The organism is Rhodococcus sp. NPDC049939 (assembly GCF_040656415.1).
GTDB lineage: Bacteria > Actinomycetota > Actinomycetes > Mycobacteriales > Mycobacteriaceae > Rhodococcus_F.
Window position 1 is genome coordinate 512,393 of the sequence record NZ_JBFAMC010000003.1, and the last position, 55,184, is coordinate 567,576.

At 62.6% G+C, this 55,184-nt stretch carries 59 protein-coding genes, 1 tRNA gene and 1 pseudogene (1 of these 61 cut by a window edge); 30 read left to right on the top strand and 31 right to left on the bottom strand.

The annotated features are described in order from the left end of the window. Nucleotides 1-320: 320 nt before the first annotated feature. On the top strand, nt 321-941 hold the full coding sequence (locus tag AB0I57_RS14575) for a DUF2510 domain-containing protein (RefSeq protein WP_358336208.1): 621 nt from the start codon (nt 321-323) through the stop codon (nt 939-941). A 261-nt stretch (nt 942-1,202) separates the two neighbouring features. Here the strand turns inward: AB0I57_RS14575 and AB0I57_RS14580 are convergent, their stop codons facing one another. Beyond that, on the bottom strand, nt 1,203-2,195 hold the full coding sequence (locus AB0I57_RS14580; protein ID WP_358336211.1) for a hypothetical protein: 993 nt from the start codon (nt 2,193-2,195) through the stop codon (nt 1,203-1,205). 182 nt (nt 2,196-2,377) lie between these two features. Continuing rightward, entirely contained in the window at nt 2,378-3,070 is a 693-nt protein-coding gene (locus tag AB0I57_RS14585) for an excalibur calcium-binding domain-containing protein (protein ID WP_358336214.1), read from the bottom strand. Nucleotides 3,071-3,273: 203 nt separating this feature from the next. Here AB0I57_RS14585 and AB0I57_RS14590 point away from each other — a divergent pair, with 203 nt between their 5' ends. After that, the gene (locus AB0I57_RS14590; protein ID WP_358336217.1) at nt 3,274-4,341 is read left to right on the top strand and encodes a DUF1524 domain-containing protein; all 1,068 of its coding nucleotides are present in this window, start codon (nt 3,274-3,276) and stop codon (nt 4,339-4,341) included. 1,058 nt (nt 4,342-5,399) lie between these two features. Here AB0I57_RS14590 and AB0I57_RS14595 read toward each other — a convergent pair. After that, on the bottom strand, nt 5,400-5,636 hold the full coding sequence (locus tag AB0I57_RS14595; RefSeq protein ID WP_358336220.1) for a hypothetical protein: 237 nt from the start codon (nt 5,634-5,636) through the stop codon (nt 5,400-5,402). Nucleotides 5,637-5,697: 61 nt separating this feature from the next. Continuing rightward, complete coding sequence (locus AB0I57_RS14600) at nt 5,698-5,856, bottom strand: hypothetical protein (protein ID WP_358336222.1); 159 nt, start codon at nt 5,854-5,856, stop codon at nt 5,698-5,700. 574 nt (nt 5,857-6,430) lie between these two features. Between AB0I57_RS14600 and AB0I57_RS14605 the strand changes: the two genes are divergently transcribed. The 3 genes from AB0I57_RS14605 to AB0I57_RS14615 all read left to right on the top strand — a co-directional run bounded on the left by AB0I57_RS14605 (nt 6,431) and on the right by AB0I57_RS14615 (nt 10,714). Beyond that, nucleotides 6,431-7,684 carry a YncE family protein gene (locus tag AB0I57_RS14605; RefSeq protein WP_358336225.1) on the top strand — a complete coding sequence of 418 codons (1,254 nt, stop codon included), beginning with the start codon at nt 6,431-6,433 and terminating at the stop codon, nt 7,682-7,684. A 2,206-nt stretch (nt 7,685-9,890) separates the two neighbouring features. Next, nucleotides 9,891-10,031 carry a hypothetical protein gene (locus AB0I57_RS14610; RefSeq protein WP_358336228.1) on the top strand — a complete coding sequence of 47 codons (141 nt, stop codon included), beginning with the start codon at nt 9,891-9,893 and terminating at the stop codon, nt 10,029-10,031. Nucleotides 10,032-10,372: 341 nt separating this feature from the next. After that, nucleotides 10,373-10,714 (top strand): DUF732 domain-containing protein, encoded by a 342-nt coding sequence (locus AB0I57_RS14615; protein WP_358336230.1) that lies wholly within the window; start codon nt 10,373-10,375, stop codon nt 10,712-10,714. A 245-nt stretch (nt 10,715-10,959) separates the two neighbouring features. Here AB0I57_RS14615 and AB0I57_RS14620 read toward each other — a convergent pair whose 3' ends face one another. After that, complete coding sequence (locus tag AB0I57_RS14620) at nt 10,960-11,223, bottom strand: DUF4190 domain-containing protein (protein WP_358336232.1); 264 nt, start codon at nt 11,221-11,223, stop codon at nt 10,960-10,962. 132 nt (nt 11,224-11,355) lie between these two features. On the opposite strand from AB0I57_RS14620, the gene AB0I57_RS14625 reads away from it, so the two are divergent. The 4 genes from AB0I57_RS14625 (at nt 11,356) to AB0I57_RS14640 (ending at nt 14,021) form a co-directional block, all read left to right on the top strand. Continuing rightward, nucleotides 11,356-11,805 (top strand): HNH endonuclease, encoded by a 450-nt coding sequence (locus AB0I57_RS14625; protein ID WP_358336235.1) that lies wholly within the window; start codon nt 11,356-11,358, stop codon nt 11,803-11,805. Nucleotides 11,806-12,299: 494 nt separating this feature from the next. Continuing rightward, nucleotides 12,300-12,752, top strand: coding sequence for a hypothetical protein (locus tag AB0I57_RS14630; RefSeq protein ID WP_358336237.1), 453 nt, complete (start codon nt 12,300-12,302; stop codon nt 12,750-12,752). Nucleotides 12,753-12,999: 247 nt separating this feature from the next. Then, the gene (locus AB0I57_RS14635; RefSeq protein ID WP_358336240.1) at nt 13,000-13,464 is read left to right on the top strand and encodes a hypothetical protein; all 465 of its coding nucleotides are present in this window, start codon (nt 13,000-13,002) and stop codon (nt 13,462-13,464) included. Between the two features lie 233 nt (nt 13,465-13,697). After that, on the top strand, nt 13,698-14,021 hold the full coding sequence (locus AB0I57_RS14640) for a hypothetical protein (protein WP_358336243.1): 324 nt from the start codon (nt 13,698-13,700) through the stop codon (nt 14,019-14,021). Nucleotides 14,022-14,171: 150 nt separating this feature from the next. Here AB0I57_RS14640 and AB0I57_RS14645 read toward each other — a convergent pair whose 3' ends face one another. The 7 genes from AB0I57_RS14645 to AB0I57_RS14675 form a co-directional block, all read right to left on the bottom strand. Then, complete coding sequence (locus tag AB0I57_RS14645) at nt 14,172-14,399, bottom strand: hypothetical protein (protein WP_358336246.1); 228 nt, start codon at nt 14,397-14,399, stop codon at nt 14,172-14,174. 292 nt (nt 14,400-14,691) lie between these two features. Then, entirely contained in the window at nt 14,692-16,341 is a 1,650-nt protein-coding gene (locus AB0I57_RS14650; protein WP_358336248.1) for an AAA family ATPase, read from the bottom strand. A gap of 108 nt (nt 16,342-16,449) precedes the next feature. After that, on the bottom strand, nt 16,450-17,061 hold the full coding sequence (locus AB0I57_RS14655; protein WP_358336251.1) for a hypothetical protein: 612 nt from the start codon (nt 17,059-17,061) through the stop codon (nt 16,450-16,452). A gap of 358 nt (nt 17,062-17,419) precedes the next feature. After that, the gene (locus tag AB0I57_RS14660; RefSeq protein WP_358336254.1) at nt 17,420-17,617 is read right to left on the bottom strand and encodes an antitoxin HicB; all 198 of its coding nucleotides are present in this window, start codon (nt 17,615-17,617) and stop codon (nt 17,420-17,422) included. A gap of 110 nt (nt 17,618-17,727) precedes the next feature. After that, complete coding sequence (locus AB0I57_RS14665) at nt 17,728-17,994, bottom strand: hypothetical protein (protein WP_358336257.1); 267 nt, start codon at nt 17,992-17,994, stop codon at nt 17,728-17,730. Nucleotides 17,995-17,998: 4 nt separating this feature from the next. After that, nucleotides 17,999-18,355 carry a hypothetical protein gene (locus AB0I57_RS14670; protein ID WP_358336260.1) on the bottom strand — a complete coding sequence of 119 codons (357 nt, stop codon included), beginning with the start codon at nt 18,353-18,355 and terminating at the stop codon, nt 17,999-18,001. Nucleotides 18,356-18,511: 156 nt separating this feature from the next. Further along, the gene (locus AB0I57_RS14675; RefSeq protein WP_358336263.1) at nt 18,512-18,712 is read right to left on the bottom strand and encodes a helix-turn-helix domain-containing protein; all 201 of its coding nucleotides are present in this window, start codon (nt 18,710-18,712) and stop codon (nt 18,512-18,514) included. A 231-nt stretch (nt 18,713-18,943) separates the two neighbouring features. Between AB0I57_RS14675 and AB0I57_RS14680 the strand changes: the two genes are divergently transcribed. Then, a complete protein-coding gene (locus AB0I57_RS14680; protein WP_358336266.1) occupies nt 18,944-20,206 on the top strand; it encodes a site-specific integrase in 1,263 nt (420 codons plus the stop codon). Between the two features lie 71 nt (nt 20,207-20,277). Here the strand turns inward: AB0I57_RS14680 and AB0I57_RS14685 are convergent. Next, nucleotides 20,278-20,350, bottom strand: a tRNA-Arg gene (locus AB0I57_RS14685). A 106-nt stretch (nt 20,351-20,456) separates the two neighbouring features. Between AB0I57_RS14685 and AB0I57_RS14690 the strand changes: the two genes are divergently transcribed. The 5 genes from AB0I57_RS14690 to AB0I57_RS14710 all read left to right on the top strand — a co-directional run bounded on the left by AB0I57_RS14690 (nt 20,457) and on the right by AB0I57_RS14710 (nt 27,074). Further along, a complete protein-coding gene (locus AB0I57_RS14690; protein ID WP_358336268.1) occupies nt 20,457-21,179 on the top strand; it encodes a dienelactone hydrolase family protein in 723 nt (240 codons plus the stop codon). Nucleotides 21,180-21,350: 171 nt separating this feature from the next. Then, a complete protein-coding gene (cycA, locus tag AB0I57_RS14695; protein WP_358336271.1) occupies nt 21,351-22,826 on the top strand; it encodes a D-serine/D-alanine/glycine transporter in 1,476 nt (491 codons plus the stop codon). A 112-nt stretch (nt 22,827-22,938) separates the two neighbouring features. After that, complete coding sequence (locus AB0I57_RS14700) at nt 22,939-23,808, top strand: M23 family metallopeptidase (RefSeq protein WP_358336274.1); 870 nt, start codon at nt 22,939-22,941, stop codon at nt 23,806-23,808. A 159-nt stretch (nt 23,809-23,967) separates the two neighbouring features. After that, the gene (cycA, locus tag AB0I57_RS14705) at nt 23,968-25,446 is read left to right on the top strand and encodes a D-serine/D-alanine/glycine transporter (RefSeq protein ID WP_358336277.1); all 1,479 of its coding nucleotides are present in this window, start codon (nt 23,968-23,970) and stop codon (nt 25,444-25,446) included. Between the two features lie 155 nt (nt 25,447-25,601). Further along, nucleotides 25,602-27,074: an amino acid permease gene (locus AB0I57_RS14710; RefSeq protein ID WP_358336280.1), complete on the top strand. Its 1,473-nt coding sequence runs from the start codon at nt 25,602-25,604 to the stop codon at nt 27,072-27,074. 47 nt (nt 27,075-27,121) lie between these two features. On the opposite strand, the gene AB0I57_RS14715 is transcribed toward AB0I57_RS14710, so the two are convergent. Continuing rightward, on the bottom strand, nt 27,122-27,382 hold the full coding sequence (locus AB0I57_RS14715) for a hypothetical protein (RefSeq protein WP_358336283.1): 261 nt from the start codon (nt 27,380-27,382) through the stop codon (nt 27,122-27,124). A 230-nt stretch (nt 27,383-27,612) separates the two neighbouring features. Here AB0I57_RS14715 and AB0I57_RS14720 point away from each other — a divergent pair. Next, nucleotides 27,613-27,927 (top strand): annotated as a pseudogene (locus tag AB0I57_RS14720) (glutamate--cysteine ligase); the annotation flags it as partial. Between the two features lie 3 nt (nt 27,928-27,930). On the opposite strand, the gene AB0I57_RS14725 reads toward AB0I57_RS14720, so the two are convergent. Together AB0I57_RS14725 and AB0I57_RS14730 are read right to left on the bottom strand one after the other, a co-directional pair. Next, entirely contained in the window at nt 27,931-29,112 is a 1,182-nt protein-coding gene (locus AB0I57_RS14725; RefSeq protein WP_358336286.1) for a globin domain-containing protein, read from the bottom strand. Nucleotide 29,113: 1 nt separating this feature from the next. Beyond that, nucleotides 29,114-29,587 (bottom strand): Rrf2 family transcriptional regulator, encoded by a 474-nt coding sequence (locus AB0I57_RS14730; RefSeq protein WP_358336289.1) that lies wholly within the window; start codon nt 29,585-29,587, stop codon nt 29,114-29,116. 239 nt (nt 29,588-29,826) lie between these two features. Here AB0I57_RS14730 and AB0I57_RS14735 point away from each other — a divergent pair, with 239 nt between their 5' ends. The 3 genes from AB0I57_RS14735 to AB0I57_RS14745 all read left to right on the top strand — a co-directional run bounded on the left by AB0I57_RS14735 (nt 29,827) and on the right by AB0I57_RS14745 (nt 32,756). After that, entirely contained in the window at nt 29,827-30,708 is an 882-nt protein-coding gene (locus AB0I57_RS14735; RefSeq protein ID WP_358336292.1) for a universal stress protein, read from the top strand. 72 nt (nt 30,709-30,780) lie between these two features. Continuing rightward, nucleotides 30,781-31,821 (top strand): LLM class F420-dependent oxidoreductase, encoded by a 1,041-nt coding sequence (locus AB0I57_RS14740; protein ID WP_358336295.1) that lies wholly within the window; start codon nt 30,781-30,783, stop codon nt 31,819-31,821. Nucleotides 31,822-31,868: 47 nt separating this feature from the next. Further along, entirely contained in the window at nt 31,869-32,756 is an 888-nt protein-coding gene (locus AB0I57_RS14745; protein WP_358336298.1) for a universal stress protein, read from the top strand. A gap of 95 nt (nt 32,757-32,851) precedes the next feature. Here AB0I57_RS14745 and AB0I57_RS14750 read toward each other — a convergent pair whose 3' ends face one another. Together AB0I57_RS14750 and AB0I57_RS14755 are read right to left on the bottom strand one after the other, a co-directional pair. Further along, nucleotides 32,852-33,805: an acyl-ACP desaturase gene (locus tag AB0I57_RS14750; protein WP_358336301.1), complete on the bottom strand. Its 954-nt coding sequence runs from the start codon at nt 33,803-33,805 to the stop codon at nt 32,852-32,854. Between the two features lie 21 nt (nt 33,806-33,826). Continuing rightward, the gene (locus AB0I57_RS14755; protein ID WP_358336305.1) at nt 33,827-34,705 is read right to left on the bottom strand and encodes a nitroreductase family protein; all 879 of its coding nucleotides are present in this window, start codon (nt 34,703-34,705) and stop codon (nt 33,827-33,829) included. A 171-nt stretch (nt 34,706-34,876) separates the two neighbouring features. On the opposite strand from AB0I57_RS14755, the gene AB0I57_RS14760 reads away from it, so the two are divergent. Continuing rightward, on the top strand, nt 34,877-35,512 hold the full coding sequence (locus AB0I57_RS14760; RefSeq protein ID WP_358336308.1) for a response regulator transcription factor: 636 nt from the start codon (nt 34,877-34,879) through the stop codon (nt 35,510-35,512). Nucleotides 35,513-35,587: 75 nt separating this feature from the next. On the opposite strand, the gene AB0I57_RS14765 is transcribed toward AB0I57_RS14760, so the two are convergent. The 5 genes from AB0I57_RS14765 to AB0I57_RS14785 all read right to left on the bottom strand — a co-directional run bounded on the left by AB0I57_RS14765 (nt 35,588) and on the right by AB0I57_RS14785 (nt 39,854). Beyond that, nucleotides 35,588-37,261, bottom strand: a complete 1,674-nt coding sequence (locus AB0I57_RS14765; protein ID WP_358336310.1) for a GAF domain-containing protein — start codon at nt 37,259-37,261, stop codon at nt 35,588-35,590. 55 nt (nt 37,262-37,316) lie between these two features. After that, a complete protein-coding gene (locus AB0I57_RS14770) occupies nt 37,317-38,045 on the bottom strand; it encodes a hypothetical protein (protein WP_358336313.1) in 729 nt (242 codons plus the stop codon). Nucleotides 38,046-38,111: 66 nt separating this feature from the next. Then, entirely contained in the window at nt 38,112-38,438 is a 327-nt protein-coding gene (locus tag AB0I57_RS14775; RefSeq protein WP_358336316.1) for a cupin domain-containing protein, read from the bottom strand. A 100-nt stretch (nt 38,439-38,538) separates the two neighbouring features. Further along, nucleotides 38,539-39,054, bottom strand: a complete 516-nt coding sequence (locus tag AB0I57_RS14780; RefSeq protein WP_358336319.1) for a dihydrofolate reductase — start codon at nt 39,052-39,054, stop codon at nt 38,539-38,541. Then, nucleotides 39,054-39,854, bottom strand: coding sequence for a thymidylate synthase (locus AB0I57_RS14785; RefSeq protein WP_358336322.1), 801 nt, complete (start codon nt 39,852-39,854; stop codon nt 39,054-39,056). Before AB0I57_RS14785 ends, AB0I57_RS14780 begins: the two co-directional genes overlap by 1 nt. A gap of 87 nt (nt 39,855-39,941) precedes the next feature. On the opposite strand from AB0I57_RS14785, the gene cobF reads away from it, so the two are divergent. Together cobF and AB0I57_RS14795 are read left to right on the top strand one after the other, a co-directional pair. Beyond that, a complete protein-coding gene (cobF, locus tag AB0I57_RS14790; RefSeq protein WP_358336325.1) occupies nt 39,942-40,682 on the top strand; it encodes a precorrin-6A synthase (deacetylating) in 741 nt (246 codons plus the stop codon). Between the two features lie 60 nt (nt 40,683-40,742). Next, nucleotides 40,743-41,609, top strand: a complete 867-nt coding sequence (locus tag AB0I57_RS14795) for a DNA-formamidopyrimidine glycosylase family protein (protein ID WP_358336328.1) — start codon at nt 40,743-40,745, stop codon at nt 41,607-41,609. 22 nt (nt 41,610-41,631) lie between these two features. Here AB0I57_RS14795 and AB0I57_RS14800 read toward each other — a convergent pair whose 3' ends face one another. Beyond that, nucleotides 41,632-42,639 carry a sugar kinase gene (locus AB0I57_RS14800; protein ID WP_358336331.1) on the bottom strand — a complete coding sequence of 336 codons (1,008 nt, stop codon included), beginning with the start codon at nt 42,637-42,639 and terminating at the stop codon, nt 41,632-41,634. A 255-nt stretch (nt 42,640-42,894) separates the two neighbouring features. On the opposite strand from AB0I57_RS14800, the gene AB0I57_RS14805 reads away from it, so the two are divergent. Continuing rightward, nucleotides 42,895-43,443, top strand: a complete 549-nt coding sequence (locus AB0I57_RS14805) for a hypothetical protein (RefSeq protein WP_358336334.1) — start codon at nt 42,895-42,897, stop codon at nt 43,441-43,443. 24 nt (nt 43,444-43,467) lie between these two features. Here the strand turns inward: AB0I57_RS14805 and AB0I57_RS14810 are convergent, their stop codons facing one another. After that, nucleotides 43,468-44,223 carry an amidohydrolase family protein gene (locus AB0I57_RS14810; RefSeq protein WP_358336337.1) on the bottom strand — a complete coding sequence of 252 codons (756 nt, stop codon included), beginning with the start codon at nt 44,221-44,223 and terminating at the stop codon, nt 43,468-43,470. Between the two features lie 182 nt (nt 44,224-44,405). Continuing rightward, complete coding sequence (locus AB0I57_RS14815; protein ID WP_358336339.1) at nt 44,406-45,797, bottom strand: FAD-dependent oxidoreductase; 1,392 nt, start codon at nt 45,795-45,797, stop codon at nt 44,406-44,408. Nucleotides 45,798-46,012: 215 nt separating this feature from the next. Here AB0I57_RS14815 and AB0I57_RS14820 point away from each other — a divergent pair, with 215 nt between their 5' ends. Genes AB0I57_RS14820 through AB0I57_RS14830 form a run of 3 tightly spaced genes read left to right on the top strand, consistent with a single transcriptional unit; the run spans nt 46,013 to nt 48,148 of the window. Beyond that, the gene (locus tag AB0I57_RS14820; RefSeq protein WP_358336342.1) at nt 46,013-46,462 is read left to right on the top strand and encodes a hypothetical protein; all 450 of its coding nucleotides are present in this window, start codon (nt 46,013-46,015) and stop codon (nt 46,460-46,462) included. A 46-nt stretch (nt 46,463-46,508) separates the two neighbouring features. Next, the gene (locus tag AB0I57_RS14825) at nt 46,509-46,928 is read left to right on the top strand and encodes a rhodanese-like domain-containing protein (protein ID WP_358336463.1); all 420 of its coding nucleotides are present in this window, start codon (nt 46,509-46,511) and stop codon (nt 46,926-46,928) included. Beyond that, nucleotides 46,925-48,148: an O-succinylhomoserine sulfhydrylase gene (locus AB0I57_RS14830; RefSeq protein ID WP_358336345.1), complete on the top strand. Its 1,224-nt coding sequence runs from the start codon at nt 46,925-46,927 to the stop codon at nt 48,146-48,148. Before AB0I57_RS14825 ends, AB0I57_RS14830 begins: the two co-directional genes overlap by 4 nt. Here AB0I57_RS14830 and AB0I57_RS14835 read toward each other — a convergent pair. After that, entirely contained in the window at nt 48,145-48,462 is a 318-nt protein-coding gene (locus AB0I57_RS14835) for a type VII secretion target (protein WP_358336348.1), read from the bottom strand. The genes AB0I57_RS14830 and AB0I57_RS14835 overlap by 4 nt on opposite strands. 92 nt (nt 48,463-48,554) lie before the next feature. Here AB0I57_RS14835 and AB0I57_RS14840 point away from each other — a divergent pair, with 92 nt between their 5' ends. After that, the gene (locus AB0I57_RS14840) at nt 48,555-50,258 is read left to right on the top strand and encodes an alpha/beta hydrolase (RefSeq protein ID WP_358336351.1); all 1,704 of its coding nucleotides are present in this window, start codon (nt 48,555-48,557) and stop codon (nt 50,256-50,258) included. 77 nt (nt 50,259-50,335) lie between these two features. Further along, on the top strand, nt 50,336-50,794 hold the full coding sequence (locus AB0I57_RS14845; protein ID WP_358336354.1) for an LppA family lipoprotein: 459 nt from the start codon (nt 50,336-50,338) through the stop codon (nt 50,792-50,794). 107 nt (nt 50,795-50,901) lie between these two features. On the opposite strand, the gene AB0I57_RS14850 is transcribed toward AB0I57_RS14845, so the two are convergent. The 4 genes from AB0I57_RS14850 to AB0I57_RS14865 all read right to left on the bottom strand — a co-directional run bounded on the left by AB0I57_RS14850 (nt 50,902) and on the right by AB0I57_RS14865 (nt 54,263). Then, nucleotides 50,902-51,459 carry a hypothetical protein gene (locus tag AB0I57_RS14850; RefSeq protein WP_358336357.1) on the bottom strand — a complete coding sequence of 186 codons (558 nt, stop codon included), beginning with the start codon at nt 51,457-51,459 and terminating at the stop codon, nt 50,902-50,904. Between the two features lie 62 nt (nt 51,460-51,521). Beyond that, nucleotides 51,522-52,496 (bottom strand): hypothetical protein, encoded by a 975-nt coding sequence (locus tag AB0I57_RS14855; protein ID WP_358336360.1) that lies wholly within the window; start codon nt 52,494-52,496, stop codon nt 51,522-51,524. Nucleotides 52,497-52,623: 127 nt separating this feature from the next. After that, nucleotides 52,624-53,436, bottom strand: a complete 813-nt coding sequence (locus AB0I57_RS14860) for an HAD-IIA family hydrolase (RefSeq protein WP_358336363.1) — start codon at nt 53,434-53,436, stop codon at nt 52,624-52,626. Between the two features lie 59 nt (nt 53,437-53,495). Further along, entirely contained in the window at nt 53,496-54,263 is a 768-nt protein-coding gene (locus AB0I57_RS14865; RefSeq protein WP_358336366.1) for a sulfite exporter TauE/SafE family protein, read from the bottom strand. A 163-nt stretch (nt 54,264-54,426) separates the two neighbouring features. Here AB0I57_RS14865 and AB0I57_RS14870 point away from each other — a divergent pair, with 163 nt between their 5' ends. Then, a complete protein-coding gene (locus AB0I57_RS14870) occupies nt 54,427-54,726 on the top strand; it encodes an acyl carrier protein (protein WP_358336369.1) in 300 nt (99 codons plus the stop codon). After that, nucleotides 54,723-55,184, top strand: the beginning of a protein-coding gene (locus tag AB0I57_RS14875) for an acyl-CoA dehydrogenase family protein (protein WP_358336371.1). Its footprint extends 636 nt past the window's final position; the window shows 462 of its 1,098 coding nt (coding positions 1-462); its start codon is at nt 54,723-54,725; its stop codon lies beyond the right edge, outside the window. Before AB0I57_RS14870 ends, AB0I57_RS14875 begins: the two co-directional genes overlap by 4 nt.

Here is a 55,184-nt window from a genome sequence, read left to right on the forward strand (position 1 = left end):
CCGAGCCTGAGAGCCCCAGTGGAAGCAGCGGCTCGCTGGACAGTGGAAGCATAAGCACCGGGTCGCTGGACAGTGGAAGCACCGGCTCGCTGACGTTCGATAGTTAGTGCAGTTCACAGGTGGCGAGGACCTCCGGTATGGGTGTGCATAGCACATACCCCGCTACCGAGAGGTCCTTGCATCAGGCTTTGGTGCGGGACCTGGTTGCGTGGGGCGTCTGAAGCTAGCGCAACTCATGTGTCAAATGCGACACGCCGTGAAGCCTGATCTGGGACGAAGGTCATAACTTTTCGTCGGCCGTGTGTGCTTTGATGCTGCGCATGACACAGATTCCCGGCGATACGCCGAAGAAGAAGCGTCCGAAGTGGCTTGTTGTGTTGTTGTCGGTCGTCGCCGTGTTCGTGGCCCTCGCAGTGATCGGTGAAATCGCAGGACCGCCGGAGGAGGACATGGACGACACGGCTGCTGAGCCAACCACGCAGGCGGAGATGGAAGTCGCCATGGAACCATCGGCGGAGGCAGAGGCACCCGCTCCTCCTGCCCCGGCCGAGGCTCCCGCAGCGGAAGCTCCCGCGCCAGTCGAGCCGCCCGCGGCACCACGTCCGGTGTTCAACTCGGACCCTCGCTGCGCTCCTGCGGATGAGGCGCTTGTTGCGTTGGTTGCGTCTGGTTTGACCAAGGCGGGTCAGGATCTGATCAACGGCACCGTCATTCAGGACGACGGTCTGACGTTCCTCGGCGCAACCACCGTGGATTCGACCGGCAAGATGAAGAACCGCTCCGATGTATGGGTGATCTCCGACAGCCTGCCGTACTCATCGACCGGCGGCGCACGTAACGGGACGAGTTGGCCAAAGGCGAGCAGCGCGCTGGGTGTCTCAGCCGGTGACGAGCGTGTCCAGGCAGTGGATGAATGCGTGGTCAACATTACGCGGAACTGACACCGAGGACACCGAAACGGCCCGCTGCCTCAGGTGAGGTGGCGGGCCGTCTGGTGGTTTATACACTCGGAGTCGGCCGGGTCTGGTACCGCCGAACGACGGTGTAGGTCGGCAGTTTTCCATCCGAGACTGATCGGATATACGTAGATACCTTGTAGTGAAAGACCATTGGACTCAGGTCACCGGAGTCAGGCGGATGAACGGACCGAAGTTGATTCCGAGGGCGAAGTAGTTCGCCGGAACGCTGCCGCACGGTGTGGACTACTCGTGATCACTTTCAGTCCCCGAAAACGTCAGAAGGGTCTGCAGATTCCCATCCAATGACTCGACCAACTCATTGATGGCAGCCGTGATCGCGCGCGTCTGGTCTCTGAGATCCCGCATATGCTCAGCCGCGAACTCGTCTCCAACGGCGTTCTCCAGCAATGCGCCGATCTCGTCATCGACACTCAACGCACGGCGCGCGGTCTCTGCATGTTCCAGTTCCAAATCCAACGCAACGAGACTCTCGAGGTATTCCTCGAGGACAGCGACACGCTCGGTGAGGCGATTCCAGACAAGATCCAGCGGCTTACGGGTCGCAGCGAACGCATCCCGCGCCGTTTTCGCCGCTGCCGATTCTCCGACGGGCTTGCTTCCCAGTCGGTCGGTCGCGATTCGCAGTGCCAAACAGTGCTGGACGATCTGCTCGCGCTCTTCGTCCAGGTTCAACTGCACCCGATGGGCGTCGAGGTACTTAGTGCTCCATGCTCCTGTCTCCGGAATGGCATCGCTGATTCCAATTGCCGCGGCGAGTAGTTGGTCGATTCGGTCAGTACCGAACGGCTGGGATGCGATTCGGGTGACCTCACTTGAGCTGGCATCGCTCCGACCTGATCGCTCAAACGAGGAAAGCTTGATTACGACTGTTGCTTTCGAGATCTCAACCATTTCCTTATCAAGGTGAATACCAAAAATCACCAAGGCTATTGGAATGAATACGAGGAATCCAACAAGAACCCAGCCCACGATCGGATGAAAAAGCACTCCCACGATAGGTCCAAAAATTCCAGCAAAAACGATCCCACCGGTGATTGACCAAAAGCCTTCGCCCCCGTGTTCCGGCTTATATCCGGGAGGAACTGGGCGCACCCTCTCCGTCTGATTGGTGTTCCGCAACTTCTCGACACGGGACTTCATGGACGAAGATAGACGATTGTCGTCGATGTATAGGAGACGATCGGTCCCTTCGATATCCCACTCGATACGATTCACGCACTAAGTATGGATCAGGCCTCGACTCGATTTCTTGGAAATCTCCACTTCCAAACGCGAGCGCACGAGTTTTTGGCCAGCCAACTCCGGAAAGCGAAGAGCCCCACGGATGAACCCGGGAAGCTCTTCGCGGAGAGAACGGATGTTCTCTGATTAGATATTCAGCTGTAGACAGGCCGTGATCATTCGCAGGCGACGCCGTCGTTGTCGCGGTCGAGTTTACTCCTGTAGCCGGGTTCGCCGACATAGATGGGTGCGGCACCAGCAGCACGAGCGGCGGTGCAGTTCTTGTAGTACGCCGCGCCACCGCTTGGTACCGGTGCGGGTGCCGGTGCCGGGGCTGCTATGGGGTGCGAGTCCGTATTGCCTGAGCACAGTGCGCCCCAGAGCCCGGCACCGCCGTCGCGGGCCTGCCTCTCTGCCTCCGCAATCTCCCCTGCGCGGCTCACGGGCCGGTTGTCGAAGACGTACGACTTCGCGGCACCCACGCGCGCCGCCTCGATGCTGTAGTTGAACCCATCGGGCCGAACGACATAGGCCAGAGTCCGGCCGTACCGGTCGAACGCATCCTGAGTTGGATCACCGATCACCGCTACCGGTTGGCCTTGGAGGGTGGCGCGTGCAAAGTCCGTTGCCTCCGGCCCCCAACAACCCATGGTGTGGCCCGGCTTCTTCATCTCGGGCGTATCGATGCCGAGGATACGTACGGTTACGTCACCACGGACAGCGTCGAGCACGCGGACCGTGTCTCCGTCCACTACATCGAGCACAACACCGGTTGGCATCACCGGCGCGGGGTCAGCGACTGCGGTCGCAGGTGCGGCGAGCATCGTCAGCGCGGCCGCAATAGCTGCAGCAGCGGATCCAAGTCTCATGGTGGAAATTGATAGCACAGTAACAAAGTGCTCGCAGGACGTAGTCGATCATGCCGTTGGGTAAGGCAACAAGTCTGGAGCGAGCCCGATGACACGGTGGCCTATTCGAATTGACCAAATCGGCCAGGCCTGTCGGCTACCACCGCTAGTATCCCCGGGGCGCTCCACTTGAGCGCTCGAGACTCTAGGGGGAGATTCCGAAAATGTTCGATCGTTCGGCCGTGTTCGCGCGCACGCGGACCGCGTTGACGCTCAGCGCGGCGGCTACTGCGGCAGTGGTCGGTGTCACCGGTTGCGGCACGACCACCGAAACCACCGCCGTCGCCGCATCCGAATCGCTCACCACGACCATCCAGCCTTCGAGCACCACCAGCACACCGACATCAACGTCGGAGGCACCGTCGATCACGACGAGTGTGGTTCTCGCACAGCCTGTTTCCGCCGATACGGCTACTGCCTTGACACAACTCGAATCCCTGCCCGTGAAGGGACGTGCGCCGAAGACCGGCTACGACCGTGCTCTGTTCGGGTCGGCGTGGTCGGACGATGTCAGCGTAGACGGCGGCAACAATGGCTGCGACACCCGCAACGACATCCTCCGTCGGGACCTGACGAACCTGACCTTCGAGCCCGGCTCGAGTAACTGCACCGTGCTCACCGGCACGCTCAGCGACACCTACACCGGCAAGACAATCGAGTTCGCCCGCGGCGAAGGCACCTCGAATGCCGTTCAGATCGATCACGTCGTTGCTCTCTCGGATGCGTGGCAGAAGGGTGCCCAGCAACTCGACGAACAGGCCCGCCGCGACTTTGCAAACGACCCCAGGAATTTGCAGGCGGTGGACGGGCCAACGAACGGGCAGAAGGGTGACGGTGACGCCGCAACCTGGCTGCCGCCGAACAAGTTGTACCGATGCACCTACGTTTCGAGGCAGGTAGAGGTCAAGGCCGCATACGGGTTGTGGGTGACGCAGGCCGAAAAGGACACGATCGCAAGGGTGTTGTCTGATTGCGGTGCCGCACCCGCGCCTGCTCCGGACCCAGTTCCTGCAATGCCGACCACAACTGTCGCTCCTCCGTCACCGCCGCCCGCACCCGTTCCGCAGGAACCGGCACCGGCACCGGCACCTGCACCGGCGCCAAGCGGAGGTGGAGCCTATTACCAGAATTGCTCCGCAGCCCGGGCCGCGGGTGCCGCACCCATCTATGTCGGCGAACCCGGCTACAGGAGTAAACTCGACCGCGACAACGACGGCGTCGCCTGCGAATGATCACGCCTGCCCACTGAAGGGATCCCGAATTCGACCCGGTCCAGGGAGGAACCCTGTGGGGCAGTTCAGCTTTGATGAGCCGCCAAGCTGGTTACTTCAAGACTACAGTGCGAATGACCGGTGCCGATGAATAAAGTGGGGCTGTAATGGCGTATTGGTGGGTCTGCCAAGGACATAACTACAAGGACGTGATCGATGACGGAAACTTGTGGGGGGGTCTCACGATCGACGGTAAAGAAATGCCGGATAAGAAACTGCTCCAGGACATTCTCCCAGGAGACTTCGTCTTCCACTACGCCAAAGGATTCCTGAGGGCTATCAGTATGGCCACTACTTCCTGGCGTGACGCGCCCCGCCCAGCGCACTATCCGACCAAACATGATTCCCTCAACATGGGGTGGCTTGTTACCGTCGAGCCGATCATGAAGGGGCTAGAGATTACAGAAAAACAGGTCGCCGGACTCCTACACCACGGCACGCCGGGGCCTATAGATGCAGACGGCGGAGTAGGGAACAGGTATATCTCGCCTCTTGATCCCGACGAAGGTGTTCTCCTTCTTAAGGAGGCCTGCCTAAGCGTCGGCCCGGGAGTGTGGGTAGCTGGCGAGCCTGACTCCGGGACCCGGGACCCAGCAGCCACCGACGCGCAGGTTTCAACTATGCGAAGAGTTGAGCAATCTGCTCTCCGCAAGTACCACTTCAACGGCAAGAGTGAACTGCGCTGCGCGCTATGCGGAGAATTATTGCCAGTGAACTTACTTGTAGCTGCACACATCAAGCGACGCGCGGAATGTGATGAGCGTGAACGCTTGAGTTTCTCGTCAAATTCGATGCCTCTCTGCGTTCTTGGTTGTGATGCTCTCTTCGAGCACGGTTACCTATGCGTTGATCGAACCGGCAAAATCGTAAGCTTCGCGAGACCGTCCCACCGCGCACTCTCCGAGGCCATTGATGCCTTGGTGGGACGGACTTGCCCTGCCTACGACAACGATCGTGCTGAGGCATTTAGCTCTCATCGCGACAGAAGCCTTGCCGCACATCGTTGCTAAGCTCTCGGCTCAACCGAATCGGCGCCTGTTTCTACCGGAGTCTGGAGCTGTCGCTGACCGTGTCCCGCGTCGAACACATCCGGGGCGCGGCGTCTCCACGGTCTCGACGACCTTGACGGTGGGAGTGACCTTGTTGCGGGCCTTCTCGGCGGCGGTGATACCGAGCACCAGAGTCAGGCCGCCGGTGATCAGGTCGGCGAGTTCGGCGTCAATGATGCCGCGGGCAAGCAGCAGGCCAACGAGCACGGTCAGGAGCGGATAGACAAGAGCCGAACTGGCTCGCTGGCCAGAAGTTTGGCGAGGAAGCTCACTTGGCACCTCCGTCGAGCAGGTGCTTGCACAGGTCGGCGAGGGCGTCGACCAGGGTGAGTGGCTCGCCCTTGTCGTTGGTACCGAGCTGGGGCCAGCCGGTGCGGATCCGCTGGTGGAGCTCGCGCAGCAGCCTGCGGTCGTCGTCGCTGAACATGTCGTCCTCCTCGGTAGGGGGTGGGGGAGTCGGTGCGGGGTTGAGGATCTGGTTGGCGCGGGCGATGACTAAGTCGTAGGGGAATCCGTGTCCGGGGTCCCAGTGATCGGATTCCCGTCAGGCGTTACTGACGTCTCACCACATCACCGGAGCCGCACAGGGAGCGATTCCGAGCTACGATTCGTAGCCGACTACCGAGGCTTCTGGAGGTCTCGCACGAGGGCCTTGTGCCTATTCGAACTGGGATATCTTTCTCCCGCGGGATCAGCCGACGTTGATGTGTCGGGATCGGGCGGATCCTGAACCGCCTGTGGCAAGATCGACAAGGGATGTGGGTGCTGACCAATCAGAGTATGGCGATCAGATTGAAAGGGGGGCAATGAGACTATCCGCAGCGGTGCCTGTCTTGGCTCTTGCAGTGGCCATGTCTGGTTGTGGATCGTCGGCTCCTGCCGATAGCCAGAGCGCTGAGCAACCCGCTTCAGCAGGCGAAGTGAGTCAAGCACCAGAGGTGCCCGGACCTGCAGTAGTCCATACCGAGACAGTCAGGACGATCTTCTCAATGGAGAACCCGGTGCCATCTTCTCCGGGTTCGATCGTGGTGGACCCGACGACCAACTTCCTCTACGTAGGCCATACTGTCCAAGGCCGGATCGCGGTCGTGAATAAAACAACTCTCGCAACTGTCGCAACCATCTCGATACCCGATAGACCCGGCGGACACCATTGGCTCGCGGGTCAACTGATCGACACGCCGCGAACCCCAGACGTGATGGTCATCAGCCCCGCGACCAGGACCCTCTACGCCACGACTGGTGGTAGTGAAGTAGTCGTCGTCGACCTCGAAACCAACGCGTTCAACTCGACGATAGAAACAGGAGGGAGTCTCAAATCGATCGCAATCGATCCCGAAAGTGGTCGGGTCTACGCCGCCGACAGTGACGGCAGGATCGTGGTGATCGACGATAGAACACATACGGTGATCGGCGAGATTCCTATCCCACCCGTGGACCGTAGCTCACCGTGGGATCCAGAGGGAGTAGCCGTCGATCCGAACACCCAGCTCGTTTACGCCGTCGACTCCGACGGCCCGACCATGTGGACCCTCGACCCAAATCAGTCCACCGTCGTCTCTTCAGTCGCGGTCGGTGATCAATCACAACAGGTTGCGGTGGCGGTCAATCCTGACACCGGTATCGCGTATGCAGCGAACTACTTTGACGGCACCCTCGTCTCCGTCGATGCTGTGACCCGCACGCCTGCTACGACGCGTGCTGGGCTCCCGCCGACCGACATCGCAGTCGATGCAGCGGAGAACTTCATCTATCTGGGTGCCAGCAACAACGAGTCGGTAGCGGTCGTGGATGGGCGCAGTTTTGCCCTGGTCACTATATTCAGGACAGGCAGTAACCCGACCGGATTAGCCATCGACCCGAACTCCCGCGCGCTCTTCGTGATCGACGGACTGGACTCCACCATTTCGCGCTGGGATCCCACCTTATCGTCAGCGCCCGAGGTCTCGGAATCGTCAAGCACACCCGATGGAACACAAGATGATTTCACACAGGCTCTGTCCACATTTCTTCCGGCGGGATATGACCCGGCGCTACTTATCGAGGCGCTGGCCGAGAACGACTACGGCACAAGGACCTGCTCCGGGCTTGAGGAAGGCGCGAGGTATCAGGTGTCCGGTTCCGGTCAGTTCTTGATGTACGTATACGGACGACGCATCGCCGACTCCATCAACTCGGAAGAAGATCTGAACACATTCTTCCGCATCATTGTCGAAAACTACTGCCCAGAAAACTTGGACTTGATACCAGAGTGAAGAAACATGCTCAAAGGTCCGGCGGCAGTGTTCTTGCGTTGGCTCTCAACATTTCACGCCACGACGCTATCGGGCGCAGCCCGGTGTGACGGGCCTGTTCTACCCCCAGAAACGTGAACTAACTATACCGGTTTGGTGGTGGGGCGCTTTCAGGCCTACGGCGCCTGTACTCACCAATTCCGGAGTTCTCGCGCCCGAAGTTGAAGCTGCGTACCGGTTTCAGTTTCCCCCGAGGCCTTCGCCACCATCGGAGGGACGGCTGCCGGGATCAGGCTCCGCCCGAACCGTAGGGGTTTCCATCCTCGGTGCCACTGCAGATCCCAGAGGATGAAGTCCTCAAGGTGCGGGTCGTCCGGACTCAGTGCCATATTCGGTTGGACGCGCAACGTTGGTGATCGGTTCCCGTGCTGTTGGACGGCTTGAGTCAAGACAGGGGACACCACTCGTTGGCACGGGGTCCTCCGTCTCCGCCTCCGAAGATCACTTCCAGCGAACCTCGGGCTTGAATTCTCTCGCAAGTCGATCTCGCGCACGCGCGCGCGAACCGGGGCGAGACCCCAGGGAGAGACAGTTCGGGGACCGCGGCCTGCACCCTTGGCCCAGACCTAGAGGTTTTCGGACCCCCTATCCCCTTTCGGCCTGCGAAAACGCGATCATCGAGCGTCGAAGCCTCCCACGAGCCTCGCCGCTGCCGTGTGTCAACGCGCTCGGGGTGGATGCCCGCGCCCCGGTACGACTCCTTCACCGGTCGCGTCGGCGGGGGTCCAACTTCGAGGACTTGAGCGCGCCTAGAGAAATGAGTCGATGGTAGGTAGGAACGCTGGGCGATCGGGCAGCGTGTGGCGCAAACTGAGAGCCGATCTCAAGGCCCGTCTGCTGCCCTGCTGGTTGTACGGCTACGAGATCGATTACGAAGCCAATCACGGTTCTCCGAATTCCTTTCCGCCAGATCACTAGTACCCCGTCTCAGGTCATCCCTATCTGGCGAACGATTCCTGACACCTCCGCGCGTTCCATGTCCGGTGTGACCAGTCACGCGGGGAATCGCCCTCCGCAGCGAGGCGTTCGGGTTCAGTCCGACAACTTGTGAGGTTCGACCACTGGGAGGCACCTGGCTCTGTTTGCGGCGCTTCGCATCCGCGCTGTTTCGTATGCCGCGTATCGCGGGCTCGCGTACGCCATGGTCTGGAAATGCCGAAGGTGCGACGTCCGCGCCAATCCAGGCATTCCGCGCGCACACGGCTGGTGTGTAGCAAGCTGGTGGATAACCGCCAATCAAGCTAGACGGAACGAAAACCGTTCCGCGCAAATCTAGGTGACCGATTCGGCGCGTGATTAGTTGAGTCCTCGGATATGCTTCCCAATTTCTAGTAGCGTCACTCGCAATGTCCAAAAGGTCCGCTATTGGCGACTAGCTTGAGCCGTGATCATGAGGAGAAGGAAGATCCGATGAAGAGAGCGCTGATCGTTGCATGTGGAGTCGCTGGCATTTCCCTGCTAATTGCCGGATGTGGTGATGCATCGGCACCTAATGAAACCGACGCACAGCAGCCACTGGTGGCTGCCGGTGCATCAGCGCCGAATACACCCAACACGTTGCAGCCGCTGGTATCATCCAGTGCTGCACCAATTCCCGTAGGAACAACCTTCGCGTTGGGGGAATCACAGACGACGAATGATGGCGTGACAGTAACGCCGTTGACGTTAGAGAACCCGACTGATCGGGTTCCGGATCCGTCCTTTTCGCGTCGTGGTGAGCCCAGCGCCTGGACCGTTCTTGATGCTGAACTTTGCGCGGGCAATGAGCAGATCACTAAGACGGGATACGGGTTTAGACTTGTTGACGCTGCACATCGTGAGTACAGGGCCCATGACTCGACGAGTCAGCCGTTCGAGCCGACGATCAGTCACGGCGAGCTTGCGCCAGGAGAGTGCGTCCGTGGGTATGTGAACTTCCAATTGCCGGACGGCGTTGAGATAGACGCCGTGAGATGGGAGTATCCGGGCGCGGGTGGGCCATTGCGTTGGGCGCTTGACTAATTGGAGGAAAGGATCGGTGTCGACCGCTATTTCTTCCACGCGAAGGGAGAAGCTGTGTGTCGTGAATTTCGAGTTCGACTCCGGCGCCCGGCGCACGCTCGACGACGTTGTGGCCGAGCTCCAGGATCAACCTCACCGAGGATTGGTGCGGTAGCGTGGTGCGGTGATGAACTCGGGTGAGCTGCTGGATCGGTTGGTCGACAGGTACGCCGCCGACTTGGATGAAGGATCTCGACGGCGATTGGAGTATCGCATCGAGCAGGATGGTGTCGTCCAGTTGATCGGATTCATCAATGTGGGCCAATAGCGGGGGGATCTCACCGACGACGAGATCGATGCTGCACTCGAACTGGCGCGACATGATCGGCTTTTGAAAGAGAGTCTGTACTTCGCGGAGGAGTGGCGATGGTGAAGGCTGGCCGAGAGATCGCACCACGGCGCAACGGCCCGGGTGGTGTCTGACTCCTTACCGCGCCGGAGTGTCGTTCGCCACCGCAGACACAGAAGTGGGTTATCGTTCCAACACACCAGGGCACTGGTTAGCGCGTGGGGGGAATCCGTTCGGGCTCTACGACTCTGGGTCCAACCAGGTGCAGCAAGGCTCGCGCGCTGCCCGCGTGTATGGAACTGAGAACGAAAGAGGATCCGATGAAGAAGCCTGTTCGCGCCGTCTTAGGGGCAGTGACCGCCCTCCTCTCGGTGGCCGTGCTCACCGCCTGCGGCGCCGAAGAACCGACCATGACTGAGGCCACCTATCTCCGCGTCACTGAGGGCCTCTACGCAGGATTTGATTCCGACGAGAGTCGTATTAGATTGGGCCAAGCCATATGCTCCGCCCTGGACGATGGGACATCCCTCCGCGGGGTCGCCGAGACCATGTTCGAGTACATGGACGGTGATACGGCTGCGTTGTACGTTGGACCCGCAATCCAGACCTACTGCCCCGCACATTGGGAGAAGGTTGAGGATGCAACGGCCGCGATAGAGTAATCGAGGAGGAAGACCTATCGCACGGGTGGCAGGTCCCGGCGAAACCTCCTCGTCCGGTCGGCCCGCACACCCTGAGAGCCCCTCTGCGCGATTGGAATCGCCCGGCCCTACCCGAACCATCCTCGTGCCGTTCCGGATCCGCACCGCGGCACGAAGAAGCGCTCCGGACCGGGGTGGTCGAAGGCGCTCTGGACGGCCCGGTGGTCGCGGTGGCTACGGGGGTGGTGTGACCGCTGATTGGGAGGTCAGGAACGCGCCTGCGCGAGCGCGATGATGAGCAGGATGCCGATCTCGAACAGTCCCAGAATGATTGCGGCCTGGGCGGCCCCTCCGCCGGACTCGTTTGGTCGACGAGCGGTCTCGCGGACGCCCATGATCCCGAAGACGATCGCCACAGGGGCGAGGCCGACCAACGCGGAGAACAGCCCGATCATCGCAGCGGTGTTCGTCTTCTCCGGAATCGGCTGGCGCGTGTCGACTGCTGGTGTTGTGGCGTTTGCAGATGTCATGCCGAAACAGGCTAGCGGGTAGGTACGCCCGATTTCGGGTTTCCGGGCCGGAACTGCTCGAAGGTGGGCGTGACCCTGTTGTCGCACGGTCCAAGTACGCTTCCACCTCACACGTAGAGAAGGGAGCGGGGTATGTCCGAGCGTGGACAGACCGAGCGGTGGGGCGGCCTCTCCTATGCTGATATGGAGGCGATCGCTCGGCGAGAGCAGTCCGTCCGGGACGCTGCAGTCCATCTCATCGAAGAGCTTGCCAAGGAGATCGCCGAGGTCTGCTACACCGATGCAGATTACGGCGACGACGGGGCGTGGACAGTCGAGATTCTCCGGAACGCGTTGCGCGAACAGTTCGGCTCCAGGCCTCAGGGCTATCGGAAGAAGAAGATTTCCAACACGCTTCGTACTCAGGTGTTCGAGCGCGACGAGTACGCCTGCCGCAAATGCGGAGTGCGGAAGAACCTGCGCGCCGATCACATCGTCCCGGAACGAGGCGGTGGCCCGGCCACTCTTGAGAACCTTCAGACGCTGTGCGCGTCCTGTAACTCCAGCAAAGGTGTCAAGTCGAACGAGGAGTTCGGCCTGTAGGCAGCAGCATCCCGCTCCGCTGAGCCATTGATCGCCTGCCAGCTCCTGTGTGAAGGCGGTGGACTACCCTCCCGATAGCACCGCTACGTAGGTGGCGGTAGTTGCCGTTCGGTAGATCAGGTGCGGGCCCGCGCGAGCGCGAGGCGGATTTCGGGTTTCCGGGTCGTCTCGTGCCAGCATTGCTTGAAGGTACGAGCCTGGTTGCTGCAGGCTCAGCCTTCGTCGTCTCGGTCGTCGTTGGAGCCTCTCCTGGCGCCGCATCGGCGCTCAGAGGGTGATGCCTCAGGTCGCGGCTTCGTCCATATCCGTTGAGATGCAGCGGATTCCCGACCGGTTGACCCGAAACGACCTTCCCTAAACCATGTCTCGTGTAGCCTCGCCTGAAACGGGGCCCGACCCTGAATGGGGGGCCTACGGTCTTGTTTTGCGCCTTGCCGGTGCCGCACCATCGGCGATATCGCTTACTGCAACTGTCGAACACCAGGGGGGACAGAATGAAGAATCTCGTGCGCACTATCTCCGCAGCCGCCTCGATCGCTGCCGGTACCGCAGGACTCACCGTAGCCCCCGCGCCGACGGCACAGGCTGTAGCCATCTCCGGCCCCGAAGCCAAGTATGTCTTCTGTAGCAGGAACCAGCACGGCAACGACCTGCTCTGGTACGACTACTTCGGACAGCAGGAGAGGCTGAACGTCACCCTGCCTTCGTATGTGGACGGCCAGGGATACTGCGGGGTCATGACTGGAGTACTCGACTACAACCCCGGCTACGACAACCACGTTTTTGCTCGGATAAAGAACAACAACTCGCCGTACCTGTATGCCGCAATCTACAGTGTCCACCCCCAGTCAGTATTCGCCAGTACCGGTGGCCCCGTGCAGGCGGAGTACCTACGAGCCGAAGACAGGAGCTACGGCGGCGGGTACAACTCTCTGATCGTCGGGTGAGCGACAGGCGTTATTGACTCATGATGTCCCGGGCAAGTGGGCCATCTGGCCCTCTCTTGGTCCGGCCACGGCCGTAGTCCACTGGCACGCCGTCTCGTCGAGTCTTGAGACCACTTCGAGGATGGTCCGATCGACCTCGGCGTCGGCGACTGTGTGAGGATTGCCAGGCGACCCTCCGGCCGCCGTTCGCAGAGCGGCTGGGGGCGTTCCGATATGGTGTCGAAACACCGACACCGAGGAGCTGCCCATGCCGACACGCTGTCACTTGTGTGGCCGTGACACGTTCATCTACAACGCCCGCTCGGTTATGGTCTGCGAAGCCTGCCTCGCCCCGCACGACCAGGACGCGGGTTGGAAGGGGTACCGATTCCGCACCATCCGCGAGCGCGAGATGTTCAAGCACCACGGGCTCCTTCCGGAAGACAAAGGATACCCGTGCGTGCTGCGGGTGATCCGCAAGAGGTGCCGTCCTCGCCTCGACTGCCCCTGCCGGGCCTACGGGATCGCGATACTCGAACACACCCGGCTATGGCGGGACGGCGACAGGAGGTTGGTCTGGACCTCCGAGCCGTACAACCTCGACCAGGCGGCGCTGGACGAGGCGGTGGCGCAGACATACACCCCGCTGGGCATCGGGGTCCAGGTCGGCGGTTACTCACCACATTCGCCGGGTGCGACCACGCTGCTTCGGTTCCGGGCGTTGCGCGACTGAACACCACCACCGGCGCTCCTTCGATCAGTTGCCCCGGAAGCAACGACAGACGATCCGGTGCCGCCGGAGACGACCGAACTCCCGACGCCCGGCGGATCCTAGTCTCGACGTTGTGTCGACATTCCCCGTGTCGACACGTGTCGACTGTCGACGGGCGCCTTTCGACACCCCCTTCTCCGGACACGAGAAAGCCCCCGGCGGGTGTGCTCCGCCGGGAACCGCTGTCATGTCCATTGGACACCGAATCCCGCAATAAACTCGGCGGAACCGACGACATCGACAATCCGCAAGCCGAATGCAAGCGCTGCAATGAGCCGGTTCGTGAGGAAGCAGGGCTGCCGGAGACCCTCGACGAGGTCTACGCCGAGGTCAAGGGACTGAAGCGCGCCGAGAAGACAACCATCCTTCAGTGGTTGCGCGACGGCCGACGATCTCGATCCAAACTGGACCGCCTCTATGACCGTGCCCGTCGACTCACCCCGTCAGAGAAGGCCAGGCTGGTCGAACGCCTCGAGCAAGCGACAGGTGCGGGACGGTCGCCCGCGCCGGAGGCGTGAGACGGGCGGCAGGTCGATGTCGGCCTTGGTGGCGGACGACCCTCCGGAGAGTACTGGCAGCAGAACGCCCCGATCACCGTGAGGGAAGTCGGGGCGCTTCGGGGGCGACCGCGACGGTGATCCGATCGATTCGTTGGGGTGTTGCGCTGCTCAGGTGTCGAGCAGTGGGTAGCCGTCCCGGGTGTACTTTTTCTCGACAACGTCGAGGCGGAGCGGCCTGGCGTTGGGACGGCCGTATCGGTCGAAGCGATCGGTGTGCTGCTTGCACAGCCGGGTGTACTTTGGGATGTGTCGATGCGCTCGGCCCCGGAAGGGGCAATCGTCGAGCGTGCACATCTTCACGGGCAGAAGATCGTCGGGCGGATAGTCGACGGGCATGATGGGTCCCTTCGGTCTTCGGCTCTGGTCTCATCCACAATGCCACCGGGTTCTCCGCCCCGCGAACTCCGCAGGTTGGTATGACTAAAGCCTCTCCGGAGTGTTCTCGGTGAGTGGTGTAGACAGTTGGTGACCACCCCAGTCCCCCATTCCCCTATAAGGGGTGGGAATGGGTGGGACTACTCATTCCCGGAATGGGTGGGAATGGGTGGGAATGGGTCACGAACTGGGGATTTGATAGCGGAAACCGGTGCCGACCCGGCTGGGAATGGGTCGTGCTGGGAATGGGTCATCAGGACGCCGAATCGGGGTCATCCGGCAGTGCAGGCCACGGTGCGATGCCCTCCGCCGCCTCGGTGACGAAGTGGCACTTCTTTCTCCGGGTGCCGACCTCGATCCGGATGAGCCCTCGGTCTACGGCGAGCCTGCTGGCGTGCGTCATGTCTTCGCTTCGGAAGTCGAATTTTCTGCCATCGATTCGAATGCTGCCCAGCCACTGGGTGAGCTCAGCGATACCGAATCCGGGGTGGCGGCGGGCACCCTCGACCAGGTATGGGAGGAGGGTTTCGCCGCGCTCGTCCTTTTTCGTCTGCCTCTCCCGCTCCTTCTCCTCCTTGCGGCCACCGAGACCGGACAGTGCCAGGCGGTGGGTCGCCGGGTCGAAGAACAGTTGGTCCTCGTCAACGAGCACGTCGCGGCCGATCGCCCGCATGAACCGTCGACCGGTGTCGTCGGTGGTCAAATTGATGATCGAATCTGCCCAGTCCTCGAGCGCCGACGAGCCGCGAGTACGCTCGCCGTTCCACCCTGCGTGTACCGGCAAGATGATGTCGCGGACACCGGCCTCCGCCCGGGCGAATCTGTCCAGATTGACCAGCCACGCTCCGACCTCGGACGCGGAATTCTGGTCCGTCCCGGTGTAGGCGCGCCCGAACGGGTCCACGATCAACGACTCAACATGGTGGTCGCGGAGGAGCTGGGCCAGAATGGCCTGATCCGCCTCGTGGCCGAGAGGGTTCCGGCGACCGCGGAGGTTGACGATCAGCAGCCGGTCGTGGTCGATGCCGACCTCGTCCGCCCAGCGCGCCGCCTGTGCCGCGGAAACCTCGAAATTCAGCAGCGCGACCCTCGCCTCCTTGGCGATCGGCACCGTGTCGAACCGCCCGAGGAATTTCTCACCGGTGATCAGACTGTGCGTCAAGTTGAGGGTGAACGTGGTCTTGCCCGTCTTCCGTGCCGCCACGACGAGCGTACCCGCGTCCGACGGGATGAGGTCGGCGATCCGGCTCGGCGGCTCCTCCGGGCGATCCAGGATCTCTCCGAGAGTGCCTGCGTCGAAGGGGATGTCGTCGCCTTGAGCCAGCATCCAGGATTTGTATACCCGGTCGCCCTCATCCCTCTCCCAACGCCTGCGCACCTGCTCACGGACGGCTGCGGAGGGGTGGTCGAAGACCGGAATCGCAGCGGCTCGCTCCTCTGCGGAGGACTCCGGGGTCGACGAGACGTAGGGGATGTCGTCTAGGTCCTCGGGGGTCAGACCCATCGCCAGCGCGGTATCCACCCCGCCCTCGACACCGAGGTCGTGGCTGCAGCCGTCGCAAACGATTTCGGTGCTCCCACCGTAGTGCACGACCTGAAGCTCGGACCGGCAGACCGGACACGGTGCGCTGGCCCAGAACTCGCCGCCGTCGTCGCTGATCTGCGCGATAGAGCCGTACTCCCTGAGCCGCTCGAGCACCCGGACCACCGACGGAGGGACGGCCGCGAGCGCCGCCCGGATTTCCGCCTCGTACGCCTCGGTGAGCCGAGCGTTCTCCTCGGCAGCCGCCTCGCGATCCGCATCGGTGAGGTCGTCGCTGTCCGCCATGGCGACGAGGACCGGCCAATTGGCGAGGGAGTCGCCATCTTTCTCGTTGCGTTCATCAGAACCACTGTGTACCATAGGAATTAGAATATCTCTCTCGTTTGGACCCGGCCCGCTCTTGCGAAGCGGGCCGGGTCGTTTTTCGTGTGACTGCCTGACCGTAGACGGTCGAAATCTTCGACGCGACTAATCCGCGTCCTCGGACACGAGGTGCCAGTCCGCCGTCGGCGGCCGGAGGACATCCCCGTCCACCGTCTGCAGGATCGGCGTGAGCTGGACCTGCCAGCCGACGAGGCTGTAGACGAACGCCTGACCCGCCACCGGATCCTCGACGGCGATCTCACCGCCCCGATGGGTCTCGATAGCCCCGATCGGAATTCCTCTGGGCGCCAGGGTCGGCCAGTCCTCCCCGCGCACCGGCTGCTCGCCGCGGAACGGGTGTCCGCGTGACTCGACCTCCTCGAGCACCTCCTCCGCCTGCTCCGCCATCGTGTGGCCGTCCCCGACGAGACCGCGGAGCAGACCCATCCAACCCTCCCGGGTCATCAGGTCGAGCTCGGTGGCGGTGCCATCGCGGTGCAGCGTCGCGGCGACCGGCGTACCGAAGTGGAGCTCGACGACCGTCGGCTCGTCGATACCGTCTCCGCCGAGCATCCAGCCCCAACGCTCGGCGACCAAGGCCTCGGCGGTCAGGTGCTCGACCGCCAGACCGGCACCGCGGGCGGCATCCCGGATGATCGCCACCTCGGTCGGCAGCTCGGAGACCTCCGCGGTGCTCGCCATGTCGTGTGTACTCATAGGTGCTCCTTCGTTGTTGCCGGATCGATATCGAATCCGGACAAACACGACTCTGCACGACCTCCTGCTAACGCGCAATAAATCGAACGCGATTCCGAGACAAGGGAATTCGTTACATAGTTCCAGGTAAATCGAAACCACTCGCCCGCCCCAACGCCCAAGACCAGGCAGTTTGTCCGGAGGAGGCGAGATGTCGGGTTACGGTGCTTGAAAGTTACACACCCGCAGGGAAATTCGAACCTGTTGGTCGCAGAGCTGAAGTGAACTCGGGGGTGCGTGACGAAGATCACAGTCTCCCGAGGGGCCCACTGTTCGAGTTCGGTATCACGGTTGGCCGGAAATCGAAAGTAGTTCCCGCTCAGTCGCTCTCAAGCGGGACTGGAATCGACTCGTCGGTCTCCAGATCGGCGACCACCTCGGCGACCACGGCCCGGATGCCTTCGAGTGCCTCGGCCTCGGTCGGCGCCAGCCAGGATAGCGAGGGGAAGGACGGGCAGGTGCCAACGTACTCGCCGTCGTCTTCGGACCAGGCGGTGTGGAAGGTGTGTGCGGGCATGAGAACTCCTCGGGTGGTGGGAAAACAGAGCGGCACCGGAGTCTCCTTACCAGTCCGGCGATGACGGTCCAGACGGGCTCGGACCATGAGGCCGGGGCATGTGCAGGGGCTCAGTCCTGGCTGCCGTCGTCCTCGCGCGCCAGCTTCTCCTCGAGTCGGGCGAGCCTCGCCCGCGCCTCTCGCAACTGGGCTGATGTCCGCGAATAGAGACCAGCGTAAGTAAGGAGTCCGGCGATCATGAGCGCCATGGATGCCCCGACGAGCCACCCGGCGCGCTGTACGGTCTCGACGACAACCGCGGCGGCGGCGGGGATGGGTGTGAGGACGGGCAGGCCCCGGTCCATCAGGTAGTCGAAATCCGCTGGGATAGGACGCATGTCCTTAGATGCAGTCTCGGCGTGGCCCATCCGACGTGAACCTCGCTTCGCGTACATCCGGAGTCCGCCGTGCGCAGCACAGCCAGCCGAACAGAATCGGCAGGTCGGCGGGCAGCGTGATCAAGTGCAGACCGGTGCGATGGGCGCGCTCGGCCGCCGTAGGCGTGCCGTACCGAAGTACTACACACACGCTGGTATGCGCTCGGATGCCGTCGTCGTCGATCGCGTCGTGGTCGAGGCGCCAGAGGAAATAGGGCGCTGCGACGCGCCCCGGCGTGAGGGTGGCGACGGACCACCCCGCGGACTCGGCTAGGCGGTCGATGGCGGCGAGCGTGCCCGTAGTTTTCGCTAGATGCTCCATGGTGCGCTCCCTGCGACGGGTGTGATGTGTGCGAGATAGAGCCTCCCACCGAATCTCACCGCGGGCAACCTACGGGAATTTGAAATATACTGGCGTGCTGGATATTAACACCAATACGGCGTATTCGAAACGACGCCCGCGACTCGGGTTGATTGCTTAGGAGGCCCGGTTGGTGACCTGAGCGTCGATCCAGGCGAGGACGTCGGCGCGCCGGTAGCGGACGCTCCCTCCGACGGGGCATCGGGGCGGGCCGGTGCCGGTCGCCGCCAGCTGATCGAGGGTGCGAACCGAAATCCGCAAGAGCTCAGCGGTTTCCCGTCGGGTGAGCAGGATCTGGTCGTCGTCCTGTGTGGCCATGGAGGGTCTCCTAGTAACCGTGCGCTATGAGTGCGTTTAGGTAATCGTGGCACGACATTGGATTGCGGGCAAACGACACGCGCTGCGAAACATGCTGTAGTGGTGAATATTTGATCTTCACACACATTCCCAGAAATTCGAAGGTTGTACGTGGTCGGAATCGCGGCCAACTATTCGTGGGATCGGTAGCAGGCTGGATATCCTGGAAGTGCCCCACGGAAAGGACACCACATGACAGCCGGACGACCGCCCCTCACCCCCGGCACCCGCGGAAACATCTTTCGGAAGCGCCTCCCGGATGGGCGCTGGCGTGCCCGCACCCGGTTCTGTGGCCCGGATGGCGTCGTTCGGCTCGTCCAGCGCGATTCGCCGCCCGGGCAGAAGGATTCGTACGGAAGACGGGCGGTCGAAGCTCTAGAGAGCGCGCTCGCACAGTTCTCCGACGGAGGGGGCAGTGGTCGGATGACCGGACGCACGACCGTGGCCGAGGCGGTCGAAGCACACCTGGATACCGAGGTGCGTGGTGTGTTGGCGCTGCGCACGATCGACACCTACGAGTCGGTGTTCCGCGTTCTAAAGCCTCATCTGGGTAAGTTGCGGCTGGGGGAGTTCACCGCTCGCGGTGCGACCCGGATCCTGGCGGCGATCGCCGCTGAGCGGGGGCCGGGTACCGCTCGGCACGCCAAGACGCTGTTGACCGGGGCTTTCCGGCTCGCGGTGGACGAGGGCGCGGTGGTGCGTTCGGTGATTCGTGACGTGGAGATCCGGAAGAAGACGACCGCGAAGAAGGTGTCCCGCGCACTGTCGGCAGCCGAGTTGGTCGATCTGCTCCGTCAACTCCAGGCTTCGACGGCTCCGCTCCCACCGATGACGGGTGCCCGGAAGGATCACACCACGAGAACCGTCGCAGAGTTTGTCGGGAGCGTCGACCTCTACGATCCGATTCTGTTGGCGGCGGCCACCGGCCTGCGCCGCTCCGAACTCCTAGGGCTGCTCTGGACGGACTACACCCGCGAGCGCGGCGAGCTGACCGTGACCGGGCACGTGATTAGGGCCGGGAAGACCGCGACGGCGCCGTCTCGGCTGCTCCGGGAGGCTGGCTCGAAGACCGAACTCTCCGCGCGCACGGTTGCCTTGCCGGAGTTCGCGCGAGAGATGTTGGACCGGCGTAGGACACAGATCCGCGTCATATCGGACGGTGTGCCTCCCGTGATCTTCCCGAGCGCCGCGGGGCAGTTACGTGATCCCGATACCTTTGCCGCGCAATGGCGTCGGATCCGCGGGGCGATCGGGTACGAGTGGGTGACGCTGCACACCTTCCGCAAGAGCACGGCCACGGTGCTCGACGCGTCCGGGCTCACCACCCGAGAGGTCGCCGACGTGCTCGGCCACTCGTCGATAGCGATGACCCAGAGCGCGTACTTTGGAAGGGGACGGACGCACACGTCGGCGGCGGAGGCGCTCGACCAGGTGGTCGGTGAACATTTACGGTGAATAAATGGTGGATCGGGTCGATGGAGGACCACTTGCAGAATGGGTGGCAACTTGTTGACCAGCGGGTTCGGTGCCCTCGGCAGGATTCGAACCTGCGACCTACCCTTTAGGAGAGGGTTGCTCTATCCCCTGAGCTACGAAGGCGTCAAGGCGCGCCGGGTGCACACCATGAGTGAGTGTAGCGGGATCGCTTGTAGCTCGCGACGGGGAGGGCGTAGTTGTGGCACACATCCCGAACGGGAGGAATTTCATGTCCGACATCGATCTCACCGATCTCGCTGTACGGCACAACGGTTCGCGGACTCTACAAGGCTATCTAGTGAGACCTTCAGGCGAGGGGCCATGGCCGGGGGTAGTGGTGGTGCACGAGGCTTTCGGGCTTGACGACGTCATGCGCAGGCAGGCCGACCGGCTGGCCGCCGCGGGTTTCCTGGCACTGGCGCCGGACCTGTTCAGCTCGGGCGGTGCAAGGCGTTGCCTTGTCTCGACGATGAAGGCGATGCGCTCGGGATCAGGCCGGGCGTACGGCGACATCGAGGCCGCGAGGCAGTGGCTGTCTGAATCAGCGGAGTGCACGGGGAAGATCGGTGTCATCGGGTTCTGTATGGGTGGAGGGTTCGCCCTGATGGTGGCCGATACGGGGTTCGACGCGGCGGCACCGAACTATGGGATTCTGCCGCGCGACCTCGATGCAGCGGTGGAGGGTGCGTGCCCGGTGGTCGCCAGCTATGGCGGACGGGACTTCAGTCTGAAGAAAGCGGCGGCCAAGTTGGATGTCGCCTTGACGAAGGCCGGCGTGGTTCACGACGTGAGGGAGTACCCGACCGCCGGGCACGCGTTCCTGAACGACGAGCTTGCAGGGCCGAAGGTGGTGCGACCGCTGCTGAAGGTCGCGGGGATGGTGCCAGACCCGGACGCCGCCGCTGATGCCTGGATGAGGATCGACGGGTTCTTCAGGGAGCACCTGCGCTGATCCACAAGTCACGACCGATCCGTCGATGCACGGCTTGGTGCTGGAGCCACCGCTCTGGGATCGGACCCGGCGAAACTTCCTGCTCGAAGTTCGATGACGAGCGCTGCAAGAGCGACGAGACTACGTTCGTCGATGGCAGCGGAGGCGACCGGAAACGATAGCGGGTGGTTCGTGGCTGATCAGAACTTTTCGACGGGCTCGATCGGATTGGAAGACGGTGGTGACCGTGGGACAGGGTCGGCGGGAGGACCGCACCTGTCCAGGCAGCTGTCCAATCGGCACATCCAGCTGATCGCTATCGGTGGAGCCATCGGCACCGGCCTGTTCATGGGTTCGGGCAAGACGATTTCGCTCGCAGGGCCATCAGTGATTTTCGTCTACATGATCATCGGCTTCATGCTCTTCTTCGTGATGCGGGCCATGGGCGAATTGTTGCTCTCCAACCTGCATTACAAGTCGTTCACCGACTTCGCGGCCGATCTACTCGGCCCGTGGGCGGGCTTCTTCACGGGATGGACCTACTGGTTCTGCTGGGTCGTCACCGGGGTCGCCGAAATCATCGCGATCTCCGGGTATGTCCGATTCTGGTGGCCCGACCTGCAATTGTGGATACCCGCGCTGGTAGCCATCATTCTGATACTGCTCTTGAACCTGCCTGCGGCGCGTGCGTTCGGTGAGGCCGAGTTCTGGTTTGCTCTCATCAAGATCATCGCCATCGTGAGCCTCATCGTCGTGGGCCTGGTGATGGTGTTCAGTCACTTCACCTCGCCCGCCGGTGTGCAGGCGGGCTTCGACAACCTGTGGAACGACGGTGGCATGTTCCCGACCGGGGTTGTGGGCTTCGTCGCAGGGTTCCAGATTGCGGTGTTCGCCTTCGTCGGTATCGAACTCGTCGGCACCACAGCCGCGGAGGCGAAGGATCCGGAGAAGAACCTGCCAAGGGCGATCAACTCGATCCCGATCCGCATCCTGCTGTTCTACGTGCTCTCCCTGGTCGTGATCATGTCGGTGATCCCGTGGCGACAGGTTGTGCCGGAGCAGAGTCCGTTCACGGAGATGTTCGCTCTCGCAGGCTTGGCCGGCGCCGCCGGTATTGTCCAATTCGTGGTGCTGACGTCCGCCGCGTCATCGGCGAACGCGGGTGTCTACTCGACGTCGCGTATGGCCTACGGCCTCGCGAGGGAAGGTGACGCACCGGCCCTGCTCGGCAAGCTCAGCTCTCGCAAGGTGCCGGCGAATGCGCTGATCGTCACGGCCGTGTGTCTGCTTGCGGCCGTCGCGCTTCTGTTTTCCGGTGATTCGGTGATTGAGGCGTTCACCACTGTGACAACGATCTCGTCGGTGCTGTTCATCTTCGTGTGGACGATCATCCTGGCCAGCTACCTGGTCTATCGGAAGCGTTGCCCCGAACTGCATGCGGCGTCGAGGTTCAAGATGCCCGGTGGCGTGGTGATGTGCTGGGTCGTCCTCGGGTTCTTCGCCTTCATCATCTGGGCTCTTACCAGGGAATCTGACACCCTTCACGCGCTTCTCGTCACCCCCATCTGGTTCATCGGCCTCGGTATTGCCTGGGCGGTGATCCGCCGACGTCCGGCACACGTTGCGCGCTACGCCTCGTTCAAGGAAGAGCTCGACCAGCGAAGATAAATTTTCGGTCACGGTGGCGCGGACCGATATCGTTTTGTTACATTCAATTCGACCGAGCAGTTCGCCCCTGGTGGGGCCGAGCTTTCAATCCGACCACGGACGAGGTTTCACAGTGGGTTCGCACCACCGGAAGGACGGGTCTACCGTTCACTTCGAGATAGATCCGGATGCGGCCCGCGGCCGTCATCGCAATCAACAGGCCGGAACGGGTGTGGGTATGAAAGCCGCAACCGTTGCCGCCGCAACCGGGGCCATTGCGGTCGGCGGAGCGCAACTGGGTGCCGCAAGCGCCGAGGCGGTCACGGTCGAACCGCACCAGACGGGCGCGCTGGCCCTTCCTGGTCTTCCGTTCGAGATCCCGGCCGACCTGGTTCCCCCTGGCTTCGAGTTGCCGCCCGAACTCGACTTCGTCACCAAGAGTCTCGGAATCCCTGACCCCGCTCCCCAGAATCTGGGAGCCCCGGACCCCGCTCCCCAGAATTTCGGAGCCCCGGCCCCTGGTCCCCAGAATTTCGGAGTCCCGGGCCTCGGGGCCCAGCAGTGGTTCACCTCGATCAACCCGATCAAGCCCCGCACGGTTCAGCCTGTGTCTGGCACGCTGACTTCCAACTTCGGTCCACGTTGGGGGAGCCACCACGGGGGGATCGACATCGCCGCGCCCATCGGCTCCCCGGTTCTCGCTGCCGCCGACGGACAAGTTGTCGATGCCGGCCCGGTGGCAGGCTTCGGCCTGTGGGTGAAACTGCTGCACGACGACGGAACCACCACGGTCTACGGCCACATCAATGATTACTCGGTGAACGTCGGCCAACGTGTCGCCGCCGGAGAGCAGATTGCGACCGTCGGGAACCGTGGTCAGTCCACAGGGCCGCACCTGCACTTCGAGGTGCACGATGCGAACGGAGCCAAGGTCGATCCCGGGCGTTGGTTGACTGATCGCGGTGCGTCGGTCACATGGGACGGCGTGGCTAGGAGCGCATAAGCCTGTTCCTGCTCGTGACTTGCGCATCGCGCAAGTCGAGCGCGCCGGTGGTCGGCACCGGCAAAACCCCTGCGACAGACGGGCTACGAGCGGTCCCGGCCTGGCAGGACTACGTTTGGCGACGGCAACGGAAGTCCTGAAACGACAGCAGGTGTTTCAATGGCTGATGAATCTTTCTCGGCGAGCTCGGTTGGATCGGAACCGGGAGGCCATTCGGGGGCAGGGCAGGCTGGGGAGCCCCATCTGTCCAGGCAGCTGTCCAATCGGCACATCCAGCTGATCGCGATAGGCGGAGCGATCGGGACGGGTCTCTTTCTAGGTTCGGGGCGAACGATTTCGCTCGCCGGGCCGTCGGTGATCTTCGTCTACATGATCATCGGTTTCATGCTCTTCTTCGTGATGCGGGCCATGGGCGAATTGTTGCTCTCCAACTTGCATTACAAGTCGTTTACAGACTTTGCGGCCGATTTGCTCGGTCCCTGGGCCGGGTTCTTCACAGGATGGACCTACTGGCTCTGTTGGGTCGTCACGGGCACCGCCGACATCATCGCGATCGCCGCATACGTTCAGTACTGGTGGCCCGACCTCCAATCGTGGGTTCCCGCACTGGTTACCGCCGCGACGTTGCTATTGCTGAACCTGCTGACAGTGCGCGCATTCGGTGAGACCGAGTTCTGGTTTGCGCTCATCAAGATCATCGCCATCGTGAGCCTGATCGCCGTAGGCCTGGTGATGGTGTTCAGCCGCTTCACGTCCCCTGACGGTGCACAGGCGGGCTTCGACAACCTGTGGAACGACGGCGGCATGTTCCCGACCGGGGTGATGGGCTTCGTGGCAGGATTCCAGATTGCCGTGTTCGCCTTCGTCGGCGTCGAACTCGTCGGAACCACCGCCGCCGAGACGAAAAATCCGGAGAAGAACCTACCCAGGGCCATCAACTCCATCCCGATCCGCATCCTGCTGTTCTACGTGCTCTCCCTGATCGTGATCGTCTCGGTTACTCCATGGCGACAGGTTGTGCCCGGCGAGAGTCCGTTCACGACGATGTTCGCCCTCGCCGGTCTGGGTATCGCGGCTGGGGTGATCCAGTTCGTGGTGGTGACGTCGGCCGCATCCTCCGCGAATTCGGGGATCTACTCGACATCACGAATGATCTACGGCCTCGCGGAGGAGGGTGATGCACCGGCTCGGCTCGGCAAGCTCAACTCCCGCAAGGTGCCCGCCAACGCGTTGCTGTTCTCGTGCGCGTTTCTACTCTTCTCCCTCCCCCTGCTGGCTTCGGGCGAATCCGTAATCGAGGCCTTCACGACTGTGACGACGATTTCGTCGGTGCTGTTCATGTTCGTGTGGACGATTATCCTGGTCAGCTACATCGTCTACCGGAAGCGCCGCTCAGAACTGCACCGGCTGTCGAAATTCAAAATGCCCGGTGGTGTAGTGATGTGCTGGGTTGTCATCGCGTTCTTCGTGTTCATCATCTGGGCACTCACCAGGGAATCCGAGACCCTCGAGGCGCTCTTGATCACCCCGATCTGGTTCATAGGCATCGGCATCGCCTGGGTGGTGATCCGCCGACGTCCGGCACACGTTGCGCGCTACGCCGCGTTCAAGGCAGAACTCGAAGAGCGCGGAAGGTAATCGTTCGGTCACGGTGAAGCGAACCGATACCTTTCTCGCACGAGTGGTCGCGAACTGGCGAAAACCCTTGCGTGGCGGGGAGCTACGGGCACTTCGGGCTTGACGCGAGTACGTTTGCAACCGGCGGTGGGGGCCGGAAACAATGGCGGTGCTTGATGGCTGATCACACCTTCTCGCCGGGTTCCATTGGATCGGAACCGGGCGGTGACCCGTCGCTGGAGTCTGCTGAAGAGGCCCATCTGTCCAGGCAGTTGGCCAACCGTCACATTCAGCTGATCGCGTTCGGTGGGGCGATAGGCACGGGATTGTTCCTGGGAACAGGTAGTACGATCTCGCTGGCCGGCCCATCGGTGATTTTCGTATACATGGTCATCGGTTTCATGCTCTTCTTCGTAATGCGGGCTATGGGCGAATTGTTGCTCTCCAACTTGCATTACAAGTCGTTTACCGACTTCGCGGCCGACCTGCTCGGTCCATGGGCCGGTTTCATGACCGGTTGGACGTACTGGCTCTACTGCGTCGTCAAGGCCATCGCAGATATCGTTGCGATCGCCGTGTACGTGGGGTACTGGTGGCCCGATCTCCAATCGTGGGTTCCCGCATTGATGGCCATCGTCGCGCTCTTCCTACTGAACTTGCCGACCGTACGGGCATCCGGCGAGGTCCAATTCTGGTTCTCCCTCATCAAGATCATCGCCATCGTGACTCTGATCGTCGTTGGCCTCGTCATGGTGTTCGGCAATTTCGTCTCCCCCAGCGGTGTCCCTGCCAGTTTCGCCAACCTGTGGAACGACGGCGGCATGTTCCCGACCGGGTGGATGGGTTTCGTCGCCGGATTCCAGATCGCGGTGTTCGCGTTCGGCGGTATCGAACTGGTCGGCACCACCGCGGCTGAGGCGAAGAACCCGGAGAAGAACCTTCCGAAGGCAACCAACTCGATCTCGATCCGTATTCCGGTGCTGTATGTGGCTACCCTGATCGTGGTCATGGCGGTGACCCCGTGGCGGCAGTTCGTTCCCGGTGAGAGCCCATTCACGTCAATGTTCGTGCTCGCCGGACTGGGCATTGCAGCCGGAGTGGTTCAGTTCGTGGTGTTGACATCGACCGTGTCTTCAGCGAACTCCGGGGTCTACTCGACGTCACGAATGCTGTACGGACTCGCAGCGGAGGGCGACGCCCCAGCCAGGCTCGGCAGGCTCAGTTCCCGCAGGGTGCCAATCAATGCACTGACGTTCTCCTGCGCGTTCCTGCTCTCCTCCCTCGTGCTGCTGTTGTCGGGCGACTCGGTGATCGAAGTCTTCACGACGGTGACGACGATCGCCTCCTTGCTGCTCGTCTTCGTGTGGTCGATGATCCTTGCGAGCTACCTGGCCTACCGCAGGCGGCGCCCCGAACTGCACGGGGTGTCGAAGTTCAAGATGCCGGGCGGGGTCGCGATGTGTTGGGCAGTCTTCGCGTTTTTCGTGTTCTTGGTCTGGGCACTCGTACACGACGACGACACCCTCCAGGCGCTCCTCGTGACCCCGATCTGGTTCATCGGCCTCGGTATCGCGTGGATGGTGATTCGCCGGCGCCCGGCACACGTTGCGCGCTACGCGGAGTTCCAGGCGGAACTCCATGAACACTGATGCTCGTGCGGTCACATGAGACGGCGTGGGCCTGGAGCAAGTAGAACCTATTCCGGCTCGAGATCTGCGTCGTCGCGGAAGACGAGTGTGCCGTCGTCGAGAGCGATCGCCCAGTGGCGAAGGACGGCCCAACCCCGGCCGAAGGCCGTGGCACTGACATCATCGAATTCTTCGAAGTCGTCGACGATCCTGCCCGGCTCGAGCGGCCACTTCTCTTGGGTGAGTTCGGGATCGACCGAATGTCGCGTCTTCACGCGGTCTCCCACGGAGAACTTCGACTTCGTCGTGGAGTCGGTGCGCAGTGTCATCGCGGTTCCTTCCGTCCCCCGTGTTTCTTCGAGGGTAGCGCGAGGTTACGCGGTGGGGGCGGGTCGACCGGGAAGCTCGCCGTATATGTGCAGTTTGGTGCGCAGGGGGAGCGGCATGGGTCGTGAAGTGAAGTCCCGAACCTTCTCGCGAGCAGACCGGCGCCTGTTTCGGCGAAAGGTACTCATGTGCGCCGCAGCGCTCGAAAGGATGCTCCACGACAGCGCATTCACACGGTATGGACGCCGAATTGTACGGGCCCGATGTCGGCTGGGTCGGTGCCAGTGAATTGGTTCTTCGCCGGCTGCTACCCATCGCCGACGAGGGACTGACTGCTCTCGGGCTCTCCGAGAAGGTTAGGGCGCACTACCTCGGTGTCATCGAGGGCCGGTGCGTGACGCGGAAGACCGGCGCCTCGTGGCAGCGCGCGCAGGTGGTGCGCCACGAGGACGCCGGTCTGAGTAGGCCGGAAGCGCTGGTCGCCATGTTGGGTCGATACGTGGAGAACATGCGCGGGGGAAACCCGGTCCACACCTGGCCGGTGTGATGCTCAGACGCTCGCGGCGAAGCTGTCCGGGCCGAATACCTCGTAGTGGATGTTCTCGGCGGGAACGTCCTTTTCGAGCAGGGCCTCGCGCATTCCGAGCATGAACGGCAACGGACCGCACAGGTATGCCCGGGTTCCCTCGGCGATCGTGATCTCGCTGAGGTCGGCACGCCCCTCTCGGAGGCTGTTCCCCGGTTGGATGGCACCAAGGTCCTCGTACCAGCGATGCATCACCGCGAACGGCAGCCGTTCGACGAGTTCGGCCAGTTCGGCGCGATGAGCATGGCTGCTGGCGGAACGGTCGGCGTGTAGAACGGAAATCTGTCGGCTGTCCTCGGTTTCGGCGAGGTGGCTGAGCATTCCCATCATGGGCGTGCACCCGATACCGGCGGAGACGAGGAGGAGTGGCGAGTCGTCGTCTTGAAGGATGAGATCGCCGAACGGAGTCGTCACCTCGAGAGTGTCTCCCTCGAACACGTTGTGGTACAGGAAGTTCGAGACTTCTCCGGCCTGCTTTACCGTGATCCTCCAGTCGTCGTGCGAAGGCGCCGAGGACAGGCTGTACTGACGGATCTGGCGTGCTCCGTCGGGCAGGTGAACGCCGACGGATAGGTACTGCCCCGGCGCGAACGAGGGAAGCGGTGTGCCGTCGAGCGAAGTGAACACGAACGAGACGGTGTCGGCGGACTCGTTGCGGCGCTCGCGAACCCGCACTTCTCGCCAGACGTCACCGGCTGCGACACCGGCGGCCTCGTAGAGGCCGGCTTCCATCGAGATCAGGGACTGCGCCATCAGCCAGTACACCTCATCCCAGGCCGCGGCGACCTCCGGAGTGACGGCGTCACCGAGGACTTCAGCGATGGCCTCGAACAAATGCTTGTGCACGATCGCGTACTGGTCTGGCTTGATTCCCAGTGAGGCGTGTTTGTGCGCGATCCTGGACAAAATGAGGTCGACCCGCGCCTGATCGGGCTCGAGCTGGAGAGCGGCGAACGCCGCAATCGCTCCGGCCAGTGCCTTCTGCTGTTCACCCTGCGCCTGGTTGCCTCGGTTGAACAGGTCGCGCTCCAGCTCGGGGTGGGCCGCGAACATCTTGCGATAGAACAGCGTCGTGATGTCCGTGATCGCGGCCCCGACCACGGGCAGGGTTGCGCGGATGACCTCCGTCGAGGCGGGCGAGAGCATGTCATTCTCCGATCGTTCGAGACATCTGTCGGTTCTCTTCGGCCACCCGCGGGAGCGCGAGCAGCACGGTTCTTGTGGGAGCGTGGGTGAGCTCCTCGATGGTGATCGAGTCCAAAGACTCGAAGAAGGCGTCCTGGGCGCGTCGGAGTGCCGACCGCAGCAGGCATCCCGATCGCAGGGGGCAAGGATTGGCGCCGTCGCAGTCCACGACCTCCGCCTCGCCTTCGAGTCGGCGCACGAGCCAGCCGACAGAGGCGGTGCGTCCGAGTTCGGTGATCGACAGGCCGCCGCCGCGTCCTCGCCGGGCGTCGACTATGCCGAGTTCACCGAGCCTGGCGATCACCTTCGTGGTGTGGGTGTACGACACCGAAAGTTCCTCGGCGATCGCCCGGCTTCCCGGTCGTTCTCCGTCCTCGGCGACGGCTAGTCGCATGACAAGCCGTAGTCCTAGGTCGGTGAACTGGGTGAGTTGCATGACGTGAACGTAGCTTAATCATCATTTGAGATACCAATTTTGTGACGGATGTCGCTCGGGCAGCGATTCGCCGGAAAATGACCGTGTCGCAGTGGTATTCGAAATTGCGTGCAGATTGGGTTCATCCTCACTGCAGCCGGATATGTCGGCTACGGACCGATGGCACGAGCAGTTGAGGACTTTGGTCCCTCATCGACAGTGAGAGGGCGGCAGATCTCAACCGGGGATACTGTGGACACATGAGCGCAGAGGACCGCAACATCGTCGTCGGTGTCGACGGATCAGACAGCTCCAAGTCCGCGGTGCGGATGGCAGCCCAAATGGCCGGCGAACGTGGGCTGAAACTGAAGATCATCCACGCGCTCGACTTCGCTCCACATGGGTTCGGCAGTCCTTATTTGGATTCAGCAGGCTCGTACGAATGGGTCGAGGCGACCGGCAAGGAGGTTCTGGCAGAGGCGCACGAGCTCGCATTCGCCGTCGACCCCGGTATCGACATCGACACCGAGTATTCCGTCGGTAGCAGCAGCCAATGGCTCGTCGACGAGTCCGCGGGTGCTCGCTTGGTGGTGGTCGGTGCCTCGGGATCGGGGACGGCCTCGACCGCATTACTCGGTAACACGGCGATCAACGTCACCTCCCACGCGCAATGCCCAGTGCTCGTAGTCCGAGGTGAAGCCCATCCCGACGGTCCCGTAGTTGTCGGTGTGGACGGCAGTCCCAACAGTGAAAGCGCGATCTCCGTGGCCTACCAGGAGGCGTCACTACGAAGCGCCCAACTCGTGGCGGTCCATGCTTGGAGCGATCTCCGGTCGACTGTCTTCGAGGACCCCCGTGCGGCCGCACTGGTGCCGGACAATCTCGAGGGCAAGGACTCTGCCGTGCTGGCCGAGAGCCTTGCCGGGTGGCAAGAACAATACCCGGATGTGCAGGTCAACCGTAAGGTGTACGTCGACAGTCCGCGAGAGCGCCTACTCGAATGGTCGAAGACGGCGCAGCTACTGGTGGTGGGGAGCAGGGGCCGCGGCGGGTTCAAAGGGTTGCTGCTCGGGTCGACGAGCAACACTCTGGTCGGTGGCGCTCACTGCCCCGTCATTGTTGTCCGGCCTGCACGCCAATGATGTGATTGGCAGAAGTAGTGTTCTGGTTCACCAGCAACAGCTTGCAGGGCAACATGAGGATTGGGGAACGACGTGCGTATAGGTATGAGCCTGAACTACAGCGGCGGTTTCGCCGAGACGGCTGAAGAAGTCACCGACCTGGAGAAAGCCGGGCTGGACATCGTGTTCGTGCCCGAGGCCTATTCGTTCGACGCAGTCAGTCAGATCGGTTACCTCGCCGCCAAGACTTCGAGACTCGAGCTCGCATCGGGCATCTTTCAGATCTACACCCGCACGCCGAGCCTGACGGCCATGACCGCGGCCGGCCTCGACTTCGTGTCGAATGGGCGCTTCGTCATGGGTCTCGGCGCATCCGGACCGCAGGTGATCGAGGGTTTTCACGGCGTCAAGTACGACGCACCGCTCGGACGTACGCGAGAGATCATCGACATCTGCCGTCAGGTGTGGCGCCGCGAGAAGGTTGAGCACCAGGGCAAGTACTACCAGGTCCCGTTGCCGGCCGAGAAGGGTACGGGTCTGGGCAAGCCCCTGAAGATCATCAACCGCCCTGTGCGTGAGAACATCCCGATCGTCATCGCCTCGCTGGGGCCGAAGAACGTGGAGATGACGGCCGAAATCGCGGAGGGTTGGGAGCCCATCTTCTACCACCCGGAGAAGGCCGCGAGCGTATGGGGCGAATCCCTGGCCAAGGGCAAGGCGAAGCGCGATCCGAGTCTCGGGGAATTGCAGGTTTACGCCTCTCCAGCGCTTGCCATCGGGGACGACGTCGATCACATGCTGGACTGGGTGCGGCCAACCCTGGCTCTGTACATCGGTGGCATGGGTGCCAGGGGCAAGAACTTCTACAACGATCTCGCGGTCCGTTACGGCTACGAAAAGGAAGCCGCGACCATCCAGGACCTGTACCTGTCGGGAAAGAAGTCCGAGGCAGCGGCGGCGGTGCCCGACGAAATGGTTCGGGCCGTGTCCCTGATCGGCCCGGAAAGCTACGTGGCCGAGCGTGTGGCCGCCTTCAAGGAGTCCGGGGTCACCACGCTCACCGTCGCGCCCCTTGCAGCCGACAAGGCGGGTCGTGTCGAGCTGATCGAGAAGCTTCGCCAGATCTGCGGGTAGCTCCGCATCCTCAACGTGATGCTCGGCCGAAACCAGGAAGGGTGACCATGACCGGAATCAAGCCGATCGTCGTAGGTGTCGACGGATCCGAGTCCGCCAATGCTGCAGTGGCATGGGCTGCCCGGGCAGCTGTTGCGATGTCTCTCCCGTTACACATCGTGACTGTGGTGCACATTGCCGCCTTCTACTACAGCCAGCCGTATCTGGCGGAGAGCTTCAAAGAGGAACTCGAGGACACAGCCAACGCTCGGTTGGGCAGTGCGCGCTTGCACGCCAAGCAGACGGTGGACGAACCTCTGGACATTCACACCGAACGGCACGAGGGCAAGGTGACTCAGACGCTCATCGACCTCTCCGCCTCCGCGCACATGATGGTGCTCGGTTCACGCGGCCACGGAGAGTTCACCGGTCTGCTGGTCGGTTCGGTCACCTCCGCGGTCGCTGCACACTCGCAGTCTCCGCTGGTGGTCGTCCGAGGCCGCACCATGGACGGGCAGCCGCCGACCGAGGGTCCGATCGTGGTCGGTGTCGACGGCTCCGAAAATAGCAAGGTTGCACTGGAGAGGGCGTTCGAGCAGGCCTCAGCTCGGTCGGCGAGCCTCGTCGCGGTCAATGTGTGGAGTGACGTCAGTGTTCAGCCTTCCTTGGGTGCAAGCCCCGACGATCCACTGTGGAGCGGAATCCAGACCGGTGAGGAAGTTGTCCTTTCGGAGCTCCTCGCCGGATTCCAGGAGCGTTACCCGGATGTCCCGGTCGAACGAGTGGTTGCGCGCGACCGGCCGGTTCGGGTGCTCAGCGAGTACGCGGAGAAGGCGCAATTGGTCGTGGTCGGGAGCCGCGGTCGGGGTGGTTTCAGAGGAATGCTTCTGGGGTCCACCAGCAATGCGTTGCTTCACACCGCCGACTGCCCCGTGATGATTGTTCGGCAAAAGTAGCGTTCGGACGGATCTGGGCCGGTGAATGGGCCGTCACCGCTTGCCGGTGACGGCCCATTCACAATGCGGTCGGACTGTACGCCAAAGCGACCCTGTCAGAGGGCCGCGATCCGTTCACCGCGGCGCGCTTCACGCGCGAGCGCACGGTCTCGCGACTGCTCGAAACGAGTGGCTTTGTCTTCCAACGTATGCAGGAACCCGGCCAATTCTTCGCGATACCGTTCGCCATCAGGACCGAAATCGTCGCGCTGGAATATGTCCCATTTGCGGAGCACAGGAAGAACCACATCGTCGAGGTGCTGGCGAAGATCGTAGATGCTGCCCTTCGCGATCAGGACCGCATTGCGGCGGAAGTTCTGCATTTTGGCGCCCGGCATCTGAAAATTGCTCAACACCTTGTAGATCGCAGCGATCGTCTGGTCGGGGGAGAGGTCCAGGGCTGCGCCGACGATGTTTCGGTAGAACATCATGTGCAGATTTTCGTCCGCCGCTACCCGCGCGAGCATCCTGTCTGCGATCGGATCTCCACAAGCTTTGCCGGTGTTCCGATGGGAAACCCGGGTGGCTAGTTCCTGGAACGTCACGTAGGACACGGAATCGAGCATCGACCCACCACCCACCTCGAAACCTTGCGTCATGTGGTCCATTCGAGCGTTTTCGAGAGCTACCGGGTCGACTCCTCGTGTTACGACCAGATAGTCCCGCATCACGACCGAATGCCTGTTCTCTTCTGCCGTCCAGCGGCCCACCCATGTCCCCCAGGCGCCGTCGCGGGAGAAATTCTGGGCGATTTCGCGGTGATACGCCGGCAAATTGTCTTCGGTCAGCAGATTGGTAATCATTGCTGCTCTTGCGGTCTCGCTGAGTTTGGATTGCTCCGGATCCCAGTCGATGCCGCTGAGCGCCGCGAAGTTGCTGCCGTCATCCCAAGGCACGTAGTCGTGAGGATTCCAATCCTTACTCATCGACAGATGCCGGTTGACGTTCTCCTCGGCGACACCTTCGAGCTCATGCAGTAGTTCACGGTCGGTAAGTTCGCGGTTTGCCATGACACTCCCGTTTCTGTTCTGTCAGTACCCGGTTCGAAGGATCAGCTGTGGATGGCTCGACAAGTTCAGTCGCTGGGCCAATCTTTGCGCCGAATCTTCGATGCGCAGCGGGTGCGAGAAGATGGAGGCGCTGAGTCGGGCGTCGACTGCGGTCAGCCATGCCCGCTCGACTGCTATACCGGTGCGTAGCAGATCGATCGGCTCTGGGGTGTTCGAGGAGAAGATCAGGACGGTCTCACTCTCGATGGCTTCGGCGAGTCCCACCGAGTCGGAGACCTCGCGGGTCATGACCTGCTGACATGCTCCGATGGATTCACGATCGAACGTCAGCTGGTCCGAGGCCCACGGGAAGATGTCGCGCTTGTGGCACGGATCGCGGCGAATGCGGTCCGCCGAGTAGAGCAGCACGTCAGCCAACGCAGGTGCCTCGTCCGGGGCGAGCAGTGTTGTGGCGACCCCGTCGATGCGCGCGGCGGCGACGATGTCGCCGATCGTCGCGGCGGGAACCGGGATATCGGCAAACGCCTCACGATGGCTCCGTCGACGCGCGAGCGCGGAGAACAGTCGTAGGTCGGTGCTCGATGCCGATGTCGAACCGACCGTGCGGATGGTTGCGAGAAGGTCAGGTTGTCTTGGATCGGGTAGAAGGTCCGTCTCGATCTTCCTGCCAAGCGCGTGCAATGCGAGTTCTACGTTCGCGATACTGGTACCGCACGAGATCACCCGATCGGCGCGTGGTGCGTCCACGAGTCCGGATTCATTCGCGAACTCCGTGCGCTCGCGGATTTCGGCGCACGTGCCGTCCAGCCGCAAATTCCACGGTTGCGCACCGTGGACGGAAGGTGCTGAGAGGATGGCGCGGGAGACTACGTCGATGTCCCCTGGCGACCAATCGCCCATCGCGACCTCCGCATGTGGTGTCCGGATCTGCTCCCGCAGACATCGTCCCTCTGGAGATCGCGGCGGCGCGTGGGTCGAAGGTCCCGAATGAGTCTGGGAGAGGTCCCCGAAACGTGTGGGTACAGTGCGAAGGGGTGGTTCGGTTCGACGACTAGGTGACGGAGGATGCAGATGACCACTGGGGTGTTCGTGGTCGACGACCACGAGATCGTGCGACGAGGACTGGTCGATCTGCTCGGTAGCGTTCCCGATCTCGAGGTAGTGGGGGAGGCCGCCTCTGTCGGCGAGGCGATGGCTCGCATACCGGGTAGCGGTGCCGACGTCGCTGTGCTCGACGTCCGACTGCCCGATGGCAACGGTGTGGAGTTGTGTCGTGACCTCCGGGCAGCGTTGCCGGAGATGCGGTGCCTGATGCTCACGTCGTACGCGGATGACGAGGCGTTGTTCGATGCCATCATGGCCGGCGCGTCCGGTTTCGTGCTCAAGCAGATCCTTGGGACCGACCTCGTGTCGGCCGTCCGGACCGTAGGGGAGGGTGGGTCGCTGCTCGACAGTCGGGCGACGTCCGCGCTGATGAACCGGATCAGGTCCGAGCGCCGGGACGATCCGTTGGAGGAGCTTTCCGAGCAGGAACGAGCGGTGTTCGAATTGATCGGCGAGGGAATGACCAATCGGGAGATCGCAGAGCGGCTCTTCCTCGCGGAGAAGACGGTCAAGAATTACGTCTCACGGCTGCTGGCCAAGCTCGGGATGCAGCGACGTACCCAGGCGGCAGTGCTGGCTACCGAACTACGCGGCCAGCGCTGAGTTCTTGCCTCACGGCAGTTGAATTCGTGCCTCACGGCGGTTGAACTCGTGCCTAACGGCGGTTGAATTCGTGCCTCACGGCAGCGGCACCCGCCATGTCACGATTGTTCCGGAGCCTCGATCGTCGATGGTGCAGGTGCCGCCGCAGTGCTCGGCACGCCGTTCGAGATTGTCCAGGCCACTACGCGAAGTGGCACCGGTGATTCCGATACCGTCGTCGGTCACCGTGATCGTGAAGTCGTCCCCGGCGACAACCGACACGTCGATCGTTTTCGCGCGTGCGTGCCGCAGCACGTTGGTGAGGGCTTCCCGTAGGACCGCCTCCGCATGCTGGTGGATTTGGGCGGGCACGAGAGTGTCGATTGCGCCGGAGAACTGGACGTTGGGAGCTAGTGAAGACTGTGCGGTGAGGTCACCGATCACGTCGAGGAGGCGGCGGCGCAAACTGGTTGCCGATGCGACACCAGAGGCATGAAGATCGAAGATGGTGGTGCGGATCTCGCGCACCGTGCGGTCCAGTTGCTCGACAGCTGTTGTCACGATGGACCGGACTTCTTCCGGAACGTCGCCGATCCCGTGGGTGCTCTGCAGGCTCATGCCCGTGGCGAAGAGCCGCTGAATCACGTTGTCGTGCAGATCACGAGCGATCCGATCGCGGTCGGCGAGCACGGACAGCAAACGCTGCTTGCTCTGGTGGTCGGCGAACTCCACCGCGATCGCGGCCAGATCGGCCACCGATTCGAGTCTGGCGACCTCGTCGGGATCCCACGGTGCGTTGCCGCGGGCAGTCACGACGAGCACACCACCGACGCCCGACGCCGTCGAAAGCGGCAGTACTGCGGCACGGCCGGCTTCTCGGGAAAACGGTGCGAAACCGTCGAGGCCCGTCAGCAGGGCGGGCGTGCGGGAGTGTTGTACCTCGGCGAGTGGTTCGGATCGTACAGCGCTCCGGAAGGCGTTGTTCAGTGGACGTGCTGCGGTATCCGTACTGTCGACGGCATTGTCTTCGAGTGTGTCGACTACGGCTCCGTCGCCGACAGTGAGAAGGATGAACACCTCTTCACCGCTGGATAATTCGCGTACCTGGCAGGCGAGCGTGCGTAGAGTCTCGTCACGCGACCTGCCTACCAGTAGCCGTGACGTGATCGATGCGACGGCCGACAACCACCGCTCCCGCGTCCGGATTTCCTCGAAGAGCCGGGCATTTTCGACTGCTACTCCGGCCGACGTCGCCAGTGCGCGGAGTATTACCTCGTCTTCGTCGGTGAATTCCGGTCCACTCAATTTCTCGGTGAGATAGATGCTGCCGAATACCTTCCCCCGCATCATGATCGGCACACCCAGGAAGCTCTTCATCGGTGGGTGGTTGGGCGGGAATCCGATTGACGCCGGATGCTCGGCAAGATTGGCGATCCGGACAGGGTGGGGGTCGTCGATCAGCAGTCCGAGCAGCCCGTGACCTTCTGGGAGGTGACCCATCAGCGCGCGCTCCTCCGGCGTGATGCCTTCGTACACGAACTCCGACAGGCCGCCGTCGGGGGCGCGGACACCGAGGGCGCCGTACCGTGCCTCCAAAAGGGACGTGGCCGACTTGACGATGCGTTGCAGGGTCGAGTCCAATTCGAGCCCCGACCCAACTACCAGAACTGCCTCGAACAGCCGCTGAAGACTCTTGCGGGTTGGGACCACGTCGGCTGGTTCCTCGCCGAACTCGCTGATCCGAGCCGCGTGCTCGTCATCTGGTCCCATGTCTGCAGCATAGGTGGTCAGTGAGGTCCCGTGGCTGGTGTCGTCCTTGTTGCGGTCACGTCACAGAGTCGGTGGACAGTTGATCCGCCCACCACCCCGCCCAACGCTCCTCGAGTTCGGCCCACTCCTCGTCGTCGAGGCCGTAGGCGCCGAGCAAGATTTGCACGCCGCTGCCAGGCCGAGTCGGGCAGGCACGTTGTTCGCCGAACGCCAGCAAGCCCGGGCCGAGGTCTTCGACGGTCACCACCGTCTGATGATCATTGTCGAAGAAGACGACACCGCTCAGCAGGTCACCTGTGCTTGCGACGATTCTGAAACGGTCACCTGTCTTCATGTCCGCGATCTCGTCGAGCCCCAACAGCTGTCGGGCTGAGCTGTCCTCGGCGACGGATCCTCGGAGCAACATTGTCCGGCGGTCGGCGAGTCCGTGCCACTCGATGCCGAACTTGAGGAATTGCAAGAATGTGGCCCACGCCTGCGTGATGTCGTCGTAGCGATCCGCCGCGACGGGGTCGCTGCCTCGAGGTGCGCGATTGATTCTCACGAGGGTGGTGCCCTCGTGTTCGTGGAGGCTGAAGCGGTCTCCACTGGCCAGATGGAGGATGCGGGCGTCGGCGTCCTCGCTTGTCACACCGTCGAGGAAGATCTGCCTGATCTCGTCCTCGAGACCTTCGTGGTTCCAGCTGTACCAACGCCTGATCAGCGACGGATTACGCAATGCAGGCCACACCACGAACGGTGCCGCGACCACCGACACTTCGATCAGCTGCGGGGATTCGGTCATCGCTTCTCCTGAATCTCCCGGGCGTTCGATTAGGTGAGCGTCCGGTCCGTGTCGGCCCGTTCTTCGTTACATCGCGACCGTGAGCAGGAACGCGACGTCCTCCAGCGCCTCTACGCTGTGTCGCTGCGCGGGCACGACCAGGAAGTCTCCGGTGGAGCCTTTCCATACGTCCTCGCCGGACACGAGGTTCAGCTTGCCGCTGAGGATGAAGAGCGTCGCTTCGCCGGGGCTTTCGTGCTCGGCCATCTTCTGACCCGCGACCAGTGCGATGACGGTCTGTCGGAGGCTGCGCCGGTGCCCGCCGTAGACGGTCTGCGAACTGCGGCCGCTGGAAGTCCCACCCGCCAACTTCAGTTGCTGACGGGCAAGGGCGGTCAGTGACTTCTTGTCCATGAGGTGATTATGGCCCACTGCGCACACCGTCGCCCGTTGAACGGGCAACGGTACACGGGGACGTCTCGACCTGCATTTCGGGCGATCGAGCCGAAACCGGCTACGGCCGATCGCTCGTGGGGGATGCCCGCGTGTAGAAGACTCGGCGGTAACGTGTTCCGTTCTTGGCGGACTTGCACCACTCGCCCGTGTCGTTCGTGCGCCAAGTGTCGTCGATCGGGGGCGCCCAAGTGTCCCCGTCTGTCGTGATGCCCACCTCGGTGACCACGATATCGGTGGCAAAAGGCATTGCCGCCGTGTAGATCTGGGCTCCACCGATGACGCAGACATTATCGTCGGTGAGTGCGAGCGCGGTCTCGATGCTGTCGACCACCTCAGCGCCGTCGGCCGTCCAGTCGCGGTTACGAGTGACCACGATGTTCCGGCGTCCGGGCAGCGGTCGGAATCGCGGCGGCAGCGAGTCCCACGTAATACGGCCCATGATCACCGGGTGGCCATATGTGACCTCCCTGAAGAACGCCATGTCCTCGGGGATGTTCCACGGTATGCCGCTGGCCCGACCGATGACGCCTCCCTCGGATTGAGCCCAGATCAGGGTGACACGACGGGCCGCCACTAGATTGCCACCGGTGCCTTGATGGCAGGATGGTGTCGGTAGTCGACGATCTCCACGTCGTCGAAGGTGTAGTCGAAGATCGAATCTCGCTTGTTCAGCTTCAGCGTCGGGTACGGCAGCGCTTCACGGCTCAGCTGCTCGGTGACTTGGTCCACGTGGTTGTTGTAGATGTGGCAGTCACCCCCGGTCCAGATGAAATCACCCGGTTCGAGTTCAGCTTGCTGCGCCACCATGTGAGTGAGCAGCGCGTAGCTCGCAATGTTGAACGGCACACCGAGGAACAGATCGGCGCTGCGTTGGTATAGCTGGCACGACAGCCTGCCGTCCGCTACGTAGAACTGGAAGAACGCGTGGCACGGCGCCAGCGCCATCTGTGGGATGTCGCTGACGTTCCATGCCGAAACGATGAGGCGGCGTGAGTCGGGATCGGACTTCAGGGTTTCCAGGACCTGGGTGATCTGGTCGATGTGATCGCCCGAAGGGGTCGGCCAGCTTCGCCACTGGACGCCGTAGACGGGGCCGAGTTCGCCGTCCGGGTTTGCCCACTCGTCCCAGATCGTCACGCCGTTGTCCTGAAGCCAGCGCACGTTGGAGTCGCCGCGCAGGAACCACAGCAGCTCGTAGATGATCGACTTCAGGTGCACCTTCTTGGTGGTGATCAGCGGAAACCCCTCTGCGAGATTCCAGCGCATCTGATGACCGAAGATGCTCTTCGTGCCGGTGCCGGTGCGGTCGGACTTGGGGACGCCGGTAGCCATGACAAGTCGGAGTAGGTCTTCGTACGGGGTCGGCACAGTCACTGCGCCAGTCTAGGCGGCGCCTCGCGCCCATGCGCCCTGCCGGTGCGGAAGCAATCGAGAATGTCGGATGGCGTTAGCCTTCGCTTCATGCGTGAACTCTTCGTGATCGGAATAGGTGCAGGTGACCCAGACCAGGTGACCGTGCAGGCGATCAAGGCGATGAACAAGGCCGACGTGTTCTTCGTCCTCGGCAAAGGCCGTGAAAAGCAAGATCTGGTGGATCTACGAGCCCGGATCCTGGCCGAGCACGTCACGCGCCCCTACCGGGTGGTCACGATTACCGATCCGCCACGAGACCGGGCCCCGTCCGACTACGAGGCAGTGGTCGACGACTGGCACGAGCGCCGGGCGACTCTGTTCGAGGCGGAGTTCGCAGCCGAACCCGGCGTGGGCGCGATCCTCGTGTGGGGAGATCCCTCTCTCTACGACAGCACGCTGCGGATCGTCGACCAGGTACTGGCGCGCGGCAAGGTGTCGTTCGAGTACTCGGTGATTCCCGGTGTCACCAGCGTGCAGTCGCTCGCTGCTCAGCACCGGATCGTGCTGAACCGGATCGGTGAACCGATTCACGTCACCACCGGACGGCGGTTGGCCGAAGGTCTTCCCGACGGCGTCGACAACGCGGTGGTGATGCTCGACGCCCACTGCACGTTCACGCAGGTTCCCGGCGACGACGTACAGATCTGGTGGGGTGCATACCTCGGTACTCCCGACGAGGTGCTCGTCTCGGGCAACCTGCGGGAGGTCGAGGGCGAGATCCAGCGGATCCGAGCCGAATTGCGCGAACGCAAGGGCTGGATCATGGACACGTACCTGATTCGCAGGTAGACGATGCGACAAATGCGCGGAAGCGCACTATGCCACCTGATCCGTCGTTAACCTGAAAGCATGCCCGAACTGCCCGAAGTGGAGGCGTTGGCCGAGTTCTTGCGCGAACATGCGGCGGGAGCGGTGGTCGGGCGGGTGGATGTGGCGGCGATGAGCGTGCTGAAGACCTTCGATCCGCCGATCACGGCGTTGCAGGGTCGTGACGTGACAGGGGCAGCCCGGTTCGGCAAGCATCTCGCGCTCGATTGCGACGGGTTGTGGCTGGTCGCGCACCTCTCACGTGGCGGCTGGCTGCGTTGGACGGATAGCCCTTCGGCTGCGCAGCCCAAACCGGGAAAGGGCCCCCTCGCATTGCGCGTCCATCTGTTCACCGCCGAAGGTGGGGCGCCGGCGTTCGATCTCACCGAGGCAGGTACCAAGAAGAGACTCGCGGTGTGGGTGGTGCGCGACCCGCGAGAGGTGGAGGGGATCGCTCGTCTCGGACCCGACGCCTTGGCCGTCACCGAACCCGAATTCGCGGCGATTCTTCGGAACACTCCGTCTCGTATCAAGAATGCGCTTGTCGACCAGAGTGTGCTCGCGGGCGTCGGAAATGCATACTCCGACGAAATGCTACACACTGCAAAGGTTTCCCCCTTCGCGATCGGGAGATCACTCCCTGAGGGTCAGGTGCACGTGCTGTACGACGCGATGCGAACGGTGCTCACCGATGCGGTGGAGCGGTCGGTGGGTCAGGATGCGGCTCGGCTGAAGGGGGAGAAGCGATCCGGGATGCGAGTCCACGCCCGGACGGGCCTTCCCTGTCCGGTATGTGGTGACACAGTCCGAGAAGTGGCGTTCGCCGAGAAGTCATTTCAGTATTGCCCCACGTGTCAGACCAGTGGCAAGGTACTCGCCGATCGTCGAATGTCGCGATTGCTCAAGTAGTGGACATCCTGCGCCGCCACAGTCAGCGTCGAACGTCCTCGGTGTGCAGAGGCAGTTCCAGATCGGCCCGTGTGGGCAGTCCTTCACAGTCTCCGGGAACGGTGACTGCGAGGGCCCCGACCTGGATGGCCGTGCGTATGCGTTCTTCGGCCGGTGCACCTCTGAGGTGTTCGGCGAGGTAGCCGGCAACGAAGGCATCGCCGGCGCCGACGGTGTCGACGACATCGACCGGCATCGCGTCCATCTGATGGAATTCGCCGTCGATCACCGCCGTGCACCCACGGGATCCAGCCTTGATGATGGCTTCGGCGGGGCCAAGTGCGGCCAGTGCCCGCCCGAGACCTGCGTCGGTTTCGGTGGCAGGGGCATCCTCGCCGAGGACCAGGCGGGCTTCTTCGGGTCCGGCGAAGACGATGTCGCTGTGCTCGACCAGGCGGCGAAGCACGGGCGCGGCGGCGTCTGCGCCCCAGAGCTTGCTGCGATAGTTGACGTCAATGGAAACGAGAATGCCTGCAGCCTTGGCGATCTCGACTGCAGCGGTCACGGTGTCGGCAGCGGATTGACTGAGGGCCGGGGTGATTCCGGTGACGTGCAGGATCCGGGCCTTCCGGATGTCGTCCTGGGGGATATCGGTGGGATGCATTGCAGCAGCAGCACTCTGGTAACGGTGGTAGTCGATGTGGGCTACGTGAGCAAAGCGATGGTGCTTGATCATCAGCCCGGTCGGGCGTTGATCGCGGATCGCTACCGTGGTGATCTGCTCGGCCACTAGCCGGCGTTCGATCATGTCGCCGGTCGCGTCTCGGCCTATCCGGCCGAACCAGGTCACCGATCCGCCGAGGCGGGCGACACCAATGGCGACGTTGGACTCGGCGCCGCCGATGCCGTAGCGGAACTGCCTGGACAGCTCGAGCGGCCCGACGTTCTCCGCGGTGAGAAGACCCATGGTTTCCCCGAACGTGATCATTCGGTGACCTTTTCGCGCTCCCTTATCGGTGTAGAGCGAAGTGGCAGTGTGAGGTTGTGTCATGGCGCCGTCCTCGGGCTGATTTCACCGGTCCCAGAAGACATCGTAGCCATGGATTCAACCCGTTGGTCCGATATTGAATTGTCAAGTATATCCGAGTTGTTGACCATAGAAAGATCAAAACCAGTTGTACACCAACATGATTCGAGTGAAGGAATGCTCGGATCCCACGTCAATAGTGGCGCTAGCAGGGAAAACCTGGAATCATTGAGGCAGTTGGACATTTCAGACAACTCTCCCTGAAGGGAGGAATGACCCATGAATAGGAAGGCGAACTTAATTCTGGGTCCCTGCGCCGCCGTTGCGCTTGGCCTGAGCGGATACGGGAGTGCGAACGCGTCCGAGTCCTCGACGGTCAGTTACGAGGGCTCCGGGAGCGTGACTAGTGTCGAGTTCATCTCCGACATGACCGAGAGCGAACGCACCCTCGCGGGATTGGATCGAATGACCAACAGAGGGTCCGTCGGCCCTAGCAGTTTTGGCGGCAGTTCCGGTGACCGCATTCGCGATCTCGGCAGTTCCGACAGAACCCGCGACCTCGGCAGTTCCGGTGACCGCATTCGCGATCTCGGCAGTTCCGACAGAACCCGCGATCTCGGCAGTTCTGGCAACAGGCCTGGCGACAGACCTGGAGACGGAATGCGCGATGACGACCGGATCCGTGACGAACTGATACTCGATGAGGCACTGATAATCGACGAGGTCGGGCCAGGTAACCCGAACTTCTACCAGAGGACATGTGAGCGGGCGACTTGGCCGCAACAGTGGGCAGAAGCTTGGTGCGATGGATGGTGGACCCTGCAGTGACGGGACCTCAGCTACGTCGAGTAGCTACCGGGCTCCCGCGTCAGCGCCGCAGCGATACCAACGTCGGGCGTTCGCGCCCATGACGGCGGGGAAGCCGGTGCCTACGGCGTCGGCAATGATGTCTATATCGCTGTCCTGGAACACTCTTCGGGAACGACTGCCCGGAAGGTCTGTACCGAACATCAGAGCCTCAGGATTGACTGCGTGGATCTGACTCAGTACACCACCGACGTTTTCGATGGTGGTCCGGCCGAATCCGGTGGCCTTCACCCGGGCACCCCGATCCACCAGATCGAGCAAGTACGGCAAGCCTCGGGTCGACATACCGAGGTGGTCGATGCAGACAGCGGGCAGTTTGGCGAACACTGGCTCGAGTGACAGCAACAACGTTGCGTCTACGTAGAACTCGGCGTGCCAGCCTGCCAGTTCGTAGGCCCGCAAAGCCTGCTGGGTGAGAAGTTTCAGGTCGGTTGCGGTGCGGCGGAGATTGAACCGTACGGCCCGGACCCCGGCGCGGTCGAGGTCGAGGATGCACTCGTCAGTGACATCGGGTTCGAGTTGCGCGACACCCACCCAGCTCGGACCCAGTTCTTCCAGCGCCGCCAGCAGATAGCTCTGGTCGGTGCCTTGGTATGAGGCCGTAACCACAGCCCCTCCATCGACTCCGAGGCCCTCCACACGCGCCCGGTAGTCGGCGATGGTGAAGTGCTCGGGCAGATAGCCGTAGTTCTCGAAAACCGGGAACCTGGGATCGATGATGTGAACGTGGGCGTCAAACACGACTCATATCCTGCCTTGTGCGAAGATCTGGCGACGGCTATCGAGCGATAACCCGTGGATCCCGGCACCGCGAACTCGTCAAAGGACCCGCCCACAGTATTGCGCGCCGGTCTGTTCGTTTCGTCTGAAACGGCGTAGGGAACCTCTTCAGGCAAGAGGTTCCCTACGCCGTTTCCAGGTGCTCAGGCCTGGCCAGGTTGGCTGGCCTTGAGCATGTCCTCGCGCTCGACGACCTTGATTCTCTCGCGACCCTCCGGCTCGCCCAGGCTGCGCTCGTGCGCATCGAGGCGGTACCAGCCCTGCCAGGTGGTGTATGGAATCTGCCTGTCTTCCAGGAAGGCGATGATCGCGTCCTCTCCGGGGTCGGCGGGTTCGGCGAACCCGGGCCGGTCCTCGAGGAGGTTGGCGACGGTCTCATTGGCGTCGCCCTTCGTGTGGCCGATCAAGCCCACGGGGCCGCGCTTGATCCAGCCGGTGACGTAGGTGGCGGGCATGAATCGGGCGGTTCCCGTGGCGGTGTCGTCGATGATTACGCGTCCTGCCTCGTTCGGGACGGTGCCTGCCTGATCGTCGAACGGAAGCTTGGCGATATTTTGCGACAGGTAGCCCACTGCGCGGTAGACAGCCTGGACGTCCCAGTCATTGAACTTGCCGGTGCCCTTGACGTTGCCGGTGCCATCGAGCTGTGTGCGTTCGGTTCGCAGCCCTACGACCTTGCCGTCCTGCCCGAGCACCTCAGCGGGCGACTCGAAGAAGTGCAGGAACAGCTTGTGCGGCCGGTTGCCGACATCGCGGATGGCCCAGTCCTGCAGGGTGTTGGCGACCATGTCGACCTGCTTGGAGTTGCGACGGGCTTGCTCCGAGCCTTCGTCGTAGTCGATGTCCTCGGGGTCGACGATGACCTCGATGGTCGGGGAGTGGTCGAGTTCACGCAGTTCGAGGGGGGTGAACTTGGCCTGTGCCGGGCCACGGCGGCCGAAGACGTGAACCTCGAGCGCCTTGTTCGCCTTGAGGCCCGCGTAGACGTTGGCGGGGATGTCCGTCGGGAGCAATTCGTCGCCGGTCTTGGCGAGTACCCGGGCGACGTCGAGTGCAACGTTGCCGACGCCGAGGACGGCGACCTTCTCGGCATGGAGCGGCCAATCGCGCGGGACGTCGGGGTGGCCGTCATACCAGGAAACGAAGTCGGCGGCTCCGTAGCTCCCGTCGAGGTCGATGCCCGGGATGTTGAGTGCACGGTCGGCGTTGGCGCCGGTGGAGAAAATGACCGCGTCATAGAATCTGTGCAAGTCATCGAGGGTAATGTCGCTGCCGTAGTCGATGTTGCCGAGCAGGCGCACCTGCGGCTTGTCGAGCACCTTGTGCAGGGCGGTGACGATGCCTTTGATGCGCGGGTGATCAGGCGCGACGCCGTACCGGATCAGGCCGAAGGGTGCGGGCATACGCTCGAAGAGATCGATGCTGATCCCGCCTTCAGACGCGGCATCGGATTTCATGAGTGCGTCAGCTGCATAGATGCCGGCGGGGCCGGCACCGACGATCGCTACGCGCAACGGACGTGTCTGATCAGTCATCTGGAGCGAACTACCTTCTGATGGGCGGACAACGAAACCTCAAACTAGTTAAGCCCAGCCTAATCGGGTGGCCGAGGGTGTTGCAGACGAGGGGCACACCGATTGTGGGGGCAGACGCGCGCCGTGGGTAGCAGCCTCGACGTTGTGGAGTCACAAATCCAACTTGTAGCGGCTGCTCGTTACTCTCGAGGCACGCCAACATTCGAAAGGAAGTCATGTCTGATTCGAGCGGATCACCGAACGGTGCGGGGGACGGGGACGATCCGGTGGATCCCCGCCGTGTGACGGCGACGCCGTTCATCGCCGCAGTCGCCTCTGTCGTCGTAATCCTGCTCATCATCGTCGTGTCCGGCTGGCTCTCGCCTGCAGAGGAAAACGTCACGCAAGCGGATCGCATCAGCCGGACGGTTGCGGACTTCATCCAGGCACACAACAACAACGACACCGACCTGCAAGAGTCGCTCACCTGCTCGTCCTGGTCCGACGGCCGGTCGGTACTCAGCGGGAGGGAAGGCGAGATCACACTGCAACAGGTGGAATCGTCCGAGATCAACGGCGACCGGGGTCGGGCCGTGGTTCGGATCAGCGCGGATGACGCTGAGGGCGAGACGACCGATACATGGCAGTTGACGCGGGTCGACGGCGACTGGCTGATCTGTGACTGAACCGACTCCAAGAGCGTCCCGGCCAAGGGTATGGCAATCTGACATGGTGAGTTACTCGGGCGACATAACCCCGGAGCGCGCGTGGGAGCTGCTTCGTGACAATCCCGGCGCTGCGCTGGTAGACGTGCGGACGGACGCCGAATGGAAATATGTCGGTGTTCCCGACATTTCCTCGCTCGGGCGGCAGACCCTGTTGATCGAATGGGTCACCTACCCGGCAGGCGCGCGCAACGACAAGTTCGTGGATCAATTGAAGGAGGCCGGGGTCACGGGTGGCGAGAATGCCCCGGTGCTCTTTCTCTGCAGGTCCGGCCAGCGGTCCATCGGTGCGGCGGAAGCCGCGACGGCGGCGGGCATCCGCCCGTCGTACAACGTGCTCGACGGTTTCGAAGGCGCGTTGGACGCCGAAGGTCATCGTGGAGCGGAAGGTTGGCGGGCGAGGGGCCTGCCTTGGAGGCAGTGGTGAATGCAATTCCCCAAGGTGGTTCATTCCACAAGCCGTTGCCGGACGGCGTCGGCCGGGGCACGCTCAGCGTGCGCGGTGGAACGCTCCGATCCGGTTTCGAGGAGACATCCGAAGCGATCTTCCTGAATTCCGGCTTCGTCTTCGAGAGCGCGGGGGCAGCCGAGGCATCTTTCACCGGTGACATCGATCATTTCGTCTACTCGCGGTACGGCAATCCGACCGTAAAGATGTTCGAGGAGCGGTTGCGCCTGATCGAGGGCGCCGAGGCGTGCTTCGCCACCGCCAGCGGCATGTCGGCGGTGTTCACTGCACTCGGTGCACTACTGAAGGCCGGTGACCGCCTCGTCGCCGCGCGTAGCCTGTTCGGCTCCTGCTTCGTGGTGTGCAACGAGATCCTGCCCCGATGGGGTGTGGAGACCGTGTTCGTCGACGGTGAAGACCTCGACCAGTGGGAGCAGGCGTTGTCGGTGCCGACGACGGCCGTGTTCTTCGAGACGCCGGCGAACCCGATGCAGACACTCGTCGACGTGGTGCGCGTCACCGAACTCGCACACGCGGCGGGCGCAAAGGTGGTGCTGGACAACGTCTTCGCGACGCCGATATTGCAGGACAGCTTCGATCTCGGCGCCGACGTCGTGGTGTACTCGAGCACGAAGCACATCGACGGACAGGGCCGTGTGCTCGGCGGGGCGATCCTCGGGTCGAAAGAGTACATCGAGGGCCCGGTGCAGGAACTCATGCGCCACACGGGACCGGCGCTGAGCCCGTTCAATGCGTGGGTGCACCTCAAAGGTCTCGAGACGCTGCCGATCCGGGTCCGCCATTCTGTTGCCTCGGCGCTCGAGATCGCACAGTTCCTCGAAGACCATTCCGCTGTCGCCTGGGTCAAGTACCCCTTCCTCGAGTCGCACCCGCAGCACGAACTCGCAAAAAGGCAGATGAGCGGTGGCGGCACCGTCGTCACCTTCGCGTTGAACGCACCGGAGAGCGAAGCGAAGAAGCGGGCGTTCGAACTGCTCGACGCCCTGCGGGTGGTCAACATCTCCAACAACCTCGGCGACGCCAAGTCGCTCGTGACGCATCCGGCCACCACCACCCATCGAGCGATGGGTCCGGAAGGTCGTGCAGCAGTGGGCATCACCGATGGCGTCATCCGAATATCCGTGGGTCTAGAGGACACCGAAGACTTGGTGTCGGATCTGTCGCAGGCACTCGGCTAGAGGTCGAGGCTCGTATCCGGTCCGACCGCGCTGAGGCGTGTGGCGGTGGCTCGGTCCTGGGTGTCGTAGCGATGCGCACACTCGATGATGATGGCCGATAGTCTGGAAATGTTGTGCTGCAGCAGTTCCCGCCGGGTATCGAGGTATGAGGTGAACTCGCCGAACGCGACAGATGAGGAGTTCGTCCACGCTGTGTGGGAGTCTGAGACGGCCCTGTCGGTGGCAGTCAGCCATGTGGAAGCGTCGTCGAACAGAGCGTCCAGCTGCGCGGATGCCGTCCGCAGCGCGATAGCGTCGACCTCGATGGAGTTCATCTTCGCCCCTTCGTGTTCGTGGCTGGGGCGCACGTCCCCGAGTGCATTGTCGGCTAGGCTACGCGGACACCTGGGAATCCTGTGGGGGGATCGTGGATCTGAAGGACATCGCACAGTGGGACACCGCAGCACTGGAGCGACTGGAGCGGTCGCTGGCCGAGCGCCTGACGAAGATCGAGGCAGTGCGGGAGCGTCTTGCCGAGATTGGCCGGCTACCGCAGTGGCAGGGCGAATCCGCGGAGGCCGCACGCGGGCAATTCCAGGTGACGGCGGATGATCTGACCGACGAATCCGCCGCGATCGGTGCAGTGAAGCAGGTGGCAGGAGAGACCCTCGATGCGGTCGCGCACCTGAAGAAAGAGCTCGGCAGAATTCGAGAGTCGGCAGCAGCAAACGGGTTGGCTGTCACGGCCGACGGGGATGTCACCGACCTGCCCGGTCAGCTGGTCGAGGAGGGGGCGGCCGACGGACGCGAGCGGTTGCGCGCCGAACTTCGAGCTGCCGCGAGGGCGTTGATCTTGCAGGCCGAAGACGTTGATGCCGATGCCGCCGATGTCCTGAGAAATGCGGCGAGCGGGGAGATCGATGCGCGCGGTTCAGCTCATGCGGATGCCGTGGCCTCCGGCGAGCAGCGGGGGCACCTGTCGGCACCTGCGCCACCACAGAACGGCTCCCCACTCGACAACCGCGAGTACTGGGAAGCGATGCCGCAGCAGCAGCGGCGTGAGGTGATCGAGCAACATCCCGAGTGGGTCGGCAATCGTGACGGCATTCCGGCGGGGGTGCGTCATGAGGCCAACGTGAGCCTGTTCGATGACGAGCGAGCGCGGTTGGAGACCGATAGGGAAAGGCTCCGCGCAAGCTTGGATGACAACATTTTCGGTGGCACCTTCACCGCCGAGGATGCCGAACTGTGGTATGTCGAGCAGAAGTTGAAGGACCTCGAGGACCTCGAGAGACTCGTGAGCGAGTACCCCGATGGCAAGCTGATGTTGCTCGATCTGAAATCCGGAGAACGTGGGATGGCCGCGTTCGCTTTGGGTGATCCCGATACCGCCGATCACGTGTCGGTCACCACGCCGGGTGTCAACACCACGATCTCTTCCCTCGGGGGCATGACCGACGAGGGAAAAGCACTGAAGGCGGAGGCCGAGAAACAGCTGGACAAAGTTGGCCGCGGAAACGAAACGGTGGCGTCGATCGCCTGGTTGGGATATCAGCCGCCCACCACTTCAGGGCCCGGCAACTACGACGTGCCATTCACCGAACAGAATCTGGGCCGCGGGTGGCTGATCGACTCTTGGCAATCGGACCGGGCCGCCGCGGGAGCACCGAAGCTTGCCTCGTTCTACGAGGGAATTGATGTGGCTTCCGCCAATGCAGATCCGCACATCACTGCCCTCGGACATTCCTACGGTTCGTACACACAGGCTCTGGCACTGCAAGATCCGGGGCCGGGGCAGCCGGTGGACCATGCGGTGTTCTACGGGTCGCCAGGAATCAACGCGAACGACGAGCCCGATCTGGGTTTGGTGCAGGGCCACGGCTTCGTCATGCGTGCACACGACGATCCGATTGCAGTGGTCGACGGATTCGGAAGACTGGGCCCGGATCCGGTCCAGACGGAACTCGAGCAGCTGTCGGTGCGAGAAGCGACGACATCGGACGGTGTGCTTCGTGAGGATGCCAATGGGCACAGTGAATACCCCAGGCCGAGTAGCAATGGCGAACTCAGAACGTCCGGGTACAACATGGCCGTGATCGTCGCGGGCTTGCCGGAACTGGCTGTGCGGTGACGGCGCGTAATCGGTGGATGTGGAAGGTGGCCTGCGCGGTCTCCGCGATGGCTCTGGTGAGTGGATGTGGTGGTGTGATGGAAAATCCCTACAATTTCAGTGACGAGGAAATCGCTGAGGCGGCCGCCAAGGCTCGGGCCTGGCCGTCGCTCGCGGACACCGAACGGCTGGTTACCGATGCTGTGGTGCGGATCGGCGAGGCCGCCACAGGGATCGCCCCCAACGCGCGATTCCGATGGCACCGTGAGCGGAGCCAAGGAGGTGGTTGTCCGGGGCCGTACGCTTACACCGACGGGTTGTCGATCACCACGCAGGCATTGCTTTCGGACGTGCCGATCGATGAGTCGAACTGGCGGGCGGTGCTCGACGCGGCGCGTGCGATCGCGACCGAGGCTGGAATGGATCAACTCGAGGTGCTGGTGGACCAAGCCGGCCACCACGACGTGACGTTCTTCAGTGCCGATGGGAACCGAATTACGTTCGGCACCTTCAAGGCTGCGTCGATCAGGGGGATCACCGGCTGCCGCTACCCATGAGAATCGTTTGGCGCCCGTAGCGTTGGCGAGGGCGTGGGTCGAGGTCGTGAGTATTGCCCCTCACTCATATGAGGCGAGGGGCAATACTCGTTTCATCAGAATCTACTTCACGAACTCGAGGAGGAGGATTCTGAGACGAAGGCGAGGCCGACGCTTGGCCCACCGCCGGGCAATTGGATGAGTGGGCTCATGTTGAACTTGTCGGGTGTCGTATCGAATTTCGGAGTCGGCCCGACGAGGTTCGGTTCGTAGATCTCGTGCAGATTTACCAGAATTGATTGATCGCCATAGGATTTGGTGTAGAAGATATCCGGTGGGAAGTCTCCGAAGGTCACGAACTTCGCTGTGGGCGAACCCAAAATGTTTGCATCGTGCACGCGGCGGTACTCGCTGATGTTGTAGTAGCCGATCTTGCCCGTGTAGTAAGTCCTGGTTTGCGCCAGTTCGTAGATCGGGATTCCCGCATTGTGGGCTGCGAGCAGCGTTTGGCCGCTCACCCCTTGTGGGGCGGCGAGTTCGCCCACAGAGGCGCTGCCGGCTGCCGCGGTGATGGGTGCCAAGGGATCTCTACTCGGTGAGGCTGACGCCGGAGACGCCAACCCGACGACCACCGCAGCGGACAGCGCGACCGCAGCGGCGAGCTGCGTGGACCTACGAACCTGCATTCCTTGTGTTTCCTTCCCCTAGGTTGAACGGATTGCTGATGCACGCCTGGACGTGCAGAAGGTCAACTGCCGAACATATCTCCGATGCGGGGCGCCACCGCATCCGCCGGAAGCATCAGGACACGCTCGTTCGGTCCATCGTTGATGTAAACCTTTCCCTCGCTCACCGCAACGCCACCGCCGAAATCGAAGTTGCGGAACGGTACGACCGTTGCGGGGGAGGTGCCATCGGTGATCTTCCGGACACCCACATCCGTCGGCGCAGGACCGCTCACTGATCCGGGTCGGAAAGGCCGGTTGACGCTCTCGCTGACGTAGACGTCCCCGTTCTCGGCGGCAATACTCATGATCGATCTATCAGGCCGAAACGGCAGCACGGTGGGTTCCGATGTGCCCGCGGCAAACTTGACTACTTCGAGGGCGTGGAAGTCGGTGATGTACACGTTTCCGTTGTCGACTGCGATCGCACGCGGGCCCGAGGAATCGAAGGACAGCAACTCGGTCTGGGTCGACTCGCCGGCCGCGAGCTGGACCACACGCATGTTGTAAGAGTCTGCGACGTAGACGTTCCCATGCTCGACGGCAACTCCCATCGGCTGCTTCAGGCCGGTGAAGGGGAGTGCCCTCGGGGTCGACTCACCGGCTGCGAGTTCGAGGATCTGGCTGGTGCCGGTATCGGCGACGTAGACGTTGCCGTCCTCGACCGCGACCGCGCGTGGGTCGACGAGTTCGCCGAACGGCAAGGTGACCGGGCGAGAGTCTTCGGTGCCGAGTTTGAGCACGTTCTTGCTTGCACTATCGATGACGTAGACGTCTCCGCGATCGACGGCGATTCCACGCTGCCAGCGGACGCCAGGAAACGGAAGTGACGTCTGACCGGCAATGGGGGCACCCAGCTCGCGCAGCGTTTCGATGGCTGCGGCACTCAGATCAGAGATGGGGTCCGCGGCAGCCGGGGTCGCCCCCGCGATTCCTACCCCTAGCCCGATCGCCATCGTCGTTGCCAGTCCCGCGGTGTACCTTCTGTCACCAAACATTGTTTTCCCGCCCTGTGTGTATGCCGAAGAGCCGCAATCAATTGCCGAACTCGGTAGGTCAGTACCCGCCGAGGATGCTCACGGTCACCATGTCGCGCACGACATGGATTTTGTTACAGCGCCGGCTTCAGTTGCGCCCGGTGCTGAAGGGATCTGCCGTGTGGTCGACGAGATCGGCGACTGATTCCAGGACTACTGTGGGCCGATACGGGAACAACTCGACCGAATCCCGCGTCGAGATCCCAGTCAGGACGAGGATCGTCTGCAGCCCGGCCTCGAGTCCGCAGACGATGTCGGTGTCCATGCGGTCGCCGATCATCAGTGTGTTCTCGGAGTGCGCTCCGATGGCGCGCAGCGCCGACCGCATCATCAGCGCGTTCGGCTTGCCGACATAGTATGGGTCGCGCCCGGTGGCCCTGCTGATCAGCGCTGCAACGGATCCGGTTGCGGGGAGCGAACCGGCCCGGGACGGGCCGGTGGGGTCGGGGTTGGTGGCGATGAATCGCGCGCCCTTTTCCACCAAGCGAATTGCAGTGGTGATGGCCTCGAACGAATAGGTGCGGGTTTCGCCGAGGACGACGTAGTCGGGCTCGTTCTCGGTGAGGACGTATCCGATGTCGTGTAGTGCGGTGGTGAGCCCGGACTCGCCGACGACGTAGGCGCTGCCGCCCGGACGCTGGCTCGCCAGAAACGTCGCCGTCGCCAGCGCGGACGTCCAGATCGAGTCTTCGGGGACGTCCAGGCCGGTGCGCAGTAGGCGGGCGCGGAGGTCGCGTGGAGTCCTGATCGAGTTGTTTGTCAGGACCATGAACGGGATGCCGGCTCCTCGGAGTTCGGACAGGAACACGTCGGCTCCGGGGATCAGATGTTCCTCGTGGACGAGGACGCCGTCCATGTCAATGAGATAGGTCCAGCCCGGGTTCGCCTCGTTTGTGCTCACTCTTTCAGTATGGCGGCGGAGTGGCCTGCGCGAACAAGTGAGGCAGAGTGTCTGCGCGCCTATCCGAGCAGTCGCCACAGTCCGACGACGCCGACCACGACGATGGCTCCTCGTAGAGCGTTCGGTGACAATCGGCGACCGTAGCGGGCGCCGAGGACGCCACCGAGAAGTGAGCCTGCTGCGATGAGGCCGGCCACGGCCCAGTTGATCCGATCGAAGGCCACCAGCGTGTAGGTGGTCGCGGCCACGATGTTGACTATCAGAGCGAGTAGGTTCTTGGCGCCGTTCATCCGCTGAATGCTCTCGGGCAGGATCGCCCCCATGACCCCCATGAACAAGATGCCCTGTGCTGCCGTGAAGTAGCCGCCGTAGACGCCGACTGCGAAGGTACCGACAGTCAGTAGTGTCAGGCGCGTCGTGCTCAGTCCGGCTTCGTGGCTGCTACGTTGTCTGGCCCATGCCTGAATCTTGGGTTGCAGCATCACCAGCGTCAGTGAAATGACCAGTAGCACCGGGACCACGAGTTCGAACACCGCAGCGGGTAGCTGGACCAGAAGCCACGAACCGAGAACCGCACCGCACAACGAGGCCGGGATCTGCCACCGCAGACGTGGGCCCTGACCCACCAACTCCCGCCTGTATCCCCAGGTACCGGACACCCCACCGGCCACCAAGCCGACCGCATTGGACATCGTGGCGGTTACCGGCGGGAAGCCGAACGCGACCAGGGTGGGGAAGGTGATGAGTGTCCCGCTACCGACGACGGCGTTGATCGCGCCCGCACCCACTCCGGCCACGAGGATTGCGATGGCTTCGATTGATGTCACCGGGGCGACGCTACAAGGACGAGACGGCAAACGCGTGGCGACTTCGACCGGCGTTGCGAGCAGGGGCCTGCGTCTGCACCGTCCGAGACCGCGGTGGTCGTTCGAGTGTTTGCTCGTCGAATGGCGATGATTGAAAATCGGCTCGGTGGGGCATTCCCTCCGAATGGACACAGCAGAAGCATCTGTGCCCGGGTCTCGTGATGGGCTGATCGAGCAGTTGCGGCAGTACCTGAGTTCGATCACCTCCACGGACCTCGGCCCCGACGATGACTACTTCACGCTCGGATTGGTCAGCTCGTTGCGGGCCCTGGAGATCGTCACGTACATCGAAGGAACTCATGGCGTCGTAGTCGAAGTGGAAGATCTGGACCTCGACAACTTCCGTACTGTGGCTCGTGTGGCCGAATTCATACGCAGAAAGCGGGGCGAGAAGTCTCCTGTGCCGGACGGGGACGCGCGGTGATCGGTGTCGATTCCCTGATCGCCTCCGCAGAGACCGACGCCGCAGCCTGGGACGAGTCGGGTCTGCCGGTCGAAGTCATCGAGGCCGCCGCCAAGGCGGGAGTTCTAGGTTTGGATCGTTCGACGGACTACGGCGGTCTCGGCCTCACCGCCGTCGAACTCGGCTCGGTGGCGGAGAGGCTCGGGGCTGTCTGCACATCGCTGCGCTCGCTACTGACCATCCAAGGTCTGGTCAATGCTTCCGTCGATCGATGGGGCACGCCGGAACAACGAGCCCAATGGTTGCCCGCTCTCACGACCGGCGAACGGCTCGCCGGATTCGCGGCCACCGAAACCGGTGCTGGAAGCGATCTGGCGTCGGTGAGTACCACGTTCGAGCCGCACGGTTCGGATCACCGAATTTCGGGCCGGAAGCTGTGGGTCACGTTCGGCGAGGTCGCGGACGTGCTGCTGGTGCTC

Excerpts from the sequence above, each read along its gene's own strand:
- AB0I57_RS14575 (WP_358336208.1), top strand. The coding sequence starts at position 321 with ATGACACAGATTCCCGGCGATACGCCGAAGAAGAAGCGTCCGAAGTGG.
- AB0I57_RS14585 (WP_358336214.1), bottom strand. The coding sequence starts at position 3,070 with ATGAGACTTGGATCCGCTGCTGCAGCTATTGCGGCCGCGCTGACGATG.
- AB0I57_RS14590 (WP_358336217.1), top strand. The coding sequence starts at position 3,274 with ATGTTCGATCGTTCGGCCGTGTTCGCGCGCACGCGGACCGCGTTGACG.
- AB0I57_RS14600 (WP_358336222.1), bottom strand. The coding sequence starts at position 5,856 with ATGTTCAGCGACGACGACCGCAGGCTGCTGCGCGAGCTCCACCAGCGG.
- AB0I57_RS14610 (WP_358336228.1), top strand. The coding sequence starts at position 9,891 with ATGAACTCGGGTGAGCTGCTGGATCGGTTGGTCGACAGGTACGCCGCC.
- AB0I57_RS14615 (WP_358336230.1), top strand. The coding sequence starts at position 10,373 with ATGAAGAAGCCTGTTCGCGCCGTCTTAGGGGCAGTGACCGCCCTCCTC.
- AB0I57_RS14620 (WP_358336232.1), bottom strand. The coding sequence starts at position 11,223 with ATGACATCTGCAAACGCCACAACACCAGCAGTCGACACGCGCCAGCCG.
- AB0I57_RS14625 (WP_358336235.1), top strand. The coding sequence starts at position 11,356 with ATGTCCGAGCGTGGACAGACCGAGCGGTGGGGCGGCCTCTCCTATGCT.
- AB0I57_RS14630 (WP_358336237.1), top strand. The coding sequence starts at position 12,300 with ATGAAGAATCTCGTGCGCACTATCTCCGCAGCCGCCTCGATCGCTGCC.
- AB0I57_RS14635 (WP_358336240.1), top strand. The coding sequence starts at position 13,000 with ATGCCGACACGCTGTCACTTGTGTGGCCGTGACACGTTCATCTACAAC.
- AB0I57_RS14645 (WP_358336246.1), bottom strand. The coding sequence starts at position 14,399 with ATGCCCGTCGACTATCCGCCCGACGATCTTCTGCCCGTGAAGATGTGC.
- AB0I57_RS14650 (WP_358336248.1), bottom strand. The coding sequence starts at position 16,341 with ATGGTACACAGTGGTTCTGATGAACGCAACGAGAAAGATGGCGACTCC.
- AB0I57_RS14655 (WP_358336251.1), bottom strand. The coding sequence starts at position 17,061 with ATGAGTACACACGACATGGCGAGCACCGCGGAGGTCTCCGAGCTGCCG.
- AB0I57_RS14660 (WP_358336254.1), bottom strand. The coding sequence starts at position 17,617 with ATGCCCGCACACACCTTCCACACCGCCTGGTCCGAAGACGACGGCGAG.
- AB0I57_RS14665 (WP_358336257.1), bottom strand. The coding sequence starts at position 17,994 with ATGCGTCCTATCCCAGCGGATTTCGACTACCTGATGGACCGGGGCCTG.
- AB0I57_RS14670 (WP_358336260.1), bottom strand. The coding sequence starts at position 18,355 with ATGGAGCATCTAGCGAAAACTACGGGCACGCTCGCCGCCATCGACCGC.
- AB0I57_RS14675 (WP_358336263.1), bottom strand. The coding sequence starts at position 18,712 with ATGGCCACACAGGACGACGACCAGATCCTGCTCACCCGACGGGAAACC.
- AB0I57_RS14680 (WP_358336266.1), top strand. The coding sequence starts at position 18,944 with ATGACAGCCGGACGACCGCCCCTCACCCCCGGCACCCGCGGAAACATC.
- AB0I57_RS14690 (WP_358336268.1), top strand. The coding sequence starts at position 20,457 with ATGTCCGACATCGATCTCACCGATCTCGCTGTACGGCACAACGGTTCG.
- cycA (WP_358336277.1), top strand. The coding sequence starts at position 23,968 with ATGGCTGATGAATCTTTCTCGGCGAGCTCGGTTGGATCGGAACCGGGA.
- AB0I57_RS14710 (WP_358336280.1), top strand. The coding sequence starts at position 25,602 with ATGGCTGATCACACCTTCTCGCCGGGTTCCATTGGATCGGAACCGGGC.
- AB0I57_RS14715 (WP_358336283.1), bottom strand. The coding sequence starts at position 27,382 with ATGACACTGCGCACCGACTCCACGACGAAGTCGAAGTTCTCCGTGGGA.
- AB0I57_RS14725 (WP_358336286.1), bottom strand. The coding sequence starts at position 29,112 with ATGCTCTCGCCCGCCTCGACGGAGGTCATCCGCGCAACCCTGCCCGTG.
- AB0I57_RS14730 (WP_358336289.1), bottom strand. The coding sequence starts at position 29,587 with ATGCAACTCACCCAGTTCACCGACCTAGGACTACGGCTTGTCATGCGA.
- AB0I57_RS14735 (WP_358336292.1), top strand. The coding sequence starts at position 29,827 with ATGAGCGCAGAGGACCGCAACATCGTCGTCGGTGTCGACGGATCAGAC.
- AB0I57_RS14745 (WP_358336298.1), top strand. The coding sequence starts at position 31,869 with ATGACCGGAATCAAGCCGATCGTCGTAGGTGTCGACGGATCCGAGTCC.
- AB0I57_RS14750 (WP_358336301.1), bottom strand. The coding sequence starts at position 33,805 with ATGGCAAACCGCGAACTTACCGACCGTGAACTACTGCATGAGCTCGAA.
- AB0I57_RS14755 (WP_358336305.1), bottom strand. The coding sequence starts at position 34,705 with ATGGGCGATTGGTCGCCAGGGGACATCGACGTAGTCTCCCGCGCCATC.
- AB0I57_RS14760 (WP_358336308.1), top strand. The coding sequence starts at position 34,877 with ATGACCACTGGGGTGTTCGTGGTCGACGACCACGAGATCGTGCGACGA.
- AB0I57_RS14765 (WP_358336310.1), bottom strand. The coding sequence starts at position 37,261 with ATGGGACCAGATGACGAGCACGCGGCTCGGATCAGCGAGTTCGGCGAG.
- AB0I57_RS14770 (WP_358336313.1), bottom strand. The coding sequence starts at position 38,045 with ATGACCGAATCCCCGCAGCTGATCGAAGTGTCGGTGGTCGCGGCACCG.
- AB0I57_RS14775 (WP_358336316.1), bottom strand. The coding sequence starts at position 38,438 with ATGGACAAGAAGTCACTGACCGCCCTTGCCCGTCAGCAACTGAAGTTG.
- cobF (WP_358336325.1), top strand. The coding sequence starts at position 39,942 with ATGCGTGAACTCTTCGTGATCGGAATAGGTGCAGGTGACCCAGACCAG.
- AB0I57_RS14795 (WP_358336328.1), top strand. The coding sequence starts at position 40,743 with ATGCCCGAACTGCCCGAAGTGGAGGCGTTGGCCGAGTTCTTGCGCGAA.
- AB0I57_RS14800 (WP_358336331.1), bottom strand. The coding sequence starts at position 42,639 with ATGACACAACCTCACACTGCCACTTCGCTCTACACCGATAAGGGAGCG.
- AB0I57_RS14805 (WP_358336334.1), top strand. The coding sequence starts at position 42,895 with ATGAATAGGAAGGCGAACTTAATTCTGGGTCCCTGCGCCGCCGTTGCG.
- AB0I57_RS14815 (WP_358336339.1), bottom strand. The coding sequence starts at position 45,797 with ATGACTGATCAGACACGTCCGTTGCGCGTAGCGATCGTCGGTGCCGGC.
- AB0I57_RS14820 (WP_358336342.1), top strand. The coding sequence starts at position 46,013 with ATGTCTGATTCGAGCGGATCACCGAACGGTGCGGGGGACGGGGACGAT.
- AB0I57_RS14835 (WP_358336348.1), bottom strand. The coding sequence starts at position 48,462 with ATGAACTCCATCGAGGTCGACGCTATCGCGCTGCGGACGGCATCCGCG.
- AB0I57_RS14845 (WP_358336354.1), top strand. The coding sequence starts at position 50,336 with ATGGAAAATCCCTACAATTTCAGTGACGAGGAAATCGCTGAGGCGGCC.
- AB0I57_RS14850 (WP_358336357.1), bottom strand. The coding sequence starts at position 51,459 with ATGCAGGTTCGTAGGTCCACGCAGCTCGCCGCTGCGGTCGCGCTGTCC.
- AB0I57_RS14855 (WP_358336360.1), bottom strand. The coding sequence starts at position 52,496 with ATGTTTGGTGACAGAAGGTACACCGCGGGACTGGCAACGACGATGGCG.
- AB0I57_RS14870 (WP_358336369.1), top strand. The coding sequence starts at position 54,427 with ATGGACACAGCAGAAGCATCTGTGCCCGGGTCTCGTGATGGGCTGATC.